The organism is Paraburkholderia phymatum (assembly GCF_040965635.1).
GTDB classification, from domain to species: domain Bacteria; phylum Pseudomonadota; class Gammaproteobacteria; order Burkholderiales; family Burkholderiaceae; genus Paraburkholderia; species Paraburkholderia phymatum_B.
In genome coordinates this window covers 1-45,449 of record NZ_JBFRCH010000047.1, presented here as the reverse complement: position 1 = coordinate 45,449, position 45,449 = coordinate 1, and the positions used below count along the sequence as shown (strand labels likewise).

General features: G+C 61.7%; 45 protein-coding genes and 6 pseudogenes. 27 read left to right on the top strand and 24 right to left on the bottom strand.

What is annotated here, in order from left to right:
• Positions 1-141 precede the first annotated feature (141 nt).
• Positions 142-2,361 carry a hypothetical protein gene (locus AB4Y32_RS36995; RefSeq protein WP_439899888.1) on the top strand — a complete coding sequence of 740 codons (2,220 nt, stop codon included), beginning with the start codon at positions 142-144 and terminating at the stop codon, positions 2,359-2,361.
• 280 nt (positions 2,362-2,641) lie between these two features.
• Here AB4Y32_RS36995 and AB4Y32_RS36990 read toward each other — a convergent pair whose 3' ends face one another.
• Positions 2,642-3,079 carry an SET domain-containing protein gene (locus AB4Y32_RS36990; RefSeq protein WP_368726021.1) on the bottom strand — a complete coding sequence of 146 codons (438 nt, stop codon included), beginning with the start codon at positions 3,077-3,079 and terminating at the stop codon, positions 2,642-2,644.
• Positions 3,080-3,369: 290 nt separating this feature from the next.
• Here AB4Y32_RS36990 and AB4Y32_RS36985 point away from each other — a divergent pair, with 290 nt between their 5' ends.
• From AB4Y32_RS36985 to AB4Y32_RS40790, 3 genes are all read left to right on the top strand, one after another.
• A complete protein-coding gene (locus AB4Y32_RS36985; protein WP_368726020.1) occupies positions 3,370-3,648 on the top strand; it encodes an HU family DNA-binding protein in 279 nt (92 codons plus the stop codon).
• A 631-nt stretch (positions 3,649-4,279) separates the two neighbouring features.
• Entirely contained in the window at positions 4,280-4,483 is a 204-nt protein-coding gene (locus AB4Y32_RS36980; RefSeq protein WP_368726019.1) for a DUF7686 domain-containing protein, read from the top strand.
• The gene (locus tag AB4Y32_RS40790; protein ID WP_439899890.1) at positions 4,390-4,590 is read left to right on the top strand and encodes a DUF7686 domain-containing protein; all 201 of its coding nucleotides are present in this window, start codon (positions 4,390-4,392) and stop codon (positions 4,588-4,590) included. Before AB4Y32_RS36980 ends, AB4Y32_RS40790 begins: the two co-directional genes overlap by 94 nt.
• Positions 4,591-4,778: 188 nt before the next feature.
• Here the strand turns inward: AB4Y32_RS40790 and AB4Y32_RS36975 are convergent, their stop codons facing one another.
• From AB4Y32_RS36975 to AB4Y32_RS36955, 5 genes and pseudogenes are all read right to left on the bottom strand, one after another.
• The gene (locus AB4Y32_RS36975) at positions 4,779-5,123 is read right to left on the bottom strand and encodes an HVO_A0114 family putative DNA-binding protein (protein ID WP_368726018.1); all 345 of its coding nucleotides are present in this window, start codon (positions 5,121-5,123) and stop codon (positions 4,779-4,781) included.
• The gene (locus tag AB4Y32_RS36970; protein WP_368726017.1) at positions 5,120-5,413 is read right to left on the bottom strand and encodes a toxin-antitoxin system TumE family protein; all 294 of its coding nucleotides are present in this window, start codon (positions 5,411-5,413) and stop codon (positions 5,120-5,122) included. The genes AB4Y32_RS36975 and AB4Y32_RS36970 overlap by 4 nt, the downstream gene beginning before the upstream one ends.
• 227 nt (positions 5,414-5,640) lie before the next feature.
• Positions 5,641-5,775, bottom strand: a complete 135-nt coding sequence (locus AB4Y32_RS36965; RefSeq protein WP_368726016.1) for a hypothetical protein — start codon at positions 5,773-5,775, stop codon at positions 5,641-5,643.
• Positions 5,776-5,879: 104 nt separating this feature from the next.
• Positions 5,880-6,149 carry a DUF1488 family protein gene (locus AB4Y32_RS36960; RefSeq protein ID WP_368726015.1) on the bottom strand — a complete coding sequence of 90 codons (270 nt, stop codon included), beginning with the start codon at positions 6,147-6,149 and terminating at the stop codon, positions 5,880-5,882.
• Between the two features lie 124 nt (positions 6,150-6,273).
• Positions 6,274-7,158 (bottom strand): annotated as a pseudogene (locus AB4Y32_RS36955) (tyrosine-type recombinase/integrase); the annotation flags it as partial.
• 10 nt (positions 7,159-7,168) lie between these two features.
• On the opposite strand from AB4Y32_RS36955, the gene AB4Y32_RS36950 reads away from it, so the two are divergent.
• From AB4Y32_RS36950 to AB4Y32_RS36930, 5 genes and pseudogenes are all read left to right on the top strand, one after another.
• A complete protein-coding gene (locus AB4Y32_RS36950) occupies positions 7,169-8,200 on the top strand; it encodes a DNA-binding protein (RefSeq protein ID WP_368726024.1) in 1,032 nt (343 codons plus the stop codon).
• Positions 8,190-8,402 carry a hypothetical protein gene (locus AB4Y32_RS36945; RefSeq protein WP_368726014.1) on the top strand — a complete coding sequence of 71 codons (213 nt, stop codon included), beginning with the start codon at positions 8,190-8,192 and terminating at the stop codon, positions 8,400-8,402. Before AB4Y32_RS36950 ends, AB4Y32_RS36945 begins: the two co-directional genes overlap by 11 nt.
• An 11-nt stretch (positions 8,403-8,413) precedes the next feature.
• Positions 8,414-9,328, top strand: a complete 915-nt coding sequence (locus AB4Y32_RS36940) for a hypothetical protein (RefSeq protein ID WP_368726013.1) — start codon at positions 8,414-8,416, stop codon at positions 9,326-9,328.
• A 142-nt stretch (positions 9,329-9,470) separates the two neighbouring features.
• A pseudogene (locus AB4Y32_RS36935) lies at positions 9,471-10,843 on the top strand (alkaline phosphatase family protein).
• Between the two features lie 478 nt (positions 10,844-11,321).
• The gene (locus tag AB4Y32_RS36930) at positions 11,322-12,368 is read left to right on the top strand and encodes a YhcG family protein (protein WP_368726012.1); all 1,047 of its coding nucleotides are present in this window, start codon (positions 11,322-11,324) and stop codon (positions 12,366-12,368) included.
• Positions 12,369-12,460: 92 nt separating this feature from the next.
• Here AB4Y32_RS36930 and AB4Y32_RS36925 read toward each other — a convergent pair whose 3' ends face one another.
• Complete coding sequence (locus tag AB4Y32_RS36925) at positions 12,461-13,060, bottom strand: plasmid pRiA4b ORF-3 family protein (RefSeq protein WP_368726011.1); 600 nt, start codon at positions 13,058-13,060, stop codon at positions 12,461-12,463.
• 524 nt (positions 13,061-13,584) lie between these two features.
• Between AB4Y32_RS36925 and AB4Y32_RS36920 the strand changes: the two genes are divergently transcribed.
• Both AB4Y32_RS36920 and AB4Y32_RS36915 read left to right on the top strand, forming a co-directional pair.
• Entirely contained in the window at positions 13,585-15,228 is a 1,644-nt protein-coding gene (locus AB4Y32_RS36920; RefSeq protein WP_368726010.1) for a methyl-accepting chemotaxis protein, read from the top strand.
• Between the two features lie 240 nt (positions 15,229-15,468).
• Positions 15,469-18,063, top strand: a complete 2,595-nt coding sequence (locus tag AB4Y32_RS36915; protein WP_368726009.1) for a 2-oxoglutarate dehydrogenase E1 component — start codon at positions 15,469-15,471, stop codon at positions 18,061-18,063.
• A 224-nt stretch (positions 18,064-18,287) separates the two neighbouring features.
• On the opposite strand, the gene AB4Y32_RS36910 is transcribed toward AB4Y32_RS36915, so the two are convergent.
• The 4 genes and pseudogenes from AB4Y32_RS36910 to AB4Y32_RS36895 all read right to left on the bottom strand — a co-directional run.
• On the bottom strand, positions 18,288-18,938 hold the full coding sequence (locus AB4Y32_RS36910) for a hypothetical protein (protein ID WP_368726008.1): 651 nt from the start codon (positions 18,936-18,938) through the stop codon (positions 18,288-18,290).
• Between the two features lie 104 nt (positions 18,939-19,042).
• The gene (locus AB4Y32_RS36905; RefSeq protein ID WP_368726007.1) at positions 19,043-19,285 is read right to left on the bottom strand and encodes a hypothetical protein; all 243 of its coding nucleotides are present in this window, start codon (positions 19,283-19,285) and stop codon (positions 19,043-19,045) included.
• A gap of 183 nt (positions 19,286-19,468) precedes the next feature.
• Positions 19,469-19,840 (bottom strand): hypothetical protein, encoded by a 372-nt coding sequence (locus AB4Y32_RS40785; RefSeq protein WP_439899887.1) that lies wholly within the window; start codon positions 19,838-19,840, stop codon positions 19,469-19,471.
• Between the two features lie 169 nt (positions 19,841-20,009).
• Positions 20,010-20,291, bottom strand: a pseudogene (locus AB4Y32_RS36895) (Hsp20/alpha crystallin family protein); the annotation flags it as partial.
• A 196-nt stretch (positions 20,292-20,487) separates the two neighbouring features.
• Between AB4Y32_RS36895 and AB4Y32_RS36890 the strand changes: the two are divergent.
• Positions 20,488-21,124 (top strand): annotated as a pseudogene (locus AB4Y32_RS36890) (diguanylate cyclase).
• A 133-nt stretch (positions 21,125-21,257) separates the two neighbouring features.
• Here AB4Y32_RS36890 and AB4Y32_RS40780 read toward each other — a convergent pair.
• The 6 genes from AB4Y32_RS40780 to AB4Y32_RS36860 form a co-directional block, all read right to left on the bottom strand.
• Complete coding sequence (locus AB4Y32_RS40780) at positions 21,258-21,992, bottom strand: sensor histidine kinase (RefSeq protein WP_439899889.1); 735 nt, start codon at positions 21,990-21,992, stop codon at positions 21,258-21,260.
• Between the two features lie 565 nt (positions 21,993-22,557).
• On the bottom strand, positions 22,558-22,923 hold the full coding sequence (locus tag AB4Y32_RS36880) for a response regulator transcription factor (RefSeq protein WP_368726005.1): 366 nt from the start codon (positions 22,921-22,923) through the stop codon (positions 22,558-22,560).
• Positions 22,924-23,192: 269 nt separating this feature from the next.
• The gene (locus AB4Y32_RS36875; protein ID WP_368726004.1) at positions 23,193-23,759 is read right to left on the bottom strand and encodes an Hsp20/alpha crystallin family protein; all 567 of its coding nucleotides are present in this window, start codon (positions 23,757-23,759) and stop codon (positions 23,193-23,195) included.
• A 47-nt stretch (positions 23,760-23,806) separates the two neighbouring features.
• Positions 23,807-24,085, bottom strand: a complete 279-nt coding sequence (locus tag AB4Y32_RS36870; protein WP_368726003.1) for a hypothetical protein — start codon at positions 24,083-24,085, stop codon at positions 23,807-23,809.
• Between the two features lie 70 nt (positions 24,086-24,155).
• The gene (locus AB4Y32_RS36865) at positions 24,156-24,563 is read right to left on the bottom strand and encodes an Hsp20/alpha crystallin family protein (protein ID WP_368726002.1); all 408 of its coding nucleotides are present in this window, start codon (positions 24,561-24,563) and stop codon (positions 24,156-24,158) included.
• 16 nt (positions 24,564-24,579) lie between these two features.
• Positions 24,580-25,020: an Hsp20/alpha crystallin family protein gene (locus AB4Y32_RS36860; RefSeq protein ID WP_015004230.1), complete on the bottom strand. Its 441-nt coding sequence runs from the start codon at positions 25,018-25,020 to the stop codon at positions 24,580-24,582.
• Positions 25,021-25,276: 256 nt separating this feature from the next.
• Between AB4Y32_RS36860 and AB4Y32_RS36855 the strand changes: the two genes are divergently transcribed.
• From AB4Y32_RS36855 to dnaK, 7 genes and pseudogenes are all read left to right on the top strand, one after another.
• The gene (locus tag AB4Y32_RS36855) at positions 25,277-25,660 is read left to right on the top strand and encodes a hypothetical protein (protein ID WP_368726001.1); all 384 of its coding nucleotides are present in this window, start codon (positions 25,277-25,279) and stop codon (positions 25,658-25,660) included.
• 692 nt (positions 25,661-26,352) lie between these two features.
• Positions 26,353-26,646 (top strand): hypothetical protein, encoded by a 294-nt coding sequence (locus tag AB4Y32_RS36850; protein ID WP_368726000.1) that lies wholly within the window; start codon positions 26,353-26,355, stop codon positions 26,644-26,646.
• Between the two features lie 51 nt (positions 26,647-26,697).
• Positions 26,698-27,219 carry a hypothetical protein gene (locus AB4Y32_RS36845; protein ID WP_368726023.1) on the top strand — a complete coding sequence of 174 codons (522 nt, stop codon included), beginning with the start codon at positions 26,698-26,700 and terminating at the stop codon, positions 27,217-27,219.
• A 253-nt stretch (positions 27,220-27,472) separates the two neighbouring features.
• Complete coding sequence (locus tag AB4Y32_RS36840) at positions 27,473-28,630, top strand: sigma factor-like helix-turn-helix DNA-binding protein (protein ID WP_368725999.1); 1,158 nt, start codon at positions 27,473-27,475, stop codon at positions 28,628-28,630.
• Positions 28,631-28,886: 256 nt separating this feature from the next.
• Entirely contained in the window at positions 28,887-29,189 is a 303-nt protein-coding gene (locus AB4Y32_RS36835) for a co-chaperone GroES (RefSeq protein WP_368725998.1), read from the top strand.
• A gap of 54 nt (positions 29,190-29,243) precedes the next feature.
• Complete coding sequence (gene groL, locus AB4Y32_RS36830) at positions 29,244-30,863, top strand: chaperonin GroEL (RefSeq protein WP_368725997.1); 1,620 nt, start codon at positions 29,244-29,246, stop codon at positions 30,861-30,863.
• Between the two features lie 80 nt (positions 30,864-30,943).
• Positions 30,944-32,359 (top strand): annotated as a pseudogene (gene dnaK, locus AB4Y32_RS36825) (molecular chaperone DnaK); the annotation flags it as partial.
• Here dnaK and AB4Y32_RS36820 read toward each other — a convergent pair.
• Positions 32,355-32,534 (bottom strand): annotated as a pseudogene (locus AB4Y32_RS36820) (IS256 family transposase); the annotation flags it as partial. The pseudogenes dnaK and AB4Y32_RS36820 sit on opposite strands and share 5 nt — an antisense overlap.
• Before the next feature lie 508 nt (positions 32,535-33,042).
• Positions 33,043-33,270, bottom strand: coding sequence for a hypothetical protein (locus tag AB4Y32_RS36815; RefSeq protein ID WP_368725996.1), 228 nt, complete (start codon positions 33,268-33,270; stop codon positions 33,043-33,045).
• Positions 33,271-34,353: 1,083 nt separating this feature from the next.
• Between AB4Y32_RS36815 and AB4Y32_RS36810 the strand changes: the two genes are divergently transcribed.
• Entirely contained in the window at positions 34,354-34,545 is a 192-nt protein-coding gene (locus AB4Y32_RS36810; protein WP_368725995.1) for a hypothetical protein, read from the top strand.
• 318 nt (positions 34,546-34,863) lie between these two features.
• Here AB4Y32_RS36810 and AB4Y32_RS36805 read toward each other — a convergent pair whose 3' ends face one another.
• Positions 34,864-35,463: a short chain dehydrogenase gene (locus AB4Y32_RS36805; RefSeq protein ID WP_368725994.1), complete on the bottom strand. Its 600-nt coding sequence runs from the start codon at positions 35,461-35,463 to the stop codon at positions 34,864-34,866.
• 178 nt (positions 35,464-35,641) lie between these two features.
• Here AB4Y32_RS36805 and AB4Y32_RS36800 point away from each other — a divergent pair, with 178 nt between their 5' ends.
• From AB4Y32_RS36800 to AB4Y32_RS36790, 3 genes are all read left to right on the top strand, one after another.
• Positions 35,642-37,162, top strand: a complete 1,521-nt coding sequence (locus AB4Y32_RS36800; RefSeq protein WP_368725993.1) for an SWIM zinc finger family protein — start codon at positions 35,642-35,644, stop codon at positions 37,160-37,162.
• Positions 37,163-37,168: 6 nt separating this feature from the next.
• Positions 37,169-37,417 carry a hypothetical protein gene (locus tag AB4Y32_RS36795; RefSeq protein WP_368725992.1) on the top strand — a complete coding sequence of 83 codons (249 nt, stop codon included), beginning with the start codon at positions 37,169-37,171 and terminating at the stop codon, positions 37,415-37,417.
• A 357-nt stretch (positions 37,418-37,774) separates the two neighbouring features.
• Positions 37,775-39,082, top strand: coding sequence for a tryptophan leader peptide (locus AB4Y32_RS36790; RefSeq protein ID WP_368725991.1), 1,308 nt, complete (start codon positions 37,775-37,777; stop codon positions 39,080-39,082).
• A gap of 184 nt (positions 39,083-39,266) precedes the next feature.
• On the opposite strand, the gene AB4Y32_RS36785 is transcribed toward AB4Y32_RS36790, so the two are convergent.
• The gene (locus tag AB4Y32_RS36785) at positions 39,267-39,569 is read right to left on the bottom strand and encodes a hypothetical protein (protein ID WP_368725990.1); all 303 of its coding nucleotides are present in this window, start codon (positions 39,567-39,569) and stop codon (positions 39,267-39,269) included.
• A gap of 341 nt (positions 39,570-39,910) precedes the next feature.
• Between AB4Y32_RS36785 and AB4Y32_RS36780 the strand changes: the two genes are divergently transcribed.
• Positions 39,911-40,036 carry a hypothetical protein gene (locus AB4Y32_RS36780; RefSeq protein ID WP_368725989.1) on the top strand — a complete coding sequence of 42 codons (126 nt, stop codon included), beginning with the start codon at positions 39,911-39,913 and terminating at the stop codon, positions 40,034-40,036.
• A 382-nt stretch (positions 40,037-40,418) separates the two neighbouring features.
• Positions 40,419-40,595, top strand: a complete 177-nt coding sequence (locus tag AB4Y32_RS36775) for a hypothetical protein (protein ID WP_368725988.1) — start codon at positions 40,419-40,421, stop codon at positions 40,593-40,595.
• Between the two features lie 118 nt (positions 40,596-40,713).
• Here the strand turns inward: AB4Y32_RS36775 and AB4Y32_RS36770 are convergent, their stop codons facing one another.
• The 3 genes from AB4Y32_RS36770 to AB4Y32_RS36760 all read right to left on the bottom strand — a co-directional run bounded on the left by AB4Y32_RS36770 (position 40,714) and on the right by AB4Y32_RS36760 (position 43,925).
• Positions 40,714-41,034 (bottom strand): hypothetical protein, encoded by a 321-nt coding sequence (locus AB4Y32_RS36770; protein ID WP_368725987.1) that lies wholly within the window; start codon positions 41,032-41,034, stop codon positions 40,714-40,716.
• 569 nt (positions 41,035-41,603) lie between these two features.
• A complete protein-coding gene (locus tag AB4Y32_RS36765) occupies positions 41,604-42,053 on the bottom strand; it encodes an RDD family protein (RefSeq protein ID WP_368725986.1) in 450 nt (149 codons plus the stop codon).
• Positions 42,054-43,721: 1,668 nt separating this feature from the next.
• A complete protein-coding gene (locus AB4Y32_RS36760) occupies positions 43,722-43,925 on the bottom strand; it encodes a cold-shock protein (protein WP_012406518.1) in 204 nt (67 codons plus the stop codon).
• 544 nt (positions 43,926-44,469) lie between these two features.
• Between AB4Y32_RS36760 and AB4Y32_RS36755 the strand changes: the two genes are divergently transcribed.
• Positions 44,470-44,757, top strand: a complete 288-nt coding sequence (locus AB4Y32_RS36755) for a hypothetical protein (RefSeq protein ID WP_368725985.1) — start codon at positions 44,470-44,472, stop codon at positions 44,755-44,757.
• 107 nt (positions 44,758-44,864) lie between these two features.
• On the top strand, positions 44,865-45,326 hold the full coding sequence (locus AB4Y32_RS36750) for a hypothetical protein (protein WP_368725984.1): 462 nt from the start codon (positions 44,865-44,867) through the stop codon (positions 45,324-45,326).
• The last annotated feature ends 123 nt before the right edge of the window (positions 45,327-45,449 follow it).

Below are 45,449 nucleotides of genomic sequence, written 5' to 3'. Positions count from 1 at the left end.
AAAGCCCGCGCAGAACGCCTGCGGCGCGGTAAAACGAAGCGGAACGACCATCTTCATTGGTTATTCAGAAAGTTTACGCATGCTCAACCGCGCTCAGTCGCGTTTACACGGCTTGATCAGCATTGCCTTAAGGAAAAGTTGATGAACCAACTGAAATTATTCGGCGTAGCCGCAGTGACCGTGCTGGCATCGTTCGGTGGTGCGGAACACGTGCAGGCTCAGACAAAGACGATTACCGTCGCGGGCCAGCAATACACGCTGTGCGGACTGGAAAACGATAACTGCTCGTTCCTCGGAACGGGCGCAGTCGTATTCGGGGTAGTGCCGCCCAATTCGCCATCGGCGATGCTGACGGCGCCGCGTACTTTCAGCAACGGCGTCGGCTGCTATGTCGGCGCGGTCTCGCAGACGGATCCGGCATATGGCTACGACAAGGCGTGCTGGGTGCGTGCAGTCGCGGCCACCCCGGCCCCTGCTCCGACGCCGACGCGCACGCCCACGCCGGCACCGGCACCGACACCGACACCGACACCGACGCCCACCCCGACTCCGACGCCCACGCCCGCTCCGTCGCCGTCCGGCAGCTCGACGCTTTCGTGCGGGACGGCAACGCAACAGGCGGGCGGCACGCCGAACGGCCTGATCACGGCCGACACGCCGACCAGCGACGGCCTGCGCGTATTCCAGAACAACACGCCGTTCAAGCTCGCGATCACGACGAACGCGCCGAACGCGGATACCGTGGTGTGGTCGATCGCCGATTCGAATGGCGCGATCAAGGCGCAGGGTAGTTTCCCGGTGAACGCCGGCGTGCAGACCAACACGATCCCCTGTACGTCGACGTGGTCGGGCTACGGCGCGCTCACGGCCACGCTGCGCGCGAGCGGCGGCACGCTGCCGCACAGCGGCACGCGTCCGACGGGCATTGCGACGTTCGGCGTGCTGCCGAACCTCACGCCCGTACTCGGCACCGTGAACTACGCGCATCAGGACCAGCACCGCTTCGGCATGCAGGGCTTCAACGGCAACATCGCCGCGCTGCACGCACTCGGCATTACGTGGACGATCGACGACCGTCAGCAGTCGACGATGGAGCCCAACGGTCCGAACTCGTACACGCCGAACGTGAGCGACCTCGATCCGTTCTACAAGAACAATCCCGACCAGATGCGCATCGTGCGTCTCGACGGTATCCCCGCATGGAACTCGAAGACGGGTCAGTACACCGACAGCTACTACGCGCCGAAGGATATGACCGCGTTCCAGAACTTCATGGCGAAGGTCGGTACCGATACGAGCCTGATCCGCGCGGCGAACTATCCGAAGCAGCAGAACAACTACTATCAGGTCACGTGGGAGCCGAGCCTCGGCTGGGCCGATAGCGACGCGAACTTTGTCGCGATGTACAAGGCCGCCTATCAGGGCATCCACTCGACCGATCCAAACGCGATCGTGATGGGCACGGGCAATCCGTTCGCCTCCAATTGCGATACGTGTACGACGGGCTATCTGAAGAAGTTCGGCGCGCTCGGCCTGTGGAACTACATCGATGCCGTCTCGACGCACGGCTACTGGAACGCGGGTACGTATCCGGCGCATCCGCCTGAACTGCAGGACTCGGACTCCGATCCGGCGAACCAGGCCAACGCGCTCGACAACCAGATGATCCAGCTGCGCTCGGTGATGCAGGCCGGCAAGCCGAACATGAAGCTGTTCTTCACGGAAGCGGGTACGAGCTATGACCCGGGCATCAACTACGGCCCGACGACGCCGTCGCAGAACCAGCTGTTCGCACATGCTGCCGTTGGCGTGCGCTCGCACATCATCGTGCTGGGCGGCGGCGCGCAGATGACGACGCTGTTCTTCGGCCCCGACTATCCGGGCGAAGTGGGCTACGGTTCGTTCTTCGATCTGAACAACGCGCAGGGTGCATTCGGTGCGTCGAATCTGTCGCCGAAGCCTGAAGCGATGGCCTTCGCAACGATGACCCGCGCGCTCGACGGCACGAACACGCTGGGCCGCGTCAAGGGCACGCCGGGTGGCACGTTCGCGTATGCGTTCCAGCAGCTCGGCGACGGCAAGATCGTGACGGCCGCATGGGCGCACAACAACAGCCAGTGGCCGACGAGCAATGGCACGTACAGCCAGACGTATTCGACGAGCTATTCGCTGCAGGTCGACAATCCGGGTACGTCGGGCAACGTGACGAAGATCGATGGCTATGGCAATACCACGACGGTTCCGTATTCGAACGGTCAGGTGTCGCTGACGCTGACGGAAGTGCCGCAGTACATCGTGTCGAACAACGCAACCGTTGCGAAGAACAATTCGACGGTTCCTGTTGGCTACATGGGGCAGTAATCGCCGGCGTCAACGACATGACGCTGCCACCAAGGTCCGGCGACAGTTCCAGCCTCGTTAAGCCCGGTAACCGCCGGGTTTTTCGTCTGTGCCGATTGACCGAAGGAAAGGCGGTCATTTGGCGTGCCAGAGCCGTGTCTGGGGCCTATGCAGGAGGCCTCGGACGAACGCCATTCGAGTTTTTGCGGACGCAACGACGAATTCCAGGGCACAACCGCCACTCACCTGATTGAGCGAGCCGGGTCTTAACCTGATGGAATGGAGCGAAACAAGCCTGTTGCTACGCGTCACTCACCATTGACCGACGACAGTTTGAAGCACCGCAGTGGCATGCATAGTGAGTCCGGATTTCTTCAGTGATCTTGCCGTCGACCGCGAGGCCGTAATCAATGAACAGCTCGTCGCCGGGCTGAATGGTGGTGATGGCATGGATGAAGACGCGATCGCCCGTCTCGATTGCCTCGCAGTTGGGTGTGCACGCATGGTTCAGAAAGCGGGCACTGTTCCCGCCGCAGCTGCCATCGATCACACGACCATCAGACAAACCAAACACGAAGGTGTGTCCGGCCTCGGATCGCTGACGTGCAGCGGCGCGTCGCCAGCTGGTCACTTCACCCTTGTACTCGATGAGCCGCTCGCCAGCGGCGATGGGCTGCAGCGCAAAGAGTCCCTTGCCGTGCACTGTGGAACGTCGTGCCGCGATGCGTCGCAGTCGCATTGTGTCGTTTCCCTTCCGTAACGTCTGTCGGTTGTCGTATTCCAGTGTGCGAAGCATAGCGCTGCGTTGGTGGGTATTCAACGAATCGCGCTGTATTGGTCGCGACCGTCAGTGACACATCGATACCACCCAGCTTTACCAAAACCGGCCGGTAACGGGAAGGGGCGAGTTCGTGAGGAAAGCGCTCGACCGACTTTGCTTAAGCCTCACGGGTTGCCTGGTACCGTACATGTGGTACGGTAGCGTCCCATCCGCGATGCGCGGGCGCGTTCTTCAAACGGAGCTTATACATGAACAAACAGGAACTCATCGATGCGGTCGCGGCCAGCACCGGGGAAAGCAAGGCCAGCACGGGCGCAGCTATTGACGCCATCGTCGAGGCCATTACTGCGGCCGTGACGCGCGGCGAGAGCGTCCAACTGGTCGGCTTCGGTTCGTTTTCGACGGGCGCCCGCGCCGAGCGCGCCGGCCGCAATCCGTCGACGGGCGAGACCATCACGATTCCCGCCGCGAAGACCGTGAAGTTCACGGCCGGCAAGGCGTTCAAGGACGTCGTGAATGCGGCCTGAGCGGGCTGTACACTGGGCGCACAACTGCCATCGGATCTTCGAAGCAACGTGATACTTGCAGGACTGGTTGACAACGCAACCTGAGCGGGGATCCGCTTCCTATGTGTTTTTCGACGCGTCCGATTGTTGTACGGCAGCCTGTTCGGTATCGTTCAGAGTTCCGGAAGTTCGTGGTTTTCCTCGACTTCCGGTGCGTGTTGAGGCCCACCGTCCAGACCGGACGATGGGCTTTTTTTTTCTAATGTGACCGGCGGAAGAGGCGACGGGTTGCTGCGTGGCGGGTAATCCAGGTGCCGAATGTCGGCAGATCCGGCGTTCATGGACGACGTTGCCGGGCTGCAGACCTGTCGTGGATGTCACAGACGGCGCTGCCCGCCTCCGCCAGATTCGGCGTTGGGTCGGTCCGCAGCGCTTCTCTTGTATCTGCCAAGAGCTGCAAGACATCGAATTTTAGTAAAATCAGGCTTATATTTTATGTAGTATTCCTTTTCATATGCTAAAAAAAGCCAGCTCGTAATCGAGCTGGTTGTTTGCTTGCCAGCCTGGGGCAGGGCCCAGCGAGTGGACAACATCGCACGAGATGGCGCATCTTGCCGAGCTTCACGCCTTCGAACATCCGGAGTTTATGCCCGTGCGTCTGGCCGATGCGGATGGTGTCGTACACGAGTTGCATTTTCGCAGTCTGCTGTTCGGCGACCAGCTTTCACTGGAGGCGTTCGAACTGGCTTCCGGGGAAGAAGACTGCGCGGGTTCCGTTTTCAGCTTCTCGGTGATCCACAGTCGGATCCGTTCGAGCTACTGGGAAATCTGGTGCAGAAGGTCAAACGTGCTCTGACGGTCAGGCACCTGGTCGAGCATGCCGGCAATCTCGAGGTAGCCGGAACGATGGTCCGTGGGCGAATTGAGTGGACAGCGGCGAGAGCGGCCGCCTGCCGTGTGTGATCATCAATGGCAGGCGCGTCGACTGCACCGATTTTGGGGCGATGTTAATGGCCTTCGAGGGGTGGCAGTTCCGGATTGAACTGGTGGATCCGAGCGACGAGGCATGGGGCATACATGCCACTAAACGACCCCATCGCTCCGGAGCCAACGATGAGAATCAGGCGCATCAGCGGCCGTGTGCGATTCGGTCACAAGGAAACCTCGGCGGTCACCGCGTCCCACGGCGCGGTCAGACGGCCTTCTTCGCGCACAATAAGGCCAGCGTTCTCGAGCATCACCACGTCCTCGTAGACACGCTTGTAGTCCCGATCCAGCGCAGTTGCCAACGCCTTCACGCTCTCTGCGCCTTCGCGATGTAGGTGACGAAGCATCTCAAGGCGCTTCGGCGACAGTGCAGCCAGCATCTCCTCGAGCGACAGAAACGTCACGTGCCGCTCTTCGAAATCCTCGCCCGCCTGCGCACGGTTGAACGCCGCCGCGAATCGACGACCCATATCCCGCGCGCCACCAACATGCACGTTCATTTTGCTCATGATTCACCTCGCTCACGTTCTACATCATCCAGAAAATCAGCCACCATCTGCTCAGGCGTCGAAAATTTGTACGGCTCTTCCCGATCCCGGTAGTGCCGGTGGTCGCCTTTGCCTCGCTCGTTGTCGTAGCCGATGATTCGCTGACCAGCCCGACCATAAAACAGGCTGTACTTGAGACCGTGCGGTCGTTCGCCGTCGCTCTCCGGTAATCGCCAGATGCGCATTTCGAGAATGGCTCCATCCGGGTAGATGGTCCGGTCCTCGAACAGGAGTGTGGCTTTTTTCTTCATATGGCGCAAGATGCCATACAGACGCTATGGCGTCAAGCGCCATAAGGGACGACGCACACGGGCGGCGCACATGCGGGTGGATCTCGCACACGACGGGCGGCCGGTAGTCGGGACGCCATCCATCCGTGAAGAGTGGCATCAGCACTTTCCCCTCGTCAGACCGGATGTGTGTCGAGCACATCGCGCGCGAGGCCGGCCGCCATGCGGGCGATCACAACGCGCTCGTGTCAGTCACACCGCGCGCCATTGGCCTGCATCCAGACGCAGGCCAGCGCGACCAGGTAACCGGCGTTGAGCCGTTCGCGCCATGGAAACGGGTTCGCCGACAACGAGATAGCCGAGCATCCCTGCACGCGCTTCATCGTCGAAATTCGAGGGAATTAAACGATGGCACCGCGGCATGTGGCCTTTCCGCGTCTCTGAAAACCGTGATCGTGCGAATGGGCCGGGGCGTCGATGGACGTCGTCACGGACGCGCAAAATCCTCCGCCGTCAATTCGAGACGCACAGTGGGATGGGCGAGCAGTTTGCGCCTCGCAATCGCGCGGATGCGGCAGTACCCATCCCGGAAGGTCTTCAGGATGCGGGCGTCGCTGGCCCGGGGTTCGAGCCAGAAATACGTTTCGAGTGCCGCAAGCGTGATCACGCAGTCGACCGTGATGTTCTGATGCACGAGACCAAAGGCGACGCTACGACGGTTTGCAAGCACCTGCGGTTCAAGGTCCAGGGTTTCCATGACGGTAAAAGGAAAACGCGTCTGCGTTAGAACGAGTCATCTGGATTCTTGCATAGCTGATGCAGTCTGGGTATCGGGCAGCTAGTTTAACTGACGGGATTTCAGCCCGGGGCCGTCACCGGTCTCACCACTCGATTCGATGTTTCTCGTCGGTCTCCTGATGCCGGCGATCATCGTCGGCGTGCAGATACAGGCTGGTGCTGCCGAGCGACGCATGCCCAAGGTTGTCACGCACGAGCCGCAAGTCGACCTGCCGGTCGGCCATGTGCGACCCGGCGCTGTGTCGCAGCCAGTGCGCCGAGGCCTGTTCGAGCAGCGCGGCGCGTGCTTCGAATTCTGCGCCGCGCTCGCGCAGCTGGCGGGCGGCGCCCGCGAAGACGTCCTTGACGATCGTATGCAGCGCAGCCCGCGTAAGGGGCAGGGGTCGGTGTGACGGCTTCGCATCCGGGTCCCGGGACGTTTCCGAAGTCGATCCTATCGACAGTACAAGAGGCGTGGCCTCATGCGGGGAGGGCAGCGCGGTCATCCCCAGCGACTGCCGGTACCGCGCGAGCTCCGTCATGAGTTCACGCGTCGCGGGCACGAGCCGTTCCCTGTCCCCCTTGCCGTGCACGGTCAGCCACCAGCGCATCGTGCCACCGGCGTCGCGCCGCACGAAGAACTGGCCCATCGTGTTGCTGCGGGCCTTGGCGATGCGCAGGCCGCCCAGATACAGCAGCGTGAACAGCCACCGCACACGGTGATAGTGGGCACGCGCCCGGGCGGTGTCCTGCGGCATCGATGCAATGAAGTCCTTCACCGCCTGCCACAGGCCCGGCTCGAGATAGCGGGTGATGCGCGGCGCGGCCCTGCGGGCGCGCTGGCGGGACAGCGCGAGCGGGTTGCCGGCGAGGTAGCCGGCCTGCACCAGCCACGAGAACAGCGCGTTGAGGATCACCATCGCCTGGCGCGCGCTGACCGGGGAGAGCGGCCCGTAGAACGGGCGCCAGCGCGCATCGCCGCGCGGATGCGCGGCCGAAATCGACCGCCTCAAGGTTGACTTCTCGAAGACCCGCGAGCTGTACCGCGAGGTCTCTCCGCTGCTGTTCTTCCGCTTCGGTCAGACCCCCACCGCGAACCGCCTGTACCAGCTGGTGAAGCGCGGCAGCATGGGCACCCCCGCTGCGGTGCTCGGCGAATTCTGGACGGAGCTGCGCGAGAAGAGCCGCGTGCGCATCGAGCACCCGGACCTGCCCACCGATCTGCGTGACGCGGCAGGGGAGCTGGTCGCGACGCTGTGGACACGGGCCACGGCCTCGGCGCAGGCGGAACTCGACGCGCTGCGCGCGGAAGTGGAGGGCGAGCGCACGGCCGCGGCGCAGCGCGTCGCGGCGGCACGCGCCGAGCTCGAACGCACCGAAACCGCGCTCGAGCAGCGTACCGCAGCGCTGCTGGCCGCGCAGGTCGAGGTCCGCGAACTCGAAAAGGCGCAGGCCGAGGGGCAGGCGGCGCGGCAGGCGCTGGAGGCGGAGGTCACGCGCCTGAAAGCCGAGGCGGCGGCGCGCGACCGTGAGCTGGAGAAAGTGCGGGAGGGGTTTTCGCGGGATCTGGAGAAACTGCGCGAGGCGGCTGAACGGGCCGAGGAGCGCCTGCGCGCCTCCGAAAAACACGCACTGCTCGAGATCGACCGGGAACGGAGCGCGGCCGCGAAGCTGCAGAAGGAGCTTGATGACGCGAACCGGCGCGCCGACCGGCGCGACGCGGAGCATCGCCGCGCCATCGAGACGCTGCAGGCGCAGCTCGGTGATGCGCGCCATCAGGCGGGCGTGCTGCAGGGGCGCCTGGATGCCGAGCAGGCGACGAACGTGACGCTGCAGCAGCTGGCCACCCTGCGCGAGGCGGACGTGCGGGGGGCTGGGCCGGCCCGGCCGGGCCGTGCCAAGGGCGCGCCTGCCGGTACCACCAAGGTACGCCCCGTCGCGACCCGCCCGTCGCGTGCGGCGCGCGCCGCGTCCGCGCCCGCCAGCAAGACCGCGGTGCGCCGCAAGCGGGGGAAGACGGATGGAAAGTAGCACCCGGCCACGGAAGAGAAAGAAGGCTCCGGTCTGTCCGCCGATCGGTGCACTGATGCGCTACGGCGAGCGGACCGTGCGCGTGATCGCCGAGGCGAGCGGCCAGCGCGTGATCATCGAGTCGGTCGACGAGGAGGGGCGTACCTTCCGCAGCGTGGTGAAGTGGTCTAATCTGGTCGCTCCTGAAGAGCAGCTTTTCTGAGGGCGATCACGATGCAGCCGACCACGCAGCAGCTCGATATCTTTGCCGACAGCCGTGATGTGATGTTGCGCAACGACGTGCTGGAAGCACTGCAGCGCCGTGAGGCGGCGGCCGCGCGCACGGCCCTGGAACGGCTCGCCGGCGAATACCCGGACGACGGTGCGTTGCCTGCGCTGACCGTGCTGGTTGGCGAACTCGAACACGCATCGACGGCACCCTTTGCCGATCACGCTTCACTGGCCGTGGCCCGCCGTCATCTGGAGGGCGAGGTGGTGCCCGCAGCGAGGCGGGTGCTGCCTGCGCAGACGGTTCAGTCCTGGCTTGCCCCGAGCTGGCGGGCGCTCGCCCGGCGGGCCGCGTCACTGCCGTTTCGCGGCGCCGATGCGGCCGATCATGCCGGGAGCCATGCCGCGCCGCTGTGTCTGCTGGCGGGAGACGCAGCGGCCGCGTGTACTGCCGTCGAGAGCATCGAATCATGGTGGCGCATCCCAGCACCGCTTGCGTGGATGACCGAGGCGCGCTACCGGACGAACGGGCCGGATGCCGCATGGCCCCTGCTCGCAGAGCTGGCGTGGCTGGCGCCCGCACGGTTCCCGATGTTGCTGCGCGTGCTGGGTGACGCGTCGCTGGACGCGCTCCGCCGGCGGTTCGATGCCGAGTTTCCCGGCATCGGCGAGACGGGAGACTATGCCTGGTTCCCAGCGTGGCTGGTATTGGCGAAGCCTGCGCTGGCGGGCCGGCTGGGTGAGGCGCGGGTGCAGCGTGACCAGGCGGCGTCGCGTGCGACAGCCCTGCTGGGCGAAATCCTGCGTCGGGAGCACGAAGGCGACCAGCACGAACTGGTCAGCCTGCGCCAGGAGTTCAGTCGCCTGCATCCAGCTCTGTTCGACACTTATATGGCAACGCGCAAGGTGCAGCACCGCTAACCCGCGAGCTGCCCGGACGCGACCATTTCCTCACGCACGAACGTGGTCGGACGAGCAAAGATGCAGTGCGCATCGAAATTGGCGACAAGCGATGCGGAAATGGCCGTGAGATGAGACGACATCCCCTTCGAAGGAGCGGCACATGCCAGCGCTCGATAATATCGATACCTTTGTAGTGTTGATGCTGGAGAACAGGTCATTCGATCATATGCTCGGTTACCTGAGCCTGACGGGAGGTAACGTCAACGGTCTCTCGTCCGATCCGGCATGGCTGAATAACTTTACGAATGTGAACGCGGGGCAGTCTTATCCCGTTCACCGTCTCGGCGCCGACGTCGCTTCAATTCCCGATCCCCCACACGACCGCACGCCTATCGCAACCCAGATCAATACGCCTTGCACGCCGGGTGGCTGTCCCGAGCTCGGTGGGTTCGTGCAAAGTTATGCGAGTCGCGCCACGCCTGCACATGATCTTGCGCACGTGATGGGGTACTACGACGCTGCCTCACTGCCGACTTTTGACTTCCTGGCGCGACATTACACGGTTTGTGATAACTGGTTTGCGCCTCTCCCTTCTGGTACGCAGGCGAACCGGCTGATGGCAATGGCAGGAGAGAGCGCCATCAGTGACAACGTGCAAGGACTCAATTTCATCCCCGATCAGCCGCTTGTTTACGACTGGTTGCGCGAGCGCGGCATTCCCTGGTGCGTTTATCAGTCGGGCAGCTTCTTTCCGTTTTTCAGTCTGATGAAGAAATGGCTGCCGGAAATCATCACGTCGCTCGCCCTGCCGCATGATGATGTCGGCGGCAGTTTCCGTCGCTATACCCGGTTCACCGCCGACTGGCAGAGCGACGCAATCATGCCCAAGGTGATATTCATCGAGCCGGAGTACACGGACGGTCCGCACTTCAACGCCAACGACGACCATTGCCCGACAGGCATCGCGGCGGGGCAGGCCTTTGTCGCGGATGTTTACCGGACCCTGACGTCCAATCCGGATCGCTGGAAGAACACGCTCCTGATCGTGACGTACGACGAGCACGGAGGGTTTTTGACCATGTTTCACCGCTCCCCATTGCGGCCAATGTCGCGGGATTCCCGTTTGAAACGACGGGACTGCGCGTGCCCGCCTTGCTTGTCTCGCCCTACGTGACTCCGGGCGGTGTCTTCTCGGGGAAGCTCGACCATACGGCCATTTTGCAGCTTCTCGCGGAAAAGCTTGATCCGGGCAGGACGTATTCACCCGCCGTCTCGGCGCGCAACAGTCACCTTGACAGGCTGAGCAGTGCGCTGAATGTCGCTGCAGTCGCTGAAGCTGCGCCCGTCCTCGCCGGCGGTACCAGCGCGACGTTCAATGCATCCTTCAATGGTCCTTTGAAGGCAGGGCAGTCCGAATCAAACCAGGGGTTTCATGCGGTGGCACTGCAGGTCGCTCGAGATCATCCACACCTTTTGACGTCACCACAGTGGGCTGATCTGGCGCAGTATGTCGCCACCTATGGGAAGCATTGAACGCGTCGGAAGCCAATCTGTAGTGGGGAAATCGTGCGGATCGTGCAAAAAACGGCGCTTTTGTCGAAAACGCGATTACCTATCAACGGGTTGCAGAATTCTCGTTGAGCCGAACACTGGGCCATCACGGAGCCTTGCTGCGAGCGCCGCTACGGGCAGCAACCGCCAGATCTTGCACGATTACCCCGCGTCCAGCGTGACCAGGCGGCCTCGCGCGCGACAACCCTGCCGGGGAAGATCCTGGCACGAAGGTGACCAGCACGAACTGGTCGGCCTGCGTCAGGACTCAGCCGCCTGCATGCCGGCCTGTTCGACGCGTACATGGCGACGCGGCAGGTCCTGCACCGACAAGGGTTGCGAAGCAGGCGTGCATGGAAGCCGGATTGATCGGGGCTGAAGCCGTCGCGGCAACCGGTTGTCCGGGACGAACCATCCCCGGATAATGTCCGGACTGAACTGATGCGCCGCCTTGAACTGCATGACCGACCAATTGACCACGGACGCCTTGGGCGACGATTACCGGAACTGGCTCGCCGAGCTCAAGCAGCGGGTCGAGCAGGCCCGGCAGCGTGCGGCCATGAGTGTCAACCGCGAACTCGTGACCCTCTACTGGCAGATCGGCCGGGACATCCTGGAGCGGCAGCAGCGGCAGGGATGGGGCGCCCGGGTGGTTGACCAGCTCGCGCGCGATCTGAAGGCGGCGTTTCCGGACATGCGCGGGTTTTCGCCGCGCAACCTCAAGTACATGCGCGCGCTCGCCCAAGCATGGCCCGAGCCGGAATTTGTGCAACAACCTGTTGCACAATTGCCGTGGTCCCACGTGGTGACGCTGCTGGACAAGCTTGACGATCGCGATCAGCGCCATTGGTATGCGCACAAGTCGCTTGAGCACGGCTGGTCACGAAGCGTGCTCTCGATGCAGATCGAGACGGGCGCACACATCCGGACCGGCAACGCCGTCACGAACTTTGAGGAACGACTGCCTCCGCCACAATCCGATCTCGCCCGCGAAGCGCTCAAGGATCCCTACATCTTTGACTTTCTCAACCTGACGGAGAACGCACAGGAGCGTGACATCGAGCAGGCGCTGACGCAGCACATTACCCGGTTCCTGCTGGAGCTTGGCGCCGGCTTCGCGTTTGTGGGGCGTCAATACCGGCTGGACGTGGGTGGAGATGAATTCTTCATTGATCTGCTTTTCTATCACCTGAAGTTGCGCTGCTACGTCGTCGTCGAACTCAAGACCACACCGTTCCGGCCGGAATACGCCGGCCAGCTCAACTTCTACCTGTCCGCTATCGATGCACAGGTGAAGGCACCGGAAGATCAGCCGACCATTGGCCTGCTGCTATGCAAGGAAAAGAACCGCCTGGTCGCCGAGTATGCGCTGCGGGGTGTCGCAAAGCCGATGGGCGTTGCCGAGTACCAGTTGCTGCGTGAGGTACCGCCTTCGCTGGAAACAAAACTGCCGTCCATTCGCGAGATCGAGGCGGAACTGCGCCCCGACCTGCAAGACGACTCGTGACGCTTTTCTTCGCGCGTGCGCCCACATGGAATCGTAAGCGCCAGTTAAGCACACCGGATCGCCAAGCGTAGCGCTCGGGCATTGAACGTTGGCTATTTTTTGCCCCAGTTGTTCCACGCCATCCTCAGGAGGGCAGCGTTGGACGCGCGTCGGTCAAACAGTTCGGGATCGAAGTCGTCGCCTGCCCATGTCCTGTACTCCTCGGCCTCGTCGCTCCCCGGTTGCTGGCTCAGAACACGCAACATCTCTTCATATCCACGCGTACCGCCAACATCCTCCGGTGGGCATGCTCGTTGTCCAGCGAGAATCCATGCTTCGCTGTGAGGTTCCCGGTCGGTCCGCGCGACTTCTTCGACGTGGACGTCGTGATGCCAATCATCACCGAAGTCATATCGATAGAGGAAACGATGTCCTTGATAGATGAGTCCGTGTAGTCGTGCCTTGCGGTCATCCAGCATTTCAGGATCTTCAGCGAACAAATCGAGCATGTTGTCGTTGTCGCCCATCGCGTAAGTCCGCTCGGCTATCTCGAAGTCGTGCAGATGGGAGTCGGTCCACCCGAAGGCCGCTTGCAGGATGTGATGCAGCTTGCGCAAGGTGATATTGCCGTCGACCTGGATTCGTCGCCATACGGGAGGTTCGATATCACGGATCTGCGCGTGAAGCGTGTAGATGGTGTAGGACTTGGCCATGGATTTGAGCGGAGCATTGCATTTGACCCAGACGGACTCGCATTATCGCCCGTACTGCGAGCCTGCGTGCCCAATGATATGCAAACGGCTTTCGAGACGCCGCCAGTTTGTGAATTGCCAAAACGCATACGGACCTTGTTTGTACGGGGAGAGGTCGGCACCGCGCACACGACTGATTGATGCGCGATGCATGAGGCCACGCCGGCTCGCCTGCGCGCGTCGTGTTCGTGCCATTCCAATAATTGGTGTCGTCGATGATCTGAATAAACGGATGACGAGCCGATCCTTAATTCTTCGTACGAATAGCCGTTAACTCCGTCTGAAGCCTTCCAGACGGACGGGAAACACTGGCGACAGGGCCTCGAAGGCACGTCGCCCGGCATCGCAAGGCTTTGCGCCGCCTGAGCGGCAAATCCGTTGCTGAAGCGCCGGCCGCCTCGCAATGTGTCCATGCCGATCGCCTGCATCCCGTCAGATCGTCGTATCAGCGTGTGAAGCACTGTCGATAGAGGAGTTACGAAGTAATGTGGATTGCAAACCTGAGAATCGGAGCCCGTCTCAGCGCGGCGTTCGGGCTCGTCGTGGCGCTGCTGATAGGAACGGCCGTTGTCGGAATCGGGCACCTCGCGTCGAGCAACGCAAGAATGGACAGCATCGTCAGTGAGCGCTATGCGCTGATTGCCCTGAGCAACCAGATCAAGAACAACGGCTACAAGGCCAATGGCATTCTGAGCAACCTGCTGCTCGTCTCCACCGAAGAGCAGGCGAAGAAATACATGAACGAGTATGCCGTCATCAGGAAAACCAACGCGGACGCGTACGCCCGGCTCGAAAAGCTGCTGCGAAGCGACGACGCCAGGGCGCTCTTCAAGGAACAGTTCCAGGCGCGCACCACGTACGGTGGCAGTGTCCGCAAGTTCTTCGACCTGGTGAAAGAGAACCGGCAGCAGGAAGCACGCGACCTGTATCTCGGCGACCTCGCACGTCAGCAGGACGAGTACTACCTGCTGGTCGACAAGATGGTCGACTATCAGGCGTCCCAGATGCAAAGGGACGTCGCGCGGGCGGCCGACGAAGGGGACAACGCGCGGATGCAGATGATCCTGCTATCCATCGGCGCGATATTGGCTGCGATGGTAACGGGCTTCGTCATCACGCGAGGCATCACGCGGCCAATCAACCGTGCTGTCAGCCTTGCTGAAGCCGTGGCGCAAGGCGACCTGACACAGCGTCTCGAAGCGGACTCGAAGGATGAGGTCGGCAGGCTGCTGGACGCATTGAAGCACATGATCGAAAACCTGCATGGCATCGTGGTGCGCGTGCGCAGGGGAACCGAGACGATCACCCAGGCATCGCGAGAAGTCGCAAGCGGGAACCTGGATCTGTCGAGTCGCACGGAGCAGCAGGCGAGCGCGCTCGAACAAACCGCGGCGGCGATGGAGCAGCTGACGTCCACCGTCAAACAGAACGCGGACAACGCACTCGAAGCCAACCGGGTTGCATCGAATGCGTCCGTCGTCGCCGCAAGGGGTGGAGAGGCGGTCAACCGCGTGGTGGATACGATGAGCGCCATCAACGATTCGTCGCGCAGGATCGTCGACATCATCGGCGTGATCGAGGGCATCGCGTTTCAGACCAACATCCTCGCGCTGAATGCCGCGGTTGAGGCCGCGCGCGCGGGCGAGCACGGCCGGGGATTCGCGGTAGTGGCCTCGGAAGTGCGCAGCCTCGCGCAGCGCAGCGCGGTGGCCGCAAAGGAAATCAAAACGCTCATCGACGACTCCGTCGGCCATGTCGACAACGGCAGCAGGATCGTCGATGAAGCCGGACAGATCATTCGCGAAGTGGTGCGCAGCATCTCGCAGGTGACGGCGATCGTCGGCGAAATGAGTACGTCCAGTCAGGAGCAGAGCGACGGCATCGAGCAGATCAACCGCGCGGTCACGCAGATGGATCAGGTCACGCAGGAAAACGCCGCACTGGTGGAAGAAAGCGCTGCGGCGGCGCAGGCCCTGCGCGACCAGGCCGCACAGCTCACCGATATGGTTGCGGAGTTCGCGCTGGACGAGGCAGCGGCTCGCGATGTGCGTTTGCAATCCGCCTTATCGCGCGCAAGCGATTCGCGACTTTTAAACGACGCTGCGCCGCCGCCGCTGTCTGGCATCTGAACGCTGTTGTCGCTGACAAAAAAGCATAAAGGACGGAGACACGAGCCGTTGGCCAAGCCGGCTCGATGAAAGAAGCGATGGAACGCGACTGCGGATGTGCAACTCGCGTTCCGGGCCGACTCGCCGCCTGTCGACGGCGCCCGTCCTGCTGTAGAAGTCTGCACCTGTTCGGGCCGGGAGCTATCGAGGAATGGAGAGCGAGATCCGATTAACGGTTTCTCTCGATATATCCACATAACAATGTCCAACGATTATTCCGAGCAGATCAACGTCCAGCAGCCTTCTTCCAATATCTCTACGCAGCCGGCTGCCGTCGCCGCGCCGACTGTCCTGTCGTTGCAGATCGAGCGCTTTATCGATGCGCATCGCCACGACGGCTATCGCCTCGCGTGCCTCGACCCGCTCGAGCTCGCGCCGCGCGTCGCCATGCCCGAGCTTTCGCCGCAATATTACGGGCTTGATCCTTCCCAGATGCGTCCGGCCGATCAGGCGGGCCTTCCCTTTGCGCTCACTGTGGCCGAACTGGAGCAGCAACTCAAGCGGGTCTACTGCGGCGCACTCGGGCTTGATTGCAGCGGCATGCGCAGCGAGTCGCGCCGGCGCTGGCTCTTCAATCGCATGGAGTCGGAGCTGGTCTGCCCTCAGCCGACGCCGCAAGAACGCGATGCGCTACTGTGCCGACTGCTGGCAGCAGAGATGTGGGAACGCCTTGTCGCATCCCGGCACGAACACGCGAAGCGCTTCTCTCTGGAAGGCTGCGAAAGTCTCGTGCCGCTGCTAGATGCGTTGATCGACAGCTCGGCCATCGACGGCGTGCAGCAGATCATTCTGGGCATGCCCCATCGCGGACGTCTCAACGCGCTGGTCAACGTGATGGACTTCCCCGCCGGGAAGATGCTGGCCTGTCTCGATCACGAATCCGATGTGGCCGCTGTGCAGACCGATCTGCCTTATCACCTGGGCGGCACCGCGTGCAAGAGGACTGCCCATGGTGACGTTGCGTTGTTTCTGGCGCATAACCCGTCGCATCTGCAGAGCGTGTTTCCCGTCGTCAGCGGCATGGCGCGCGCGTGGCAGGACGCGCACCCCGATGCGACCTGCGTGCCGATCGTCGTTCACGGCGACGCCGCATTCGCCGGCCAGGGCATCGTGATGGAGACACTGAGCCTCACGCGCAAGAGCGGCTATACGCTGGGCGGCACCATTCATGTGATCGTCAACAACCAGATCGGCTTCACGACGCCCAATCCGATGGAAGTGCGCGACCACACGTATTGCACCGACATCGCACGCATGATTGATGCGCCCGTCATTCATGTCAACGCCGACCATCCGGACGATGTCGTTCGCGCGGCGCGCATCGCGTTCGACTACCGGATGAAACACGAAGCCGACGTTGTCATCGATCTGATCGGCTATCGTCGCCTCGGTCATTCGGAGCATGACGTGCCCGCCATCACGCAGCCGCGCGCGCAGACAGCCATCGCGGCCCACCCCACGGTGACGGAGCGCTATCACGCGGCGATCGGCGCCGCCGCGCGACTCGCGGATATGCGTGCCGACGCGCTGCATGCGTTGCAGACCCAAGCGGTCGAAACGAATCTGCGCGCGCCAGTGGCGCGCGAAATGCCCGCAACGACACCGTTCAAGCCGGTTTCACTCGAACGGGTCCGCTTGCTGACGTCGGCGGCGACGCGCGTGCCGGACGGCTTCCGTCTGCATGAACTGGTCAGCAGGCGCATTGCAAAGTGGCACGAGACAACTGCCAGTGCAAGCCATGTTGCCGACTGGTGTTTCGCCGAAAACATCGCCTACGCGTCGTTGCTGGAAGAGGGGATCGGTATTCGTCTTTCGGGCATGGACGTGGGTCGCGGCACGTTCATGCACCGGCATGCCGTCTGGCACGCACAGGAAGCGCACCCGGCTGCCGGCAACCTGCATGTTCCGCTCGAACATATCGCCGCGGATCAGGGTATGTTCGACATCGTCAATTCGCCTCTCATGGAAGAAGCCGCGCTCGGCTTCGAATATGGCTACAGCGTGCAGGCGAACAGGCGGCTGACGATCTGGGAGGCGCAGTTCGGCGATTTCGTGAACGGCGCGCAAGTGATCATCGACCAGTACATTGCGCCCGGTGAATACAAGTGGGGCTATCAGTCCGCATTGACTGTTCTGTTGCCGCACGGGCACGAAGGCGTGGGTCCGGAGCATTCGAACGGTTATCTCGGACGCTTCCTGCAACTTTGCTCCGACGACAATCTGCGCGTCGCGATTCCTTCCACGTCGTCGCAATGGTTCCACCTGTTGCGCGAGCAGGCGATGGCGGCTCGTCCGAAGCCGCTCGTCGTCATGACGCCGAAGACGCAGCTTTATGGCGAGGTAGCTTCGCATTCGCCGTTGGAGATGTTCATCGACGGATCGTTTCAGCCTGTTCTGCCGGATCCGGGCATCGTGGACCGGCGTGCCGTGACCCGCGTCGTACTCTGTAGCGGCAAGCTGTTTTACGAACTGCAGCGCTCGCGCCACCAATCGGGCGATGCATCGATAGCGCTGGTCCGGGTCGAACAGCTGTATCCGTTTCCGCATGACGCCCTGGAGGCTGTGCTTCGCGGGTTCGAGAACCTCACGGAAGTCGTATGGGCGCAGGAGGAGGACAGGAACCAGGGCGCGTGGCGGTTTGTGCGCGAGGAGGTCGAGCGCGTGCTGCCCACGGGGTGTCGCCTGCGCGACGTGTGCCGGACATCGACCGCTTCAGGTGCGCATGCTTCGATCAGAGCGCATCGACATGAGCAGGGCCGTCTGGTGTCAGCGACCCTGTCCCGCGAGGCGTGCTGAAAGCAGCCGCGAAGCCTCAAGATCAGGTCGCGTCGCGGGTGGTGGCGATTGGACGGAAATTCGCCACCACGCTCTTATGGCGTCCGCGAACATGGACGAGGCGACTACTCGCGTGTTATACGGATCCCCAAAGCCTTGCTCTACGCCGTGCTTGACGAGGCAAGTCGCAGCCAGCTCACCTTTCGCTACCGTGTAAAAGTACGGCGCCGTTAAGATAGGGTTGTTTATCTGTCCGGCGCGATGGATCTGCTTGCTCTTTCCTTTCGCTCCGCAAATCTGGCCGGCTTTCGCTCGCGCGATACCGAGGCCGGCACCCGCCGTCGTGCTGACACCTTAGACACTTGAGCGAGACGCGCAGTTCGGGGTTGCTCAGGATGACTCGCGAACTGAGCGAGCCCTTGCGGAAGCCTGTCTCGGCCGACCGGCAAGCCAATCGCTGAAAGAGAGTATCGGGCGTGCGAGAAGCCGCTTTCGGGGTAGCGCTCGAAAATGCGGTTAATCTCCGCGACGAGCGGACGGACACGCTCCGGCACCGGCGCGTCAGGCCCCAACGTCGTCAAGGCGGTCTGTCCAAACTTGACAGGTCCGGCCTTTATCATGGCACACAGTGCGGAATTCGCACTGCCGCGCCCAAACAGTTCATTGCCATATGCACGAATCATGGCGCGCACAATTGCTTCGGCTGCGGGCGTAAGCGGCGGCATGGCCTCAATGAGGCGCAGTTGCGATGAACAGTCGTCCGGCGCGGTGAAGCGTCCGATATCGTCGATATCGGATTCCAGACGCTGCGCCGGCAGGTCAGCGCAAAAGAGCAGGAGCCGGATGCTTTCATAGAGCGCGTCTTCGGCGGGATCTGTGACTGCAGTGTCCGTCATTTTTTCCTCGCGGTGACTTGAGCCCAAACGGCTCGAGAGATCGAACCAGAAATGGATCGACAGGTGTCGAACTCGCGTCCGGCCAGAAGTTGCTGACCGGCGCGCTAGGTCCGTCGAACATACCGGTCCGAAACAACCGAGCGTTGCTGGATCCATGCGAGGGCAAGCTCGAGTGCTTCGTCGCGAGCCTCCTGCGCGTTGGCAAAGTCCCCATCGACGCCGAGCGTGCGTGTATCGCCGGCCCGGTCGGTGACAATGGCCGCTGCCGCGTAGCGACCCGTGCCGGTGGGGGTTGCCACCGGCCGGACCTCGCAGCCGTGATACTCCATCACTTGGTCCGTTTGCATATGACACCTCCGGCAAAGCGTCGCGCCGCGTCCGAAACACGGGAGCGACGCGGGATGCTCAATCAGTCGTGCAGCAGGCGGCACATTCCCGCACGACACCTTAGGGCCCTGGGGGCACCGGCATGCGCGAGAACGCTTCTACGACCGCGCGCGTCGACGGTGAGTCCGCCCGGGGAGGCCCCGCTAACCCTGCGCCCGCGCGTCGCTGCGAGGACGACAAGCTCGTCGCTGCAATCGCGCAGCCATTCGGCCTGCGCGTTCCGGCACCACGATGTCCGTCGTGCGACCATCGGGCACGAAGGGCTTCTCCAGTCTTTGTCCACCGCCGGTGCCGGCGGTCTTCCGGCTTAAACGCGGTGCGCCGCCCGGGTGAAGCGCGTCGAGAAACGTTCTGCCCTTCCCGGTCAGGTACGCGCGCCGTGCGCCCGAGGCGCGATGTTCCAGCATGACCAGCTGGCGCTCGAGCAGCGCGTCGAACTCGGCGCGATTCAATTCGAGCTGATCCGGCGCCTGACGAACCAGCATCAGACTCGCAAATTCGTGTGGACTGAGCATTTCCGTCTCCCGTAAGACCTGGGCCATATAGCAGGGGCACGGTCCGTAAGAACGACACGTACTGGAGGCCATACAAGGGCTGCGCTGCCAGGCAGCGTGGCGCTCTCACGCGAGGAAGCGCGCCTGCGACCCCGCGTCGTCGAGACAGCTCGCGTTGCATGGCTGGTATCGCGTACTGCCTCGTTTGGTTGTCGGCCTCCGGCTCGGGGAGCTTGCGTTCGCCGCCGATCGTCAGCCCTCTTGTCAATCGAGACGTCGATCGCTGCCGGGCGAAGCTCCGGCGCGGACGCGACGATCCTGGCGCACTCGTCGGTGCTGCACCAGTTGACGGGAGGGAAAGGTTGCGCATCGCGCGCCGGCTCGCGGAAAAGCCCGCAAAGACACTTGCCATCTGCAACTGCAGGCGGTCGAATTCGCCCAGCAGATCGATGCTGAAGAAAAGATCGCTCATGGCTGGCTCCTTGAAACCGGGGCCTCTCACGAAGAACGAACCGGACCACGCGCTCCAGTTCGCCTGCCTATGGGAAACCCCTCTGACAAACAAATCGAAACACGCAGCGCTAATCGCGACTGCCTGAGCGATGCATAAAATAGCGCAAGGAATGGAAATTTCAAGAGGCTATGCAACATGTCATCCGGGAGGCTTCATGGTCCTTTTCGATACGCTTCGGGAACAGACGGACAGCGTGCGCCTGCCACTCCTTGCCGTCACGGTCACGGCGGCTGCGCAGGTGAATACGCCGCTTTTTCTGATACTCCACTGGCACGCTTTCCGGCGAGCGACACCGCTTGTCCTGCCCGGCGTTGATATCCCGCCACGGCCGGTTCCGGCTCGGCCATCCAGCCGAAGTGCTGTGGCACAGTTTTGAGACCGTGGACGCCATGCGGCTGGATGCCGCGTGGCAATCCGGTGCGTGGGAAGTCGAGCGGCGCGGCTGCAACGTGATCGGCACCAGCGCCGCCGAGGCGCTCGCCTGCCGTCAGGCATTCGGCAACTATGGAGAGGACGTGGCGCGCGGTGCACAGCTTCTCTATGACGAAACCGATCGCGAGGAGCTGATGCAGCTTGCCGCGCGCGGGGACTATGTGCGGCTGTCCCGACACGTCAAGGGCAGCCCGTGGAGCACACCGGCCGAGCTGGACAATACCCCTGATGCCGATTGCGGCCGCCAGCCTCCCTGTCCCGTGCCGCCTGCGCCTCGTGAAGCCACGCAGACACCATCCGTCAGATCCTCGTGTTCACTAAAATCGATGCGGGCACGCTCTTCCGGTGCGCGCCGATAAGGCTGCGCGTGCAACATTGCGGGTTCCGGCTCCCAGCTTGCCGGTTAAAGAACGTAGCTGCAACCGATATGTGAACGGCTCCGCCAGCGCTGCATGCGCGATCACGGTGCAGGCGGGCTGTCCTGCCTGACGACTAAAATTCCGGTTCGCTGGCAGGCGTCTCTGGCAGAGGCGGCAGAAACGGGGGCGGCGAAACCCGCGCGTCGTCTGCTGGTAACCAGAACCGGACGGTGGTAACCCCGTCGCCCGATTGCATTTCCACGCGGCCACCGTGGGCCCGTACGATTTCCCGCACAATATAGAGGCCAAGCCCGACCCCCTTGCCGACCCTGGCCGCCGAAGCGTCTTGCGCACCGCGACGCAGCGGATCGAAGACTGTGGCCAGCACGTCAGGCGGCAACGTCTGCCCATGGTTACTGACGGCCAGTGCAAATCCGTCGTCCTCCCGGCCAAGATCGACGGCAATTTCCGCGCGCGCATCGCCGTGCTGGACGGCATTCATGAGCAGGTTGACGACGACTTGCGTCAGACGCTGTTCGTCGAAGCAGCCCATCGCGTTGTCATCGCCCAGCTGCTTGCGTATCCGCAAACCTGGCGTCGAAGCACTGACCTCGTCAATGGCGCGCAGCACGATGTCGCGAAAACTGGCAGGCTGGAGATTCATCGGCAGGATGTCGCCCAGTCGCGTGCGCGCGAAATCGAGCACGTCGTTGATCAGCAGGCGCAGCCTTGTGCACGCGACCTCAATGCGACCGAGCAGCTTGAGCGTCGTGTCCGGATTCATGCGGACCTGTCGCAACGCCTGGGCGGACATGGCGATCGCCTGCACGGGGGAACGGAGATCATGCGCGATCACGCCCGCAAACATGTCGCGTGTGCGCGAGAGCTGGGTCGTGTAATGGGCGATCGATTCACTGAGTGCCTGATCGAGCGCTTCGTTAAAGCGAACCAGTTCGTCAAGCGTCGTGGCGAGATTGTCCTCCGCGTGCGTTGTCCAACGGCGTGTGACACTCACGCGCATGGCTCTGAATTCGGCCACCATCTGATCGAGGGTAAAGCCATGCCGGTGGCGTTCCTCCGCATGGCCTCGGGCAACGCGCGAGATGGTCGCCGGCCCGGCAAACCGGCCGGCGTGCAGCGTTGCAATCCGGCCAATATTGAGGTGCGGAGCTCGCAGGTCAGCGGCGATGGCCAGCATCAGCTGCGCGGCGAGGTCCTTCAGTTCGTCGTCGGACAGGTCCTGCGAGTCGTCCGTCAGCCGTCTGGCGAACGAGATCCAGTCGGCGACCAGCAAATCCAGATGGGATTCGATGAAATCCGCGAGGTGCATATCCTGATCCTCCGTGACGTTGGTGGCCCTCGGCGTGGCGCACGCGCGACGCCGGGTGGTGGCTGCACCTGGAACTACTGTTCATTGCCAGTACCCCGGGCTCTCAGATGCGCCCGTCTTTCGATGCCCCAAGCAGCCCATGAAGTGCCTGTTCGATCTGATCGATCGAAACCGGCTTGGACAGAAATAGGTCCCACGAGGGACAACGGACGGCGGTGACGACGCGGACATCAGCACGACGGGCACAGAGGCGAGCTGCGATTCTCGACGCATGCATCGGGCAAAGCGCGACTCCGTCCATCACCGGCATCCACCAGTCCGTGACTACGGCGTCGGGGCGCAAGCCGGTCATCGCAGCCAGCGCGGCCGCGCCGTGTTCAGCAACGATCACCCGGTAGCCCGCGCACTCAAGTAGCAGTCGCAATGGCTCGCGCATGTCGGCGTCTTCGAAGAGCAGCAGGGTAGTCACTTTGCGAGCGTATTAGCGGATCAAGCGTGCGCGCAAACGAGCACTAACCGTGCCGAAGAAGATTTCGTTTCCCAGTGCGCGCGGACGGCACACCGTTGTCTTGCAGGAGCGGCCGTGCTGACGCGTACGGCCGCAGGCAGGCAGGCGGGCCCGGCATCGCCTGGTGGCTCGCCGACGGTGTGCGGCACGACACCGGAACTTGCCCGCACTCATGACACGCCCGGGAAGAATTTACCTGCCACGGTCCCGGGACTGTGCTCCGTCGTCAGCTACTTCCCGTGGCGGATTTCGATCTTGCGCGCTATCGATCGCGCCGCGCCCGTCCGGGGCACACGTAGATTCAGCACACCCTTGTCGAAATGCGCGTCGAGCTTGTCGATATCGATATCCTCCGGCAAGGGGATGGTGCGCAGGAACGCGCCGTAGGCCCGTTCGAGCCGGTAGCAGCCTTGTTCCTCACTGCGCGCGTCCTGCTTCTTTTCGCCCCGCAGCACGAGCGTGCCGTTTTCAATCGTCGTATGCAGGTCCTCGCGTTCCACGCCGGGCAGTTCGGCCGTCACCCGTAGCGCGTCACCCTCATCGACGACATCGATACGTGGCTGGAAACGCGTCGGTGCAAAGTCGCCGAACCAGCGGTCAAGCGCTCCGAACCCCGCGTACGGGTCGTTCAGGAACTCATGCATCACGCGCCAGGGATCGGCATGCACCAGTCGCGCAACGTCGGTGCGCTCCGATGACGGCGCCACCGTGTCCGAGGGTTTCGCCTTCCCGTTTGCGCTTGTCCTGTCCTTGCGCAGGAATCTGAACGGGTTCCACTTTTGCGGATCGGTATCCATGGTTGTCTCCGTATCAGTGTGAAGCTGTTTCGTAGAACCTTCGGCCGTCACGCGTCAGCACCGGATGCGGCCGGGGCGCCAAACACCCCGCGATCGACGAGTTTGACCACGTACTCGAACGCAGCCTGACGCGCTTCGCCAGCGCTCCCCCAGCGTTCGCCAAAGCGCGGCAGATGCCAGTCGGCGAGGATAGTGCCGTCGGATTCGATGCGCACGATGGCGACGTAGCCGTCTGGCGCTGATGTGCGCGACACGATGTAACGCACGGGGATCGTGCAGATGCGGATCTCACGGCCTTTCCATGCATGATGTGTCTCTTCAGGCATCGAACCTCCCTTTCGTGCGGGCGGTGGCAGCACGAGACTGCCGCCGCCCAACCCTTTCACCACTGGCGCATCAGCCGGTCTTCACCTCGATGCGGCGCGGGCGCGCTTCCTCGCGGCGCGGGATGGTCAGCTTCAGGACGCCGTCCTGCAGACTCGCCTCGATCTTCGAGGTATCGAAGTCCGGTGACAGTGTGAAGGTGCGTGCGAAACGCGGTTCGCGGACTTCGGCATGCTGCAGGCGCAGGTTGGCAGGCGTCGGGACGACTGCTTCCGCCTCGATCGAGAGGTTGCCGTCGTGCACCCGTATATCCAGCTTGTCTTTGGTGACGCCGGGCAGATCGGCCCACAGCGTGACGGCCAGGCCGTCCTCAAAGATGTCGACGGCGGGGGTAATCGTCATGCGGCGGGCAGGCTGCTCGCCTTCCCTGCGCGCGAGTGCGGACTGATCGCGTTGAGTGACTTCAGTCGTGTCGTTCATGATCGGCTCCCGGGGGTTACTGGACGGAAATGGCGCGTGGCTTCGACGATTCGCGCCGGCCGACGGTGATCATCAGGCAGCCGTTCTCGTAACGGGCCTGGACCTTGTCGGGATCGGCCGTCTGCGGCAGTTCGATGACGCGCCGGAATGCGCCGGTGAAACGCTCCTGCGCGTAGATGCGGGTGTCATCATTCACGTCCTGCCGGGACGGTTTGCGCTCGCCGCTGATAGTGAGCACACCCTTGTCGATCGACACGTCGAGTCCGGCGGCGTCGATGCCCGGCGCGAACGCGACGATCTCGATGGAATCGTCGGTCGCGCCGATGTTGACGGCCGGGAAGGTGCCAAACCGGCTCGCGCGGATGCTGGACGGGAAGGTATTGAACAGACCGGCCATCTGCCGCTGCAGCCGATCGAACTCGCTGAACAGGTCGGTGCCGGAATAGAGATCGCTCATGATGCTGTCCTCCTCGAATCACGCATGGAGGCGAACGGGCCTACGCGCTCCAGTTCGCCTGCCAGCGTTGGCAAACAAATCGAAACACGCAGCGTGCGGCCGCCAGGGAACCAGCAAGCACCGCACATCTGCCTGAGCGAAACCTAAGATAGGTCCTCCAGTGAAATTTTCAAGGGGCAAAAGCGAGCCCGATCTTGAAAATTTTTGGGCCGCTTCTATCATCGCGGACAAGGCGGTTTGACGACAGGAGGACTTCATGGAATTCGATACCGACTGGTTGACGCTGGGCCCGCATCGCGTGCGGCTGCGCTCCACGAAGGGCTTTCCCACGGTAGCGATGCGCAAGGCGGTGGAGGTCGTCCGTATCGCGGTCGACAACAACATGAGCGCCCGCGCGCGCCTGGTGGAAGTGGTCTGCCGGCAGGAAAAAATCTACGACGTGACGATCGGCACGACCGTCGCGAAGGACAAGCTCTGTGCGCCGCAACTTGAAACGTTCATCGCGGGCGTGCTCGGCCTGCCATCGGACCACATCAGCCTGATCGTCACGACAGTCGAACAGTCCGAGGTGGATCTGCACTTTGGCGTGTATGAGCGGATGCTCGCCGAAAAGCTGGGCACGGCGCCGCCGATCCAGTGAGATGGGAGGCTCAGATACGGCACAGCGTCCTGCCAGGAAGGAGGTGGACGGCCGTCCCGTGGGCTACGGCTGCTCTGGCCACGCGGACCGGAGCGTAAAGCTCTGACGATTTCCAGCCGCAGGTGCGGGTGGGCGGCGTTTTGTGAAGCGTCGTGCGGCCGCCATACGGCGCAGCGGCACCCGTGAATCTGAACTATCGCGCGTACCTTGAAATTTTTAGTCAGTTACACTAAGTTGTATCCAGCTCAGGCAGTGTGCCCCATGATCCACCGGTTGCACACTGCGTGTTTCGATTTGTTTGCCCCGCAGCATGGCAGGCGAACTGGAGCGCGCAAGCCCGTTCTCTTCCTTGCTGCCGCTAAGGAGAAGACGATGAGCAACCTTCATCCACGCCCGGACTCCCGTCTGTTCGAGCGCCTCCACCGCACCACGGCCTCCCTCGCCGACGTTCTGCGACCACTCCCGGAACGCGCCCGTCGCATGCTCGATGCACAGGTCAATGCGATGCGACCCACGATCCGACGGGTGGCGTCGCGCATGCGCAGGCACTAGCCGGGCAGTGATCAGGCAGGCCATACGACGTCAACGCTAGTCACCACGCCGGCGAATGCGGCAATGCGCGCAAGGCTCGCATTGCCGTCGGCGTCACCCGGCGACAGCGACATTGAGCCAGATCAGAACATCGTGATCCGATGAAGACGGGCAGGCTCGAGCGGCGCAACGGATACGAGATTCGTATCCGAACGATCCTCGTGTACGACGCGCGCAACATGCCCTGCGTGGAGGGTCCTGCGGCAGGCGGCCACGCCGTGTTCGCGCAGATCGCCCGCGAAGGTGAGATCTACGTGGACCGGCACCTGCCGCGGCGTCACAAACGCTGGGCCAGTCGCGAGGAGGCCGAAGCACAGGCGCTGGACTACGCAGTCAGGCTGGTCGAGCGTCGCCCGTTTGACGGGCCGTCGCCGGATTTTCGGGAGGCGGCCTGACGCGGCCTGGCTGAACGTGAGCACAGGTACGCAGTTCCGAAGGAGGTCATGATGGAACTTCACATGCATTCACACCATTTCGATCGCCGCATGCCTGAGTGGCCGGCAGCCCTGATCGGCGGTTGCGTGGCAGGCGCGGTTTTCCTGATGATCGAACTCTTCGCGATGCGGCTCGCTGGACAATCCCTGTGGGTGCCGCTACGGATGATTGCTGCGATCGTGATGGGGCGTGACGCACTGCAAGCCGCGCCATTCGCGCCGGGCGTCGTGGCGGTGGCGCTGGTCACCCACTTTGTGCTGTCGATTCTCTTCGCCGTCATTCTCGCGGTGATCATGGCACCTTTCAGCCTGGATTCGAGCGTCGGACTGGCGTCGCTGGTGGGTGTGGTATTTGGCGTGCTCCTGTACGTGATCAATTTACACGGCATGACATATCTGTTCCCGTGGTTTGCCGATGTGCGAGGCTGGGTGAGTTTGCTCAATCACATCGTGTTCGGGCTGGTGGCGGCTGACGCGTATCTGGCTCTGGAGGGCCGGGAGCCAGACGTCAATGAAACGACGGGCGCCGGTTGAAGAGACGCGGCTTCCTGGTGGGCGCCTGGTGATGATTCGGGCGCATCGCGTGAGGACGTGGGTTCTGGTGTGCGTGTTGAAGATAAGCAGGAATATAAGCAGGATCGCTAATGAATTTAATGCAGGCTGACACGGATGACGAGGCATCGAGGGGTGCCGGGTTGCGCTGAAGGCCCTGCTCGCTGCGGATGCCGGCTCTGCGGTGCTGCGCCGGGTCGCGGGCGGCCGGGCAATGCCATTGAGGCGGTGGGCCATGGACAGGTTTGAGATGAAAACGGCGATCAGTTACCGCAATGTCGCGAAGCTTTCCCGTCCCGGGCTGGAAGATCTGATCGGACGGCTTACGGATCGGCGCCTGAAGCCCCATCTGTCGCACTTCCCATCCGGGCTGGTACGGCTGCAGGCGACGCTGGAAAGGAGCCTGCATCGCAGTCTCTACCGCGTCCGACTTAGGCTGGTGCTACCAGGTGCAACGCTTGCGTGCGGCCACGATGCACCGGAGCCGGAGAAGGCGATCGAGCACTGCATCTCTGAACTGGAGCGACAGCTGGAACGCCACGTCGCGCACCTGCGTCACGAGGACGCCTGGCGTCGCAAGGAGCGGCGCGCGGGGTTGCGGCAACTCAGGACGGCGGTGGCCGAACAGACGGACGCCGCGTCCGCGCTGTTCGGCGAGACCGTACGTCCGCTGCTCGCGTCGCTCCAGCGCTTCGTGCAGCGGGAACTCGCCTATCTTCAGACGCGAGGTGATCTCGCTTCGGACGAACCGTCGGTCGACGATATTGTCGACGAGGCGCTCGCGCGCGCCTGCGAGCGGTTTGCTGAGCGTCCGCGCCGGCTCGAACCGCTGCAGTGGCTTTACCAGATCGCCCTGGAACTGCTTGAAGCGGAAGTCGCACATCGCCAGATCGAGGAAGGCCGATGCATCTCGCTTGAGGGCCGGTTGCCCGTCCAGCTGCACGAACCGCGTGAAGACGATGACGAGCTGCTGTTCGAGTACTGGCAGCCCGATGAAGTGCTGCGCCTTGAGGACGTGGTGCCGGCGACGGACGGCACGCCTGAGGACGCTGTCATCACGAGGGAACTGCGCGAGCTGATCGCCGCACTGCTCGCCGAGCTGCCAGAGCCATGGCGTCGTGCCGTGACGCTCTGCCGTCTCGAAGCGCAGCCCGAAGCCGCCGCGGCACAGGTTCTGGGGATCACGGAGGAGGAACTCCGGCACCGGCTTGCCCACGCGGATGCCTTTCTCACGGCGAGGCTCGGTGACCTGCGGCTGACACCACAACCGTCGGTCGAGCCTGCCGGTTACATCGCGCGGGGCACGCTGCCGCCTGCATCCGGGCTGTCGAGGGATTTTGAGGAGGCGACGCGGCGCGATACCCCACAGGGGGCGCGGCCCGTTCATGATTGAACGCGGACGCAGGCATGTCCCAACCATGACGGAGGGCGACGATGAAAATCGCAACGAGAACGACGCCAGACCATTTCGATGACGTCGACAGAAGGCTCGACGAGGCGCTGGAGGAAACCTTTCCCGCGAGCGATCCCGTCGCGTGCACGACGATGCCTTCGATCCGGCCGTCAGCCGTGCGATCGCACAAAGCCCGGGCAGACCGGCCCGCGCGCAGTCTGGCAACCATATGCGAACCGGTCACGGGAGCTCGATCATGAAACTCACGCCCTTGCATGACCGGGTCGTGGTCAGGCGCATGCAGCGGGAGCGCACGACCGCAGCCGGTATCGTCATCCCCGAGACTGCTGGCGAAAAGCCGGACGAGGGGGAAGTCATCGCGATAGGCCCCGGCAGGCGACTTGAGGACGGTCGCCTTTGTGCGCCTGACGTGAACGTCGGCGACCGCGTACTGTTCGGCAAATACGCCGGCACCGCGGTCAAGATTGAAGGCGAGGAACTGCTGGTCATGCGCGAAGACGACCTGCTGGGCGTGGTCACATCGGGCCCAGCCCCATAGGCCCTGCGCCCGGTGCAACTGTGCTTCGTTTGACAGGTCAGGAGGTGGCGCGAAATGTCTGCCAAAGATGTCAGGTTCCACGAACTCGCCCGCCAGCATATTCTCACGGGCGTCAACATCCTTGCCGATGCGGTCAAGGTCACGCTCGGCCCCAGGGGGCGAAATGTCGTCCTCGAGCGCGCGTATGGTGCACCGACCGTCACCAAGGACGGCGTGTCGGTCGCGAAGGAGATCGAGCTGCGCGACCGGTTCGAGAACATGGGGGCGCAGATGGTCAGGCAGGTCGCCGCCAAAACCTCGGATGTCGCCGGTGATGGTACGACGACGGCCACCGTGCTCGCCCAGGCCATCGTCCGGGAAGGCATGAAGTATGTCGCCTCGGGCCTGAACCCGATGGACCTCAAGCGTGGCATCGATCAGGCGACCGCGGCGATTGTCGAGGAAATCAGGAAGCTTTCCCGGGCGGTCACGAACGGCCGCGAGATCACGCAGGTGGGCACCATCTCGGCCAATGCGGATGAGGAGATCGGCAGGCTCATCGCGCAAGCGATGGACAAGGTCGGCAAGGACGGCGCCGTCACCATCGAAGAGGGTAAATCGCTACAAAGCGAACTCGAGGTCGTAGAGGGCATGCAGTTCGACCGCGGGTGGCTGTCCGCCTATTTCATCACCGATCCCGAAAAGCAGTCCGCTGTGCTTGAAGAACCGTACATCCTCGTGCACGACAGGAAGATCTCGTGGATCCGCGACCTGCTTCCCGTGCTGGAAGCGGTGGCCAAGGCGGGCAAGCCGCTTCTCATCATTGCCGAGGACGTCGAGGGCGAAGCCCTGACCACGCTGGTGGTGAATTCCGTGCGCGGCGTCCTGAAAACCGTCGCCGTGAAGGCGCCCGGTTTTGGCGACCGGCGCAAGGTGATGCTTGAGGACATCGCGACGCTGACGGGCGGGCTGGTCATCTCGGAGGAAACGGGCGGCAAGCTCGAAAACGTCAAGCTGGAGGACCTCGGACGGGCGAAGCGGGTGGAGATCGAAAAGGAGGCGACGACGATCATCGATGGCGCCGGTGACCGGAAGACGATTGATGGGCGCGTCCAGGCGCTCCGTCGTCAGATCGACGAGACGACGAGCGACTACGACAGGGAGAAGTTGCAGGAGCGCATTGCGAAGCTGTCCGGTGGCGTTGCCGTCATCAAGGTAGGCGCCGCGACCGAGGTGGAGATGAAGGAGCGCAAGGCACGGGTCGAGGATGCGCTGCACGCAACGCGCGCGGCGGTTGAGGAAGGCATCGTGCCGGGCGGCGGCGTCGCTTTGCTGCGTGCCCGGGCCAGCCTCGGCGATGTGCGGGGCGCCAATGCCGACCAGGATGCGGGCATCCGCATCGTGCTGCGCGCACTTGAAGAGCCGCTGCGCCAGATCGCCACCAACGCGGGCGAGGAGTCCTCGGTCGTGGTGAACAGGGTGCTCGGGGAGACGGGCAATTTCGGCTGGAACGCGGCTTCAGACACCTACGGCGATCTGGTGGAGATGGGAGTGGTCGACCCGACCAAGGTGGTGCGCACGGCGCTGCAAAATGCCGCGTCGGTAGCCGGGCTGATCCTCACCACTGACGCCGTGGTCGCTGAACTGCCGAAAGACGAGGCAAAGGCAGTTGTGCCTCCAGTAGTCGATTATTGATACGGGTGTCCGCACGGCGGCAGAGCGCGTCCGCCTGCGCGGGCGACACAGGGCAAAGACTGAGCATCGGCGAAGACATCATGCGCAAGATCATCGGTATCGACCTCGGCACCACCAACTCGTGCGTGGCGCTCATGGAAGGCAAGCAGGTCAAAGTGATTGAAAACGCGGAAGGGGCCCGAACGACGCCGTCGGTGGTCGCGTATCTCGACGACAACCAGATACTCGTCGGCGCACCCGCCAGACGTCAGGCCATCACCAATCCGGGGAATACGCTGTTCGCAGTGAAGCGCCTGATCGGCCGCCGCTTCGAAGAAAAGGAAGTCCGGAAGGACATCGGCCTGATGCCCTACAGGATCATCAGGGCCGAAAACGGCGACGCGTGGGTCGAAGCGCACGACGAAAAGCTCGCGCCACCGCAGGTGTCTGCAGAGGTGTTGCGCAAGACGAAGAAGACGGCCGAAGACTATCTCGGCGAGCCAGTCACGGAAGCCGTGATTACCGTGCCAGCGTACTTCAACGACAGCCAGCGCCAGGCGACCAAGGACGCGGGCCGTATCGCGGGGCTCGAAGTCAGGCGGATCATTAACGAGCCGACCGCAGCTGCCCTCGCGTTCGGTCTCGACAGGCAGGAAAACCGTGACCGCAAGATCGCCGTACTCGACCTCGGTGGTGGCACTTTTGACATATCCCTGATCGAGATCGCCGACGTGCGCGGTGAAAAACAGTTCGAAGTACTATCGACGAACGGGGACACGTTCCTCGGCGGTGAAGATTTCGACCAGCGCATCATCGACTATCTCGTCGGCGAGTTCAGGAAGGAACAGGGCATTGATCTGTCAAAGGACGTGCTCGCACTGCAACGCCTGAAAGAAGCGGCCGAAAAGGCGAAGATCGAACTGTCTTCGAGCCAGCAGACCGAGATCAACCTGCCCTACATCACGGCAGATGCCTCCGGGCCGAAGCATCTGAGCGTGAAGCTCACGCGCGCCAGACTCGAGGCAATCGTCGAGGATCTGATCGAGCGCACGATGGAGCCGTGCCGCATTGCGATCAAGGACGCCGGGTTGTCCACGGACAAGATCGACGACGTCATCCTCGTTGGCGGCATGACGCAGATGCCAAGGGTGCAGGAGGCGGTCAAGGCGTTCTTCGGGCGAGAACCCCGCAAGGATGTCAATCCCGACGAGGCGGTCGCCGTGGGCGCGGCGATCCAGGGAGCAGTGCTGTCCGGTGAACGAAAGGACGTGCTGCTGCTTGACGTGACGCCGCTCTCGCTCGGCATCGAGACGCTCGGCGGGGTCATGACAAGGATGATCGAAAGGAACACCACGATACCGACCCGGTTCTCGGAGGTTTTTTCGACCGCCGACGACAACCAGTCGGCAGTCGGCATCAAGGTCTATCAAGGCGAACGCGAGATGGCGAGCGGGAACAAGCTGCTCGGTGAGTTCAAACTGGAAGGCATTCCTCCTGCGCCGCGTGGCATGCCGCAGCGAGCATGCGCTCGGCCAGTTGCTTCTTCAGTTGGCCGGCCAGGCCCGATTCGCCCAGAATCGACTCGGCATCCTTGTTCTGTACCTGCGCCAGCAGTTGATCGATCAGCTCATCGGGGAACAGCTTCGGCGCCTTCGGGTTCTTGCTCTTCTTGGTCACTGTTGCTTCGGTCATAGGACGTTATTTCCGTTATCGTCTCATGACCTCGGCACACTAAAAATCTGACAGGCTCCTGGGCCATACCTGTCATGAGCGGCGTCGAACTCATTCGTGCGTTGCGAGCCGACCCGACACTATTGTGTGTGCCGGTTATCCTGATGTCCGAGTCGAGGAAGCGACCGTGTCTACGGATTTTTTGCTCTATCCGCAAACCGTTTCCTGCAACCGTATTGCTGCGACAACTGCGTCGACTCCGCGGCCGTCGGCTCCGTGCTCAATATTTCGGTGCCGGGCCTATAGTCGCGCGGGCGATGGTGCGTCTCGACGATGATTGGCGCAAAGAGAAAAGGGAGCCTTGCACCCGCGCCGTTCTCGGTTACATCAGGGAGTGAAGCGATGCTCAACACGTCACCAAAATATTGGGCGGCAGCGCTGACTGCCGTCGCGATGGCACTTCTGTTACTGACAGCAGCCTCCTCAGCGTTGCGGGCGGTGCTGCTGAGGGTCGCCTCCTCTAGGAAAATCATTCGCGAAAGAATTCAAGAAGAGACTTTGGCGCCGTAGGAATGGCGAGCAACCATTGCCACCAGGCTGCAGACCATTCGTCATAGCCTAATCCGGAAACCGAATTTCCCGACGGGTAGACTTGGGAGCTTACGCTTTGAGCAAAGGCGGCCGGAGCGACCGACATACCGAGAAGGACGCCGGTTGCCAATGCAAGCGTGCGTCCATATTTCATCGCTTCTTTCATGATGGGTCTCCGTTTGTCTCGAGATTGAACGGGTTCAGACTCCCCCGGGTGGTGCCGTCACGGGGCAGCACCGGCGTCGCAGGGTACTGAAGAAGAAGGTCAGCAACGTCTTGCCCTTGGCAACTAGACCTTCGATTATTCGCGACTTCACAACAGGTCGATTCATCTTCAACAAATCCGCAGCGCTAATTGCGACGCGCTACCACAATCAAGAGGAAGAAAGGCCGCTTTGCACGGGTGCGCTATGACACGTCCCCCTTCAGAGGGATTACAGAGCGAACGCAATCGCCCAGTCTCTGTGCTTCGTTCGCGACAGAGGCAAGCGCATGTACGCCGGAGAGAGGGCGTGCCTGTGCGCTACTGACGAGGCGTGGAAAGTATGTGTCGGAAGCAAGTGTCCATAGTCGCCGATTCGTCTTGATTCACTACACCGCCCCGGACACCCAACAAGCTCACGATGAGGTGAGGGTGCGTTTCAATATATGGGTAAAGCCTAGGGCAGCGAATAGTTGATTGCAAGCAACCGAGACATATAAATTTCGTGACGGGATATGAATGAAGTCAATAGAAAATAAGGACACCATATTTATCAATAGATGGTTCGGCTTGGACATTACAAACGTTTTCATATGTCTGTTTCCCAGAACTCGTAGCGCCCGGCCCGTAGCCGAGATAGCCCTCTCTTCGACACAAGGCGGACGCATTGCGCGTTGCCCAAGGCCGGTGTTCAACGGCACTGCTGCGGCGTCGGAGGACACACCCAACCGGTGATGCTTGTCTCAGCACGGACCGTCTACCCCGACGACGCTGTCAATATATTGTGCTCAAAGCATGCTGAGGGACTCCACTCATCCCATTAAGCGAGAAGGCACGCATAATCTGCGTGCGTGCTGTCCAGCGCGCCAGATGTCAGTCCCAGAGCCACAATGGCTTCGTCGTTTGAGGGTGTCGAAAGGGCCGCGCCGGCGTAAGCCCCCATAGTCCAATAAGGTCACGCCGGCTTTTGCACCATCTCTGACCCACGCGTGTTACACACGTGAGTTCGACAGTTAATGTATTTCGCATCAGTCGTTATAGCTTAGGGTGGCTGAAGACAAGCTGAAGCTGCTACTTTGTGCCTGCCAGCAAGCGTCTTTTAAAGAGCAAACTTTTCTGGAAGTGTCCCACGAAAACAAAACGGGACTGAGTATTGAGAGCCTGCTGATGTTTCACCTTTGGCGACCCACGCTTGAAGTCGAGAAGATGGTGCGGCATATTCAGACCGTGCGCATCTGAGCAACGTGCGTGGTGCATGCACTGAGGGCTGGCAGCCTTGAAATTCTCGGTGTCTGCGCTCGCGGGTTGATGCCGAGTCCGTGATGCGTGAAAGCGAGCGGCCTCGGTAATAGAGGGCAAATCGCTGCACAGTTTACAGGTTGCGCCCAACTGCCTCCTGACATGAATATTGTCCTGCCGGCGAGGCTCATGGTCGTTTCCTCGAAACTTGGCGTGGCGTGCGGTTAGTTCGAAACGCGACGTTGCTAAGAGTCAAAACACCTGAAGTCGAATGTCGTTGCTTCGACGGCAGCTCGCTGAATGACGGCGGCACTGCTTTCACCACTTCACGACTTGAATGACCTCTCCTGTGATGTCCTCCAGCAAGCACCGTTTGTATGTCTGGGCGACCGCCTCGGCGGGAACCCCAGCGGAGCGAGCCTGCCCCATTGCTGCAAGCGTCTCCGAGACCCAGCCTGGGCTAACGACATTGACCCGTGCCTTGCCCTTCAGTTCGAGCGCCGCTGACCTGCCGAATGCATCGATGCCGGCGTTCACGATGCTCACGGCAGCGCTCCCTGCCATGGGGTGTTGCGCCAGTATTCCGGAAGTCAGCGTCAGTGACCCGCCTTGCACGACATGGCCGACTGCGCACCGGACAAGATTGACTTGGCCCATCAGCTTGTTGGCCAGGCTGAACGCAAAGTCGTCATCGGTCAGCGTTTCGAGCGGTGCGAATTTTGCCGAACCTGCCGTGCAAATCACGGCGTCCACGGTGCCGAGTTGCTGATACATGGATACGATGGACGCCTTGTCTGTGAGGTCCACGGTCATGTCGGGGCCGTTGCGGGTTGCGCCAATGACCTTGTGTTCAGGCGAGAGCAGTCGCGCAACTTCCTTACCGAGCAGTCCGGTTGCGCCGATTATCAGTACGCGCATGGTCTCTCCTTATCCGGAAAGGTCGTAGCCCGCGCGGTGCGATACATCGCACGTGGCATGAAGACGAACGCATATCGTACTACCGCTCGCAGCAATGCGAACCACCGCTACTTACGCGGTGCTTCGGGGCGCGCGGGCTAGAATGGCCAGTTGACCCACGTGAAGAAACTGACACGCCATGTCCTGCGAATCACCATTTTGTGATGTCATCACGCGCGCTGAAATCCAGTCGCTCGCGGATGCGAAGACGTTTGCCCGAGGCGAGGCCTATTTCCACGACGGCGCGGTATCGCGGCTTGACGAGCGGGATGGCGTGCTTCGCGCGCATGTTCGTGGCACGCACCGGTACGGCGTCGAGCTCGGCGTCAGCGACGACGGCGAGCTGACCTACGAATGCGACTGTCCAGTGGGCGAGGATGGCATCGTCTGCAAGCATGTCGTGGCGGTCGCGCTGTCGTGGCTCGAGAACGCTGGCGAGGAGGTGTTCCATGCCGACGACGTGGAGCCGGCGAAGCCCCGCCGGAAGCGCAAGACCTATGAAGAACTAATGCGAGAATACGTCGCGACGCTGAGCGACGCCGCCGTACGCGACCTGTTGCTGGAGGCCGCCGAGCGCGATATGTCGCTGCGCGACAAACTGCTTTTCGCGGCGCGCGCAGCGGCCGCCAGTGACCTGCAGAGCATGAAGACTGCGGTGCGACAGGCGACGCGCGTCTCGCGTCCGCTCGACTGGCGTGAGGCGGGCGGGTATGGCGATGGCCTGATGTCACTAGCGGACATGCTGCGGCAGCGTCTTGCAAGTCCACACGCCGGCCAGGTCGTGGAACTCGCCGAACTGGCCATTGCCTGCGCTGAAAACAGTCTTGAACAGATTGATGACTCCGGGGGCGATGTGATGCCGGCCATCATGGAACTTGCCGCCGTCCATCTCGAAGCGTGCCTGCAGACCCGCCCCGACCCGACGAAGTTGGCGGAGCGCCTGTTCCGCGCTCAGACGGAAAGCGCGTGGGACACGTTCTACGACGTGCGGCCGGCTTACGAGGAGGCGTTAGGCGACCTGGGGCTCCGCAGGTACCGCGAGCTTGTAGAAGACGGATGGGACGGTCTGCCCGCACTGCCACCGGGCAATGAATACCGCAGGTCGTTCGACCCCCTGCGCATGCGACTGGAACATGCAATGACATCGCTGGCGGAGCACGCCGGCGACGTCGACGCACTGATTCGCATCCGCTCGAAGGTCCTGTCGAGCCCGTACCGCTTCCTGCAAGTGGCGGAACTGTGTGCGAAGCATGACCGTTTCGACGACGCCTTGTCGTGGGCCGAGCGCGGTCTTTCGGAATCGGGGAAGAATGTGGACCAGCGCCTGCTGGACTTTTGCATTCAGGCATACCTGCGCCGTGGCGAGTTTGCAAAAGCTGATGCGTTCGCTTGGCAGCGCTTCGAAATGCGCCCGGTTGCGGACGCATTCGTCGCATTGATGGATGTCGCCAAGGCTACCGGTCATCCTGATGCGACACGCGAACGTGCGCTCAATCATCTCTGGTCGCTCGTTCGCACCGAGGAGGCGCCGACCAAAGCGAAGCGCAGTGTCTGGCATTCGATGACGCGCACGGAACTGGTCAGAATTTTTCTTGACGGGCGTGACCCCGATGCGGCCTGGGAAGCCTTTCTCGGCGGTCCGGTGGCCACGCATATGTGAGCAACGATGGCGTCCGTTCGCGCGAAGACTCATCCACACGATGCCATTGCGCTTTATCACCGGTTGCTGCCGGTTGCCGCTGACAGTGGCACACGGAACGCCCGTTATGATGAAGCGTTCGGCATCGTGCAGACCATTGGGAAGCTACGGGCGCAACTGAACGAGCACGCCGAATTTGCTGATGAGCTGGAGAGTATCCGGGAAAGCTATCGTGCGAAACGCAATTTTATGAAGTTGCTGGCGACGCTGGGCTGAAGGTGCTGTCTATGTTGGTCCAACTGTAGCGCGCACAGAATCCAGCCTTCCTTGCTGCTTCTGCTGCTGCTGCCGCGAAACTGTCCATACCCCACGTCAAGGCCTTCTCAACGTCACGCTTCGTTCAACACGCTCGCCGTAGCTCCAGACCCCGGCGAAGCAGGCGGGGAAAGCCTGGCTTGTAGCGGCACGAATTCACCAAAGGTGGTTCACGGTCATAGCGTCTTGACCCGCCTTGAAGCCCATCGGGCTGCAGCAACTCCTCCGGAGCAGCAAGGGCGCCCGCCGGTTTACGCTCCCCGCCGAATATGCAAGTATCTCTGCCAGCGCACACCGCAAACCTTTGCGAGGTCCGGAATGGCTTGGAAACTATGGAAAACTGAGAAGCGTCACGACGAGATGCGCATCTGGCCGAGCGGTACGCACGAGTCGTTAAGGCAGCTTCTGGATATGTACCTGGGTCGCGACGCGCCACCGTTCGCACACTGGGCCGCGCCGGGCATCACATTCACGCCCGACATCGAACCGCTTGCCCGAGAGGGAGTCCGGGGATATCAGCTTGCCCTGTGGTTCTGGTTTTTTGCCGAGAAGCACGGCACTATCGCCTCAAAAATGGTGCGCGAATCTTTCTGCCTGCTCGCCGACGCGATGCAGCCATCGTCGGGCGACGAGTATGACGCACTTCTCGACCTCGAAAACCGCCTGGCGCATTCTGTCGAGGCCATTTCCGCCGAGCAGCGCACCTTCCGTCAGGAGGGGCTGACTGTGGAGCTACCGATGGAGTTCTTTCTTGCTACCGGCTTTCTCCGGCTCGCACCGGATTCTCCTTATGCCGGGAACGAGAGCGCCAGCCTGCAAGGCAATGACTACAAGCTGGCCGACTGTTTTCGCCATGCAACCCAGGAGGCGGTGGCGGTTTTCCGGCCGATGATAGGCGCGGTCGACTTTGATGCAAAATCACTGCCCAACTGGAGATGGAGCGTTCATTCTGGCGCCGCCGAGCGACACCTGCAACGACGCCACAACAATCCGCTTTTCCCCTTGCATCGCCAGATGGTAACGGCACATGAGGTCTATGAGGCACGTCTTGCCGATGCTCAGGCCCTTCAGGACGTCAGGAACGAGCTCAATGAGGTTAGCCGCTCATTCTCGCAGACAACTGAACTGCCGTTGAACTGGCAGTCCTTTCTTGAAGAATTTCGGGACCACGTCGACAGACTCGATGAACGCCGCCTTGTCGCTGGCGGACAGAACGCGTCCCTCGGTGACGCAATTGGAAAACTCCGCGCCGACATCATCACGACCTGGCGCGCTTCGATTCACAAGAACCGGCACAGCCTTGCCACCTTGGAGCAGGAAGAAGCGAAACGGGCCGAGCGACGCACGCTGCTGTATGGATGCGACTGGACCGCGCAGCTTTTGAGCCACGGGTCCCTGATACCGCCAGAAGAGGTCGTTCCCGCCCTGCTGAGCGAGTCCGCCGCTGAGTTGGAAAAGGCGGTGACAGGCCTGCAGGCCGAACCACGGCTGCATGAGACGCTTGCGCAATGTAGTGCCACCGCGCATCGGCTTGTGAACCAGCTTCGGGCGGCTGGTCACAATTTTCCCGATATCGGCGACAAGCTTCGGATTCTGGATGGTGCGCCCGGACAGTTGCCGGCCTGATTACCTTCGCGGTGTGCCATGTCTTCTTCGTCTGCATGAGCGCTGACGTCATCCCTGGCTGTTACCTGTCGGGCTGAGCGGGGATGACGGCGACGCAGCCCAAGCTGTCACGTCATCGCTACACCTTCCGGTGAAATACGGCTTTGTTGTGGTAGTCGCGTTTTTGTTTTTACCGTGGCTTATTTCAAGTGACCGCGGGGGCCGACGGGCCTTGTGCAGAGCAGGCGGCGGCTACCTGCGCAACATGCCGCTCAGGGGTTGGCCTCAGGCCGGCGATGGTAGGCGGAAACACACACCAGCTGCCGTCGTCGTGACGAAAGAAAAACAATTCGCGTACTCCGTCTGCTGACGACGTCTCGACGCGCACATAACGTCGCCGTCCCAGTCGCGTACGACCGAATTCGGTCACATGAACCGGTGTCGCGAAACCCGGCGCGAGCCATTTTTCGACCTGACGACGCAGTGACTGGTCATTTCCGTTTCGCACGTTTCCCTCCAGCAAGTCTGAAGGCGACCGCCGTTGCGGTGTTGTCGCTGACGATTTCGCGCCTCATCTCATCAACGCAGCGAGCGACCAGGATGTTGACTTTGGGCTCGTGAGTTCTGAAACAGAATATTTCGAGCGTGGATTGGCCGATACGGTGGGTCGGTGATGTCTAGTATCAATGCCGTGTATGTGCCGTCGCTCGAGCACCGGGCTCGGGAACTGGCCGAGGCGGTGTTGTTCCTGTGTGAAGATACGAGAGTCTGCCGCAAAAGGGGCACCGGTGGCGAGCACATCTGGCAGCATCACACGAGTTCCGCGCGCTTCGGCGTGACGACACCACGATGCGGGCATCGCTCGCCTCGGAAATCGAGCGATTCAAGCTCAGGCTGTTGACGGGCGCCGCACTCGATGCCGCGCGCAGGCGTGAGCTGCCGGTGCTGTTTGCCGCCCAGGTTTGTTTGAAGTAGCTGGTCTGCCGAGCCCCACCTTCAAGGTGGGCATTTCATGTGCGCTTGATGCACGCCGGGCGGCGCTAAACTGAGCGTGCTACCCGTTCGCCGGTCCTGTCACGGGCACGGCGCAAACCTGGCGGGCAAGCCTGGGTGGGGGAAGGCACGATGTCGATTGAGAGAATCTGGGTGAGGGCCAGCTATGCGGTGAGGAGTAACTCGCAGCGCACCTCCGGCCAGGTGGAATTCATCGCGCGCGTGACAGAGCCTGAACAGGGCGCCAGCCTGACTGAGCGTGAAGGCCGGCCGTGGCCCGTCGACTGCATGTGCCCGCGTCGAGCGTCGACATCGTCGGGCTCATCACTGACTGAACGTTAGCATTCCGGCAAGGAGCGGCACCATGAAAACCGACGAGCAGGTCCTCTACGTCGATCGGTGCAAGGCATGCGGCCATGCCGGCGATGTCTATCTCGACGATGATTCGCACGAAGGAGAACGGGGAACTTGCGATTCGTGCGGCGAACCCGTCGCGCTGGAATTGGATGGCGGCGTGCGGTTCGTCCGCGGAAGCCAGTAGCCTCAGATTGCGGCGCGCCAAGCGACCGTGATTTTGTCGGTCATCGCAGGCAGGGGCTTTCGCGGATGAGGCAAGCTAAGCCGCGAAAGCCCCACCCCACCGTTCTCGACTCTTCTGTTTAGTGGCCGCCGTCGGCGTTGCATCGTGGCAAATGACCACAGGTAGTCAATCCCAAGGGGGTTAGGCTACCACTTGCGCTGGAGCTTTCGGAAACGCCGCCATACCCGGATGTGTTGTTGTTCATTTCGCCGTGCATCGTATCCAGCGTGCTCGAGACAGGGTCTCCGTGGTAGGTCATGCCGGCAGTCGCTGCGCCATGCGCGTTGCCTCCGCCACTCCCACCGTTGCCATTTCCACCACCGTCCGCAAACGCGGCGCCCGTCGCACAGAGTGCAGCAACGGTCCCGCAGGCCAGGGCGACCTTCAGTGAGTGCTTCATGATACGTCTCCTGCAAGCTCGACACGCTTGGTTCGCATCGAGACTGATGCGCCGCTAACGACGACGGACCATCTGCACAGCGGCGGTGCACAGACGGTCGATTCGACCCGGATACGCTGGACGCTTGTGGCGTCAAGACCCGGGGTAAGAGTGGGTCGTGTACCGCTGCTTTAAGTGACACGGTCGACGCCCGATGCGGGTTGCGACCAGGAGAGGCCCCGAATCGCACTGCCCGACAGCGCTGCAGCTACCGCATAAACGAGCGACTCGGTGAGTTCTTGAAGGAGGGTGTGTTTTGAAACAGTTTAACGGGCCGTGAGCCACAGGTCCCTGATACCGCCAGAAGAGGTCGTTTCTGCCCTGCTGAGCGAGCCCGCCTCTGAGCTGGAAGGCGGTGACAGGCCTGCAGGTCGAACCACGATTGCATGAGACGCTTGCGCAATGTTGTAGAGCCAGCGGTCGCCGCCTGGTTACTGCAATGCAGGTCATGCAATTTCTCGCATCACCGGCGCGATGTGTCCATCAGGTGAGGCAGTGTGTTGGATGCACCTGACCTGCGGAACACGCTCTCATTTCTTTATCGATAAATTGCTGACCGTGGCTGCAACATCAATCACCACCGTGTTGGCCACGCGGTCATGCAGAGCTTGCTTCCGCGGATTGAACAGCACCCACAAAAACCCAGCACCGAATGTTGAAAAAGTGAGCAAATAGCCGAGAGTGCGCAACATAGCTTGCGTCACGGTCATCGGCTGCCCGGTATCGGCATCCACGATTCGAAGGCGCACCGCGCGCTTTCCCGGTGACGTTCCCCATACGGCCCACATTACGCCAGTGACCAATATCGGGATGCACTGGTCAACCATAAGCCAGAGAATGATGGACGAGGCAAAAGCCTCCGGTGCCATCAGGATGTCTTCGGTCGAAGGTCCGAGGGGGATGAACAGCAGGATGACCGTCCACCATATCGAATCAATGAACAGGGCGCGGGCGCGCTGCGAATAAGTCGCGTAGCGCATCAGAAGCCGTGCGTCGACGACGTTACCGGAGGATGGCAGACTCCGACGCCCCAGCCCAGTAGGGTCGATGAAATCCGGTAAGCCCATTTTGTTAGGAATCTCATTTGGAAGTCCCCGCTGGTGTCTTTTCGGCCGGCGAGCAGTCCGGCCACACTGGCCTCCTCGTCAAGCTCGTCCCAATGCAGACCTTTGTGCGAGCTTGACATGCACATTCGCTGACGTCGAGCGGACAACGCCGCAACCCGGCGCGGGAATCATGACAGTGGAGCACGTGAACTCACAACCGCGGCTCAACCCGACAACAAGGGTTGTGTCGTCAAGCAGCACCTTTATCGCGACGGCCGTCATCGATATGCATCCAATGTTTGTCGTGATACCCGGGTCAATTGGGCAGCGACTGCTGTTGCACTTCGTCACTCGGTTTCACTGTAGCCTGCGTACGCGCTGCCAATCGCTCATGATTCGTTGTCCGCTCTTCTGAACTAGGTGGAGGAACGACCGATGTGTTGGCAGCTCCTCCGTGCGCCAATTTTTTGACGGAGTAGCTGGCGAATGCATGCCCATTCGCACTTCGCGCGCTCGTCGACCACGCCACCGTGATAATTTTTGCCACCGAGGTGTCGAGCGCGGAGAAAATCGCATGCTTGCACGCGCTATCAAGCCCGAGTCGGGCCTGTGAATCATCACTGGACGAAGTTTTGCCGTGCAGCAAGTCTCCGCTTGCACCGCTTCCGTCACCGCCAGGACCACCTCCCAGGAAAGGGCGTCCTCACGATTCGCATGCTCCAGGTCCGCGAAGAGTTCATGCCAAAATTTAACGCCTCTGTACGAGCGACCGGGACCGCGCACGAACCGCAAGCGTGCCAATAATGCAGCGGTGCGGGCCGCCTCGACTTGTGCCGCCTTCGCGACCGTCCGGGAACGGCCCCAAACACTGCTTCGCCGGCAGACAATTGACGCGGCAAGAAAGGCCAACATCATGACGATGACAAACGCCTGATTGCCTTGGAGCAAATTTTCGTATGTCATACGGTCAGGAGCGCTTCCGCCTTTTTTAAATTGCCATCAGCCCGAGGCGCTGAAGCAGCGTCTTGCCCTCGGATGTCAACCGCAACCCGGCACTGGTGGAAGTCGTTCGGGCGACTTCCATCAGGCGTTCCTGCTGAAGCGCGACTGCATCGGGTCAGCGAGGGCGACTTGCGCTGGCGCACTGAACAACACCAGTAGCATTGCAATCTCGTGGTGACTGAGCGGCTTTTTCACCAGGCCTTTCCATGAAACTGTGCACGGAAGCTATCGCGCTCGCGACATGGCGAGCGACGGCGGAGGGTAAGCACAATACGGGGAACAAGCCACTATAGCGTTGCCATATGACAAACGCCTGAAGGCATGGAATCCACGAGACAGCCGATATTCAGGTGAAACCTGCCGGGTGGCGTTGCTGAATGACGGCAGGCGGCGGGAACCATGCCGACATCGTTGCGAGTCTCTGGAAGCACGGGCCTGCGTTTGCGCGAAATGGTTCACGACGTTTGACCTGCATTCGGCAGCGCGCAACAGAATGCGCAATGTCATCTTCGGGTAGCTGAAAAGCAGAAGGTAAAAAGTAAAATGAATGGCCCGCGTTGGGCGGGCCATTCGTTGAGCAGAGGCAAGCGTTCGGACCCGTTAGACAGGCTTGATGTTCGCGGCCTGCTTGCCTTTGGGGCCCATCTTCACATCGAAGCTGACCTTCTGATTCTCCTGCAGCGACTTGAAGCCTTCAGTCTTGATTTCGGAGAAGTGGGCGAACAGGTCTTCTCCACCGTCGTCCGGGGTGATGAAGCCGAAGCCCTTTGCGTCGTTGAACCATTTCACTGTGCCAGTTGCCATTTCTAATCCTGTAAATGTTGAGAGTCGCATTCGCGATTGCGGAATCGCACGGTGCGACCCGCCGCGACGGACGACTTTGTATCACGGCAAGATGACACCTGCCAATCCGCACGTCCACGGACAGCGGGGCCACCTGCTAGTGCACGGACGCTCAGACCCCGCCGGTAGCCGTAGCAGCGAACCAACAGGGCATGCAGCTTCAAGCTTTCCGTAATCCATCCTAGGATGGTAATTCTGACGACGCTCGCACCATGATTCGTATCGAATTCACGATGCTGGTGAAATTGGTGAGCAATCGAGTTGCGTTTGCAGCTCCATGCAGTTCACGTGCGCGGCACGGTTATGTCTGCGCGGCGTAGCGCATTTGCAGTTGGTTGTCTTTGCTCAAGACTGATTCAAGTGCTCATGCAGCGCATTCGGGTGATGCTTCGAGCCTTACGATGCCGCAGACTCGTTCGTGGCGCTCCCGGCGGAGCGCCTGGAGCCATGAAACAGACTCGGACCCATCTAGATGGCCTTGATGTCTCGACATAGTCTTCGAAAGATGAAGAAGAAGACATCTGTAGCAAATCGCCGTTATATCTGTTGGCATCATCCCGTTTTAGACAGCGGCCGCTTCATCTCACGGCGGTTCGCGTCCTCGTGCAATTGCGAGGCGTCTTCTGCAACTTTTGCGGAAGGAGTTAGCCCGGTCGGTGCCGTCGGCGCCCACAAGGCCAGGCCGCTAATTTTGATGAGTTCAGGCAACTCGATTCGGTCGAGGGAACTCAATATCATTCCTGGTGTCGGCATTGGTGCAGTCACCGCGTTGCTGGTCGGACATGGCGAGTGACTCGCGTGCACCAGCCAGTGGCCAGGCTATGCCTCGGAGCGCATCAGCGGCTCATCTGACCAGCAATCTTCAGCCACAACGTCTCTTCACACAGGAGAAGAACATCCATGTATTTTCTTGAAACAGGTGGCGCACAGCAGTCTGCCGCCGCTTCGATGCTCGAATTGGGGCAAAAGGCGATAACCTGGCATTTCGCCTTCCTGCAGCAAGCTACCGAACTGTCGCAAAAGCTCTTTGCCAGGTCATTGGAAGTCAAGAGCGGTCCGGGTTTGTTCGAGCTTGCGCAGGACTACCTTGCGGGCGTTCACAAACTAGCCTCGGAGGTCGTGTGCGCCCAGGTGACGTTGACCGGGGAGGCGATGCGCGCCGGCTGCCAGAGTCTTATTCCGCAGGAAGCCGTACCGTGCCCGGCCGCCGCGTCGGACAAGGTAGAGAAAGTCGTGGCTGGGGGGGACATCGCCGAGGCGCAAGTGCGTGCGCCCGAAGAGGTCGAAATCGTCAAGGCAATGATGGAAAGGACAGCCGCGCCGGCCAAGGTCCGTCGCAAGTCGCGGCCTAAAAAGGCTTAAGGCAATGCTGATCAAGTCCACCACTCATGGCTGTCATGCGTTATAGCGTGGACATGCGACGGTAAAACCAAAAACGATGAAGCAACTGACACTGGCGATGGCGGTCGATCAATGCGCGGGATT

Bases quoted from the DNA above. Each gene is read 5' to 3' on its own strand.
- AB4Y32_RS36920 (WP_368726010.1), top strand. From the start codon at position 13,585: ATGTGGATTGCAAACCTGAGAATCGGAGCCCGTCTCAGCGCGGCGTTC.
- AB4Y32_RS36990 (WP_368726021.1), bottom strand. From the start codon at position 3,079: ATGCGACTGCGACGCATCGCGGCACGACGTTCCACAGTGCACGGCAAG.
- AB4Y32_RS40780 (WP_439899889.1), bottom strand. From the start codon at position 21,992: ATGTTTGCGGGCGTGATCGCGCATGATCTCCGTTCCCCCGTGCAGGCG.
- AB4Y32_RS36845 (WP_368726023.1), top strand. From the start codon at position 26,698: ATGGAACTTCACATGCATTCACACCATTTCGATCGCCGCATGCCTGAG.
- AB4Y32_RS36780 (WP_368725989.1), top strand. From the start codon at position 39,911: ATGCGGGCATCGCTCGCCTCGGAAATCGAGCGATTCAAGCTCAGGCTG.
- AB4Y32_RS36960 (WP_368726015.1), bottom strand. From the start codon at position 6,149: ATGGAAACCCTGGACCTTGAACCGCAGGTGCTTGCAAACCGTCGTAGC.
- AB4Y32_RS36970 (WP_368726017.1), bottom strand. From the start codon at position 5,413: ATGAAGAAAAAAGCCACACTCCTGTTCGAGGACCGGACCATCTACCCG.
- AB4Y32_RS36855 (WP_368726001.1), top strand. From the start codon at position 25,277: ATGGAATTCGATACCGACTGGTTGACGCTGGGCCCGCATCGCGTGCGG.
- AB4Y32_RS36870 (WP_368726003.1), bottom strand. From the start codon at position 24,085: ATGCCTGAAGAGACACATCATGCATGGAAAGGCCGTGAGATCCGCATC.
- AB4Y32_RS36770 (WP_368725987.1), bottom strand. From the start codon at position 41,034: ATGAAGCACTCACTGAAGGTCGCCCTGGCCTGCGGGACCGTTGCTGCA.
- AB4Y32_RS36850 (WP_368726000.1), top strand. From the start codon at position 26,353: ATGAAGACGGGCAGGCTCGAGCGGCGCAACGGATACGAGATTCGTATC.
- AB4Y32_RS36860 (WP_015004230.1), bottom strand. From the start codon at position 25,020: ATGAGCGATCTCTATTCCGGCACCGACCTGTTCAGCGAGTTCGATCGG.
- AB4Y32_RS40785 (WP_439899887.1), bottom strand. From the start codon at position 19,840: ATGCTCAGTCCACACGAATTTGCGAGTCTGATGCTGGTTCGTCAGGCG.
- AB4Y32_RS36775 (WP_368725988.1), top strand. From the start codon at position 40,419: ATGAAAACCGACGAGCAGGTCCTCTACGTCGATCGGTGCAAGGCATGC.
- AB4Y32_RS36965 (WP_368726016.1), bottom strand. From the start codon at position 5,775: ATGAAGCGCGTGCAGGGATGCTCGGCTATCTCGTTGTCGGCGAACCCG.
- AB4Y32_RS36930 (WP_368726012.1), top strand. From the start codon at position 11,322: ATGACCGACCAATTGACCACGGACGCCTTGGGCGACGATTACCGGAAC.
- AB4Y32_RS36865 (WP_368726002.1), bottom strand. From the start codon at position 24,563: ATGAACGACACGACTGAAGTCACTCAACGCGATCAGTCCGCACTCGCG.
- AB4Y32_RS36750 (WP_368725984.1), top strand. From the start codon at position 44,865: ATGTATTTTCTTGAAACAGGTGGCGCACAGCAGTCTGCCGCCGCTTCG.
- AB4Y32_RS36835 (WP_368725998.1), top strand. From the start codon at position 28,887: ATGAAACTCACGCCCTTGCATGACCGGGTCGTGGTCAGGCGCATGCAG.
- AB4Y32_RS36790 (WP_368725991.1), top strand. From the start codon at position 37,775: ATGGCTTGGAAACTATGGAAAACTGAGAAGCGTCACGACGAGATGCGC.
- AB4Y32_RS36940 (WP_368726013.1), top strand. From the start codon at position 8,414: ATGCAGCCGACCACGCAGCAGCTCGATATCTTTGCCGACAGCCGTGAT.
- AB4Y32_RS36840 (WP_368725999.1), top strand. From the start codon at position 27,473: ATGGACAGGTTTGAGATGAAAACGGCGATCAGTTACCGCAATGTCGCG.
- AB4Y32_RS36815 (WP_368725996.1), bottom strand. From the start codon at position 33,270: ATGAAAGAAGCGATGAAATATGGACGCACGCTTGCATTGGCAACCGGC.
- AB4Y32_RS36945 (WP_368726014.1), top strand. From the start codon at position 8,190: ATGGAAAGTAGCACCCGGCCACGGAAGAGAAAGAAGGCTCCGGTCTGT.
- AB4Y32_RS36875 (WP_368726004.1), bottom strand. From the start codon at position 23,759: ATGGATACCGATCCGCAAAAGTGGAACCCGTTCAGATTCCTGCGCAAG.
- AB4Y32_RS36915 (WP_368726009.1), top strand. From the start codon at position 15,469: ATGTCCAACGATTATTCCGAGCAGATCAACGTCCAGCAGCCTTCTTCC.
- AB4Y32_RS36760 (WP_012406518.1), bottom strand. From the start codon at position 43,925: ATGGCAACTGGCACAGTGAAATGGTTCAACGACGCAAAGGGCTTCGGC.
- AB4Y32_RS36795 (WP_368725992.1), top strand. From the start codon at position 37,169: ATGGCGTCCGTTCGCGCGAAGACTCATCCACACGATGCCATTGCGCTT.
- AB4Y32_RS36765 (WP_368725986.1), bottom strand. From the start codon at position 42,053: ATGCGCTACGCGACTTATTCGCAGCGCGCCCGCGCCCTGTTCATTGAT.
- groL (WP_368725997.1), top strand. From the start codon at position 29,244: ATGTCTGCCAAAGATGTCAGGTTCCACGAACTCGCCCGCCAGCATATT.
- AB4Y32_RS36995 (WP_439899888.1), top strand. From the start codon at position 142: ATGAACCAACTGAAATTATTCGGCGTAGCCGCAGTGACCGTGCTGGCA.
- AB4Y32_RS36925 (WP_368726011.1), bottom strand. From the start codon at position 13,060: ATGGCCAAGTCCTACACCATCTACACGCTTCACGCGCAGATCCGTGAT.
- AB4Y32_RS36975 (WP_368726018.1), bottom strand. From the start codon at position 5,123: ATGAGCAAAATGAACGTGCATGTTGGTGGCGCGCGGGATATGGGTCGT.
- AB4Y32_RS36985 (WP_368726020.1), top strand. From the start codon at position 3,370: ATGAACAAACAGGAACTCATCGATGCGGTCGCGGCCAGCACCGGGGAA.
- AB4Y32_RS36755 (WP_368725985.1), top strand. From the start codon at position 44,470: ATGAAGAAGAAGACATCTGTAGCAAATCGCCGTTATATCTGTTGGCAT.
- AB4Y32_RS36910 (WP_368726008.1), bottom strand. From the start codon at position 18,938: ATGACGGACACTGCAGTCACAGATCCCGCCGAAGACGCGCTCTATGAA.
- AB4Y32_RS36800 (WP_368725993.1), top strand. From the start codon at position 35,642: ATGTCCTGCGAATCACCATTTTGTGATGTCATCACGCGCGCTGAAATC.
- AB4Y32_RS36805 (WP_368725994.1), bottom strand. From the start codon at position 35,463: ATGCGCGTACTGATAATCGGCGCAACCGGACTGCTCGGTAAGGAAGTT.
- AB4Y32_RS36905 (WP_368726007.1), bottom strand. From the start codon at position 19,285: ATGCAAACGGACCAAGTGATGGAGTATCACGGCTGCGAGGTCCGGCCG.